General features: G+C 62.8%; 50 protein-coding genes and 3 pseudogenes. 26 read left to right on the top strand and 27 right to left on the bottom strand.

Features of this window, described 5'->3' with window-relative positions; translation table 11 throughout:
- Positions 1 to 209 precede the first annotated feature (209 nt).
- The 10 genes and pseudogenes from FBT96_RS03190 to FBT96_RS20540 all read right to left on the bottom strand — a co-directional run.
- Positions 210 to 461 (bottom strand): annotated as a pseudogene (locus tag FBT96_RS03190) (IS5/IS1182 family transposase); the annotation flags it as partial.
- Positions 406 to 741 (bottom strand): SDR family oxidoreductase, encoded by a 336-nt coding sequence (locus tag FBT96_RS03185; protein WP_136904916.1) that lies wholly within the window; start codon positions 739 to 741, stop codon positions 406 to 408. The gene FBT96_RS03185 and the pseudogene FBT96_RS03190, both read right to left, overlap by 56 nt.
- A complete protein-coding gene (locus tag FBT96_RS03180; protein WP_035745643.1) occupies positions 738 to 1,907 on the bottom strand; it encodes an acetate/propionate family kinase in 1,170 nt (389 codons plus the stop codon). Before FBT96_RS03180 ends, FBT96_RS03185 begins: the two co-directional genes overlap by 4 nt.
- Entirely contained in the window at positions 1,904 to 3,298 is a 1,395-nt protein-coding gene (locus FBT96_RS03175) for a bifunctional enoyl-CoA hydratase/phosphate acetyltransferase (RefSeq protein WP_089258481.1), read from the bottom strand. Before FBT96_RS03175 ends, FBT96_RS03180 begins: the two co-directional genes overlap by 4 nt.
- 4 nt (positions 3,299 to 3,302) lie before the next feature.
- Positions 3,303 to 5,060, bottom strand: a complete 1,758-nt coding sequence (locus FBT96_RS03170; protein WP_136904915.1) for a PHA/PHB synthase family protein — start codon at positions 5,058 to 5,060, stop codon at positions 3,303 to 3,305.
- Positions 5,061 to 5,378: 318 nt separating this feature from the next.
- A complete protein-coding gene (locus FBT96_RS03165; protein WP_169583148.1) occupies positions 5,379 to 6,329 on the bottom strand; it encodes an alpha/beta hydrolase in 951 nt (316 codons plus the stop codon).
- 134 nt (positions 6,330 to 6,463) lie between these two features.
- Positions 6,464 to 7,576 carry an ABC transporter permease gene (locus FBT96_RS03160; RefSeq protein WP_068767091.1) on the bottom strand — a complete coding sequence of 371 codons (1,113 nt, stop codon included), beginning with the start codon at positions 7,574 to 7,576 and terminating at the stop codon, positions 6,464 to 6,466.
- A 7-nt stretch (positions 7,577 to 7,583) separates the two neighbouring features.
- Positions 7,584 to 10,334, bottom strand: a complete 2,751-nt coding sequence (gene rbbA, locus FBT96_RS03155) for a ribosome-associated ATPase/putative transporter RbbA (RefSeq protein WP_136904914.1) — start codon at positions 10,332 to 10,334, stop codon at positions 7,584 to 7,586.
- Entirely contained in the window at positions 10,331 to 11,392 is a 1,062-nt protein-coding gene (locus FBT96_RS03150) for an HlyD family secretion protein (RefSeq protein ID WP_136904913.1), read from the bottom strand. The genes rbbA and FBT96_RS03150 overlap by 4 nt, the downstream gene beginning before the upstream one ends.
- Before the next feature lie 76 nt (positions 11,393 to 11,468).
- The gene (locus FBT96_RS20540; RefSeq protein ID WP_169583147.1) at positions 11,469 to 11,744 is read right to left on the bottom strand and encodes a hypothetical protein; all 276 of its coding nucleotides are present in this window, start codon (positions 11,742 to 11,744) and stop codon (positions 11,469 to 11,471) included.
- On the opposite strand from FBT96_RS20540, the gene FBT96_RS03145 reads away from it, so the two are divergent.
- Positions 11,743 to 12,261 (top strand): helix-turn-helix domain-containing protein, encoded by a 519-nt coding sequence (locus FBT96_RS03145; protein WP_169583146.1) that lies wholly within the window; start codon positions 11,743 to 11,745, stop codon positions 12,259 to 12,261. The two genes, FBT96_RS20540 and FBT96_RS03145, sit on opposite strands and share 2 nt — an antisense overlap.
- Before the next feature lie 183 nt (positions 12,262 to 12,444).
- On the opposite strand, the gene FBT96_RS03140 is transcribed toward FBT96_RS03145, so the two are convergent.
- From FBT96_RS03140 to FBT96_RS03115, 6 genes are all read right to left on the bottom strand, one after another.
- Complete coding sequence (locus FBT96_RS03140; RefSeq protein WP_136904912.1) at positions 12,445 to 13,296, bottom strand: universal stress protein; 852 nt, start codon at positions 13,294 to 13,296, stop codon at positions 12,445 to 12,447.
- Between the two features lie 60 nt (positions 13,297 to 13,356).
- Positions 13,357 to 13,710 carry a hypothetical protein gene (locus FBT96_RS03135; RefSeq protein ID WP_136904911.1) on the bottom strand — a complete coding sequence of 118 codons (354 nt, stop codon included), beginning with the start codon at positions 13,708 to 13,710 and terminating at the stop codon, positions 13,357 to 13,359.
- A 2-nt stretch (positions 13,711 to 13,712) separates the two neighbouring features.
- Positions 13,713 to 14,216 carry an acyloxyacyl hydrolase gene (locus FBT96_RS03130; RefSeq protein WP_089258493.1) on the bottom strand — a complete coding sequence of 168 codons (504 nt, stop codon included), beginning with the start codon at positions 14,214 to 14,216 and terminating at the stop codon, positions 13,713 to 13,715.
- A gap of 70 nt (positions 14,217 to 14,286) precedes the next feature.
- Positions 14,287 to 15,669 (bottom strand): efflux transporter outer membrane subunit, encoded by a 1,383-nt coding sequence (locus FBT96_RS03125; RefSeq protein ID WP_089258495.1) that lies wholly within the window; start codon positions 15,667 to 15,669, stop codon positions 14,287 to 14,289.
- Positions 15,670 to 15,738: 69 nt separating this feature from the next.
- Positions 15,739 to 18,897 (bottom strand): multidrug efflux RND transporter permease subunit, encoded by a 3,159-nt coding sequence (locus tag FBT96_RS03120; RefSeq protein ID WP_089258497.1) that lies wholly within the window; start codon positions 18,895 to 18,897, stop codon positions 15,739 to 15,741.
- A gap of 10 nt (positions 18,898 to 18,907) precedes the next feature.
- Positions 18,908 to 19,996 carry an efflux RND transporter periplasmic adaptor subunit gene (locus FBT96_RS03115; RefSeq protein WP_249306239.1) on the bottom strand — a complete coding sequence of 363 codons (1,089 nt, stop codon included), beginning with the start codon at positions 19,994 to 19,996 and terminating at the stop codon, positions 18,908 to 18,910.
- A 286-nt stretch (positions 19,997 to 20,282) separates the two neighbouring features.
- Here FBT96_RS03115 and FBT96_RS03110 point away from each other — a divergent pair, with 286 nt between their 5' ends.
- Positions 20,283 to 20,876: a TetR/AcrR family transcriptional regulator gene (locus tag FBT96_RS03110; protein WP_169583145.1), complete on the top strand. Its 594-nt coding sequence runs from the start codon at positions 20,283 to 20,285 to the stop codon at positions 20,874 to 20,876.
- A gap of 727 nt (positions 20,877 to 21,603) precedes the next feature.
- On the opposite strand, the gene FBT96_RS21565 is transcribed toward FBT96_RS03110, so the two are convergent.
- Positions 21,604 to 21,960 carry a DUF1403 family protein gene (locus FBT96_RS21565; protein WP_136904909.1) on the bottom strand — a complete coding sequence of 119 codons (357 nt, stop codon included), beginning with the start codon at positions 21,958 to 21,960 and terminating at the stop codon, positions 21,604 to 21,606.
- Positions 21,961 to 22,086: 126 nt separating this feature from the next.
- Here FBT96_RS21565 and FBT96_RS03100 point away from each other — a divergent pair, with 126 nt between their 5' ends.
- The 8 genes from FBT96_RS03100 to FBT96_RS20535 all read left to right on the top strand — a co-directional run bounded on the left by FBT96_RS03100 (position 22,087) and on the right by FBT96_RS20535 (position 31,630).
- Positions 22,087 to 23,226 (top strand): tyrosine-type recombinase/integrase, encoded by a 1,140-nt coding sequence (locus FBT96_RS03100; protein WP_249306237.1) that lies wholly within the window; start codon positions 22,087 to 22,089, stop codon positions 23,224 to 23,226.
- Between the two features lie 420 nt (positions 23,227 to 23,646).
- The gene (locus tag FBT96_RS03095; RefSeq protein ID WP_136904908.1) at positions 23,647 to 24,531 is read left to right on the top strand and encodes a recombinase family protein; all 885 of its coding nucleotides are present in this window, start codon (positions 23,647 to 23,649) and stop codon (positions 24,529 to 24,531) included.
- A gap of 293 nt (positions 24,532 to 24,824) precedes the next feature.
- Positions 24,825 to 25,970, top strand: coding sequence for a plasmid partitioning protein RepA (gene repA, locus FBT96_RS03090; RefSeq protein WP_169583144.1), 1,146 nt, complete (start codon positions 24,825 to 24,827; stop codon positions 25,968 to 25,970).
- Positions 25,960 to 26,889, top strand: coding sequence for a ParB/RepB/Spo0J family partition protein (locus FBT96_RS03085; protein ID WP_136904906.1), 930 nt, complete (start codon positions 25,960 to 25,962; stop codon positions 26,887 to 26,889). Before repA ends, FBT96_RS03085 begins: the two co-directional genes overlap by 11 nt.
- Positions 26,890 to 27,092: 203 nt before the next feature.
- Positions 27,093 to 28,205 carry a helix-turn-helix domain-containing protein gene (locus tag FBT96_RS03080; RefSeq protein ID WP_136904905.1) on the top strand — a complete coding sequence of 371 codons (1,113 nt, stop codon included), beginning with the start codon at positions 27,093 to 27,095 and terminating at the stop codon, positions 28,203 to 28,205.
- A gap of 127 nt (positions 28,206 to 28,332) precedes the next feature.
- Complete coding sequence (locus FBT96_RS03075; RefSeq protein ID WP_136904904.1) at positions 28,333 to 30,504, top strand: ParB/RepB/Spo0J family partition protein; 2,172 nt, start codon at positions 28,333 to 28,335, stop codon at positions 30,502 to 30,504.
- 99 nt (positions 30,505 to 30,603) lie between these two features.
- On the top strand, positions 30,604 to 31,077 hold the full coding sequence (locus FBT96_RS03070) for a hypothetical protein (RefSeq protein ID WP_136904903.1): 474 nt from the start codon (positions 30,604 to 30,606) through the stop codon (positions 31,075 to 31,077).
- A gap of 388 nt (positions 31,078 to 31,465) precedes the next feature.
- Positions 31,466 to 31,630 (top strand): hypothetical protein, encoded by a 165-nt coding sequence (locus tag FBT96_RS20535; RefSeq protein WP_018001789.1) that lies wholly within the window; start codon positions 31,466 to 31,468, stop codon positions 31,628 to 31,630.
- A 149-nt stretch (positions 31,631 to 31,779) separates the two neighbouring features.
- Here the strand turns inward: FBT96_RS20535 and FBT96_RS03065 are convergent, their stop codons facing one another.
- Positions 31,780 to 32,874 carry a Fic family protein gene (locus tag FBT96_RS03065; protein ID WP_136904902.1) on the bottom strand — a complete coding sequence of 365 codons (1,095 nt, stop codon included), beginning with the start codon at positions 32,872 to 32,874 and terminating at the stop codon, positions 31,780 to 31,782.
- Between the two features lie 119 nt (positions 32,875 to 32,993).
- Positions 32,994 to 33,311 (bottom strand): H-NS histone family protein, encoded by a 318-nt coding sequence (locus tag FBT96_RS03060; protein WP_136904901.1) that lies wholly within the window; start codon positions 33,309 to 33,311, stop codon positions 32,994 to 32,996.
- 421 nt (positions 33,312 to 33,732) lie between these two features.
- Between FBT96_RS03060 and FBT96_RS03055 the strand changes: the two genes are divergently transcribed.
- Positions 33,733 to 34,137 (top strand): single-stranded DNA-binding protein, encoded by a 405-nt coding sequence (locus FBT96_RS03055; protein ID WP_136904900.1) that lies wholly within the window; start codon positions 33,733 to 33,735, stop codon positions 34,135 to 34,137.
- A gap of 318 nt (positions 34,138 to 34,455) precedes the next feature.
- Here the strand turns inward: FBT96_RS03055 and blaRCP are convergent, their stop codons facing one another.
- On the bottom strand, positions 34,456 to 35,337 hold the full coding sequence (blaRCP, locus tag FBT96_RS03050; RefSeq protein ID WP_028030786.1) for an RCP family class A beta-lactamase: 882 nt from the start codon (positions 35,335 to 35,337) through the stop codon (positions 34,456 to 34,458).
- A 138-nt stretch (positions 35,338 to 35,475) separates the two neighbouring features.
- Between blaRCP and FBT96_RS03045 the strand changes: the two genes are divergently transcribed.
- The 7 genes and pseudogenes from FBT96_RS03045 to FBT96_RS21560 all read left to right on the top strand — a co-directional run.
- Entirely contained in the window at positions 35,476 to 36,345 is an 870-nt protein-coding gene (locus tag FBT96_RS03045) for a LysR family transcriptional regulator (protein ID WP_035026280.1), read from the top strand.
- A 341-nt stretch (positions 36,346 to 36,686) separates the two neighbouring features.
- Complete coding sequence (locus FBT96_RS03040; protein ID WP_089258505.1) at positions 36,687 to 37,886, top strand: DUF932 domain-containing protein; 1,200 nt, start codon at positions 36,687 to 36,689, stop codon at positions 37,884 to 37,886.
- Between the two features lie 89 nt (positions 37,887 to 37,975).
- Positions 37,976 to 38,476 (top strand): hypothetical protein, encoded by a 501-nt coding sequence (locus FBT96_RS03035; RefSeq protein ID WP_028030784.1) that lies wholly within the window; start codon positions 37,976 to 37,978, stop codon positions 38,474 to 38,476.
- A 97-nt stretch (positions 38,477 to 38,573) separates the two neighbouring features.
- Positions 38,574 to 39,092: a hypothetical protein gene (locus FBT96_RS03030; protein ID WP_028030783.1), complete on the top strand. Its 519-nt coding sequence runs from the start codon at positions 38,574 to 38,576 to the stop codon at positions 39,090 to 39,092.
- A gap of 101 nt (positions 39,093 to 39,193) precedes the next feature.
- Entirely contained in the window at positions 39,194 to 39,685 is a 492-nt protein-coding gene (locus tag FBT96_RS03025; protein ID WP_028030782.1) for a DUF6878 family protein, read from the top strand.
- Between the two features lie 197 nt (positions 39,686 to 39,882).
- A complete protein-coding gene (locus FBT96_RS03020) occupies positions 39,883 to 40,815 on the top strand; it encodes an IS110 family RNA-guided transposase (protein WP_136904899.1) in 933 nt (310 codons plus the stop codon).
- Positions 40,812 to 40,904: pseudogene (locus tag FBT96_RS21560) on the top strand (DUF6915 family protein); the annotation flags it as partial. The gene FBT96_RS03020 and the pseudogene FBT96_RS21560, both read left to right, overlap by 4 nt.
- 183 nt (positions 40,905 to 41,087) lie before the next feature.
- On the opposite strand, the gene FBT96_RS03010 reads toward FBT96_RS21560, so the two are convergent.
- From FBT96_RS03010 to FBT96_RS02995, 4 genes are all read right to left on the bottom strand, one after another.
- The gene (locus FBT96_RS03010) at positions 41,088 to 41,780 is read right to left on the bottom strand and encodes an ABC transporter ATP-binding protein (protein ID WP_028030781.1); all 693 of its coding nucleotides are present in this window, start codon (positions 41,778 to 41,780) and stop codon (positions 41,088 to 41,090) included.
- 3 nt (positions 41,781 to 41,783) lie between these two features.
- Entirely contained in the window at positions 41,784 to 42,917 is a 1,134-nt protein-coding gene (locus tag FBT96_RS03005) for an ABC transporter permease (protein ID WP_028030780.1), read from the bottom strand.
- Entirely contained in the window at positions 42,914 to 43,975 is a 1,062-nt protein-coding gene (locus FBT96_RS03000) for an efflux RND transporter periplasmic adaptor subunit (RefSeq protein WP_249306234.1), read from the bottom strand. Before FBT96_RS03000 ends, FBT96_RS03005 begins: the two co-directional genes overlap by 4 nt.
- A gap of 87 nt (positions 43,976 to 44,062) precedes the next feature.
- Positions 44,063 to 44,551 (bottom strand): cytochrome b, encoded by a 489-nt coding sequence (locus FBT96_RS02995; protein WP_028030778.1) that lies wholly within the window; start codon positions 44,549 to 44,551, stop codon positions 44,063 to 44,065.
- An 80-nt stretch (positions 44,552 to 44,631) separates the two neighbouring features.
- Between FBT96_RS02995 and FBT96_RS02990 the strand changes: the two genes are divergently transcribed.
- Positions 44,632 to 45,240, top strand: a complete 609-nt coding sequence (locus tag FBT96_RS02990; protein WP_136904897.1) for a TetR/AcrR family transcriptional regulator — start codon at positions 44,632 to 44,634, stop codon at positions 45,238 to 45,240.
- Positions 45,237 to 45,593 (top strand): hypothetical protein, encoded by a 357-nt coding sequence (locus FBT96_RS02985; RefSeq protein ID WP_136904896.1) that lies wholly within the window; start codon positions 45,237 to 45,239, stop codon positions 45,591 to 45,593. Before FBT96_RS02990 ends, FBT96_RS02985 begins: the two co-directional genes overlap by 4 nt.
- 82 nt (positions 45,594 to 45,675) lie before the next feature.
- Here FBT96_RS02985 and FBT96_RS02980 read toward each other — a convergent pair whose 3' ends face one another.
- From FBT96_RS02980 to FBT96_RS02970, 3 genes are read right to left on the bottom strand one after another with little or no spacing between them, the layout of a single operon-like run.
- Complete coding sequence (locus FBT96_RS02980; RefSeq protein ID WP_136904895.1) at positions 45,676 to 46,017, bottom strand: hypothetical protein; 342 nt, start codon at positions 46,015 to 46,017, stop codon at positions 45,676 to 45,678.
- 24 nt (positions 46,018 to 46,041) lie between these two features.
- Positions 46,042 to 47,706 carry a tyrosine-type recombinase/integrase gene (locus FBT96_RS02975; RefSeq protein ID WP_136904894.1) on the bottom strand — a complete coding sequence of 555 codons (1,665 nt, stop codon included), beginning with the start codon at positions 47,704 to 47,706 and terminating at the stop codon, positions 46,042 to 46,044.
- Positions 47,703 to 48,935, bottom strand: a complete 1,233-nt coding sequence (locus FBT96_RS02970) for a tyrosine-type recombinase/integrase (RefSeq protein ID WP_249306231.1) — start codon at positions 48,933 to 48,935, stop codon at positions 47,703 to 47,705. The genes FBT96_RS02975 and FBT96_RS02970 overlap by 4 nt, the downstream gene beginning before the upstream one ends.
- On the opposite strand from FBT96_RS02970, the pseudogene FBT96_RS02965 reads away from it, so the two are divergent.
- From FBT96_RS02965 to FBT96_RS02940, 6 genes and pseudogenes are all read left to right on the top strand, one after another.
- Positions 48,927 to 49,232: pseudogene (locus FBT96_RS02965) on the top strand (DUF6915 family protein); the annotation flags it as partial. The gene FBT96_RS02970 and the pseudogene FBT96_RS02965 sit on opposite strands and share 9 nt — an antisense overlap.
- A 1-nt stretch (position 49,233) precedes the next feature.
- A complete protein-coding gene (locus FBT96_RS02960; protein WP_136904893.1) occupies positions 49,234 to 49,431 on the top strand; it encodes a hypothetical protein in 198 nt (65 codons plus the stop codon).
- Positions 49,432 to 49,504: 73 nt separating this feature from the next.
- Positions 49,505 to 49,924 carry a hypothetical protein gene (locus FBT96_RS02955; protein ID WP_136904892.1) on the top strand — a complete coding sequence of 140 codons (420 nt, stop codon included), beginning with the start codon at positions 49,505 to 49,507 and terminating at the stop codon, positions 49,922 to 49,924.
- Positions 49,917 to 50,561: an antitoxin of toxin-antitoxin stability system gene (locus tag FBT96_RS02950; RefSeq protein WP_136904891.1), complete on the top strand. Its 645-nt coding sequence runs from the start codon at positions 49,917 to 49,919 to the stop codon at positions 50,559 to 50,561. Before FBT96_RS02955 ends, FBT96_RS02950 begins: the two co-directional genes overlap by 8 nt.
- A 58-nt stretch (positions 50,562 to 50,619) precedes the next feature.
- Positions 50,620 to 51,021 (top strand): MbcA/ParS/Xre antitoxin family protein, encoded by a 402-nt coding sequence (locus FBT96_RS02945; RefSeq protein WP_136904890.1) that lies wholly within the window; start codon positions 50,620 to 50,622, stop codon positions 51,019 to 51,021.
- Positions 51,018 to 51,719 carry an RES family NAD+ phosphorylase gene (locus FBT96_RS02940; RefSeq protein ID WP_136904889.1) on the top strand — a complete coding sequence of 234 codons (702 nt, stop codon included), beginning with the start codon at positions 51,018 to 51,020 and terminating at the stop codon, positions 51,717 to 51,719. Before FBT96_RS02945 ends, FBT96_RS02940 begins: the two co-directional genes overlap by 4 nt.
- Positions 51,720 to 52,282: the final 563 nt, after the last annotated feature.

Raw genomic sequence — 52,282 nt, 5'->3', positions numbered from 1 at the left:
TCAAACGCGCCATGTACGGCCGAGCCGGGCCAGAACTGTTGAGGGCAAGAATGCTGCCCCTCCGCCACACAGATTGAGGCAGAGCCCAATTAAGGGCTACGCGACACCCGCCGAAAACGTCGTCATGTACCTGCAGCGTTCAGGCGCATAGTTTGTACGCCTTTTGTCCCATCAAACGATCAAATATGCACGCTCGGGCCTGTTACGCGAACCAGCTGCAACAAGCTCTCGACGAACCCGGTCGTCTGCCGGAGCGCCATGCCGAACAGCACCTTCATCGAGAGGCACGTCTGTATGGCGGCGTCGCTGTAGCTCTGCTGGCGGCCACGCCTGCCAGTTGGTGCGGCCTCCCAGCTCATCTCGGGATCGAACCAGATCGTCAGCGATCCGCGGCGCTTGAGCGCTTCATTGTAGGATGGCCAGTTCCTGGTCTTGTAGGTTGGAGGTGTGGGTCTGCTCATGGATTCCAGCTACCACGCTGAATTCATGAGATGAATCCCAAAAGGGATTTGTGCAACAGAGCCCTTCCAACTGGCCGGGTTCACGCACATCGCAAGGAAGGAACAGCGGCGCACCCACTTCCTGCGCCACGGGTTCGACCCATGGCCGGGCCTTTTCATTAAGAAAGGTCAGCGCCAGCTCTGCCCCCGCCGCGCGAAAGGCCCTGGCGCAACCGGCGGCGATGCTGGCCTCATTCGCCACGCCAACCACGAGGCCGCGTTTGCCTTTCAGATCAATCATGTCGCTGCCTCTTCGCTGACGGCCTCCTGGGCGATGATGCTTTCCTCATCGGTCGGAATGACAAGAAGCTGCACCCGGCTGGCGGCGGTGCTGATCCTGCGCGACCCTGCTTCATTGGCATCGGGGTCAAGCTCTGCCCCAAGCCAGGCCAGCCGCGCGGCGACACGGGCGCGGATACCGGGCTGATGCTCGCCGATTCCTGCCGTGAAGACCAGCGCATCGATCCCGCCCATGCTGGTCGCCAACCGTGCCACCTCGCCCGCGATGCGCAGGCAAAAGAGGTCGATCGCCTCGGCAGCCTCTGGGCGCGTGCTGGCCATCAGCTCGCGGCTGTCAGCCTCGAAACCCGACACGCCCAGAAGGCCGCTTTCACGATAGAGCATGGTCTCGACCTGTTTCAGGCTTTGCCCCATTTCGCCCATCAGATGCAGGATCACGCCGGGGTCCAGCGCACCCGAACGCGTCGCCATCGGGATGCCGTCCAGCGTCGAAAACCCCATCGAGCTGTCGATGCTCTTGCCGCCCCGGATCGCACAAAGGCTTGCGCCGCTGCCCAGATGTGCGGCGACCACCTTTGCATCGGTGGCCAGATCGCCCAGTTGCCCGGCGATATAGCGGTAGGAGAGACCATGAAAGCCATAGCGCTTGATCCCCTGATCATAAAGCGCGCGCGGCAGGGCAAAGCGGCGGATCAGGGGCGGGTTGGTGGCATGAAACGCCGTGTCGAAAGAGGCTGTCTGTGGCACATCGGGGTAAAGCCCCCGCATCGCCCGGATCAGCGCAAGGCTTTGCGGCTGATGCAGCGGCGCAAGCCGCGCCAGCGCGTCGATCTGCGCGATCACCTGATCGGTGATCCGGGCTGGTCCTGTGAAGACATCGCCGCCATGCACAACCCGATGGCCGATCACCGCAAGGCGCGAAAGATTGAAATGCCCGGCCAGCCAGGCAAAAGCCTGGTTCAGCACGGCTGTCAGATCGCCGGGATCCGCTGTGATCGGGCCTGAAAAGGTCTTGCCCTCGCGCGTCAGGCGCACTTCGAAAGGCTCATCGCGGAAATCGATCACGCCCGAGGCCAGCGGGCGCGGCGCGGCGGCCTCCAGTGCGTAAAACCCCAGCTTGATAGTCGAGGATCCGGTGTTGAATGTCAGGATCAGATCGCGGGTCACGCCTTCCCCTCCGCTTTGCGGACCGCGACCAGCTTGGCCAGCGCAGCCGAGGCGATGCGGGCCGATAAAGGATCCGCCCGGCTTGTCAGAACGATTGGCACCCGTGCGCCCAGAACCAGCCCCGCGGCCGTGGCGCCCGCGAAATAGATCAGCTGTTTGGCAAGCATGTTCCCGGCCTCGAGATCCGGCACCAGAAGAATATCGGCCTCGCCCGCCACCTGCGAGACGATGCCCTTCGTCGCCACCGCCTCGGGGCTGATCGCATTGTCGAAGGCCAGCGGCCCGTCAACCAGCGCGCCCGTGATCTGGCCTCGAGCCGCCATCACCGTCAGCGCGGCGGCATCCAGCGTGGCGGGCATCGTCGCGTTCACCGTCTCGACCGCCGCCAGCACCGCGACCTTCGGCTGATCGCGCCCCAGAAGCCGCATCAGATCGACGGCATTCTGGCAGATGTCGCGCTTATGCTCTAATGTCGGTGCGATATTGATCGCGGCATCGGTGACGATCACCGGCTTGCGATAGGCGGGCACATCCATCGCATAGACATGGCTGATCCGGCGTTCGGTGCGCAGGCCGCCGCTTTTCGAAACCACCGCCGCAAGCAGTTCATCGGAATGCAGGCTGCCCTTGACCAGCACCTGGACCTTGCCACAGGCCGCCAGTTCCACCGCCCGCGCCGCCGCTGCATGGCTGTGCTCTGTCTCCTCGATCCGGAAGCCGTCAAGCGAGACCCCGGCCTCGGCGGCCGCCGCGCGAATCTTTGCGCCGGGACCGATCAGGATCGGGTCAAGCAGGCCTTCGTCGCGCACCTCGATCGCGCCAAGGATCGCGGATTTCGAACAGGGATGCACCACCGCCGCCCGCACCGGGGGCAATGCGCGGGCCTCTTCGACAAAGCCCTGCCAGCGCCCCTTCGGCAAGACCACCGCCTCGGGAAGGTCACCCGGCACCCAGGTCACCTGCTCGACCGGGGCCAGCACCAGCGCCTCGCCCGAAAGCACCACCTCGCCCCGCTGATTGCGGGCGGTGGTCGTCAGGCGGACACGGTTCTTGCCCTCGATCAGCTCGGCCACTTCAACTTCGGCGGTGATGGTATCGCCTGGCGAAACCGGCTTGTTAAAGCGGATCTGCTGGTCGAGATAGATCGTCCCCGGCCCCGGCAGGCGGGTGCCCAGCACCGCCGAAATCAGCGCCGCAGTCCACATGCCGTGCACCACGACATGGCCAAACGGCCCATGGGCGGCGAAACCGGCATCCAGATGCGCGGGGTTGGCGTCGCCGGAAACAGCGGCGAACAATTCAATATCCTTGGGACCGACGTGGCGGACAAGACTGGCGCGGTCGCCGATTTTCATCTGGTGAAACAGATAGTTGGTCAGAGTGCCGGTCATCTTGTCACCTCTGGAAAACATATGTGCCGGGCGCATCTGCCAGCGCGTTGCCCATTGCGGGCGGCGCGGCGGGGGCACCCGAACGCGCGGCAAGCCAGGCCTGCCAGGGCGTCCACCACGAACCCTCGGTTGCAGGATTGGCCTCGACCCAGGTCTCGGGCGGCAAAAGCGCGTCGTCATGGGCGCGGGTCGCCAGCCGGTAGCGGCGGCGCGGGTGACCGGGAGGAGAGACGATCCCCGCATTATGCCCGCCCGACGTCAGCGCGAAAGTCACCTCGCAATCGGTGAACTGGTGGATTTTGTAGACCGACTTCCAGGGTGCGACATGATCGCGCTCGGTCCCGACGGCAAAGATCGGCACCCGGATGTTCTGCAACAGAACTGTCTTGCCCCCGGCGGTGAAGCGTCCCGAAGAAAGCTCATTATTCAGATAAAGCCTGCGCAGATATTCGGCATGCATCCGATAGGGCATCCGGGTGCTGTCGGCATTCCAGGCCATGAGATCATTCATCGCCGTCCGCTCGCCCATCATGTAATCGCGCACCATCCGGGACCAGATGAGGTCATTCGAGCGCAAAAGCTGAAACGCCCCCGCCATCTGATCGGCAGAGAGATAGCCGCGGTTCCACATCATGCTTTCAAGAAGATGCAGCTGGCTTGGGTCGATGAACAACGCAAGCTCGCCCGGTTCGGCGAAATCGACCTGCGCGGCAAGCTGCGTCAGCGAGGCGAGACGCGCGTCCCCCTTCCCCGCCATGGCAGCCGCCGCGATCGACAGCAAAGTGCCACCCAGACAATAGCCGGTGGCGTGGATTTTCTGATCGGGCATTAGACGGGTGATCTCATCCAACGCGGCCATCACGCCCAGCCGGCGATAATCCTCCAGCGTCAGATCACGATCCTCTGCACCCGGATTGCGCCAGGAAATGGCGAAAACCGTGTGGCCCTGCGCCACCAGCCAGCGGATCAGGGAATTCTCCGGGCTGAGGTCGAGGATATAGTATTTCATGATCCAGGCCGGAACGATCAGCACCGGCTCGGGGTGCACGGTTTCTGTCGTGGGCGTATACTGGATCAGTTCGATCAGGTGGTTGCGGAAGATTACCTTGCCCGGCGTCACCGCCACATCGCGACCCGGTGTAAAGGCCTCGACACCCTCTGGCGGCTCCTGCCGGATCTGGCGGACGACGTCCTGCAGCCAGTTCTGCCAGCCCTTCACAAGGTTCATGCCTCCGGTAGCCCAGGTCCGTGCCACAACCTCGGGATTGGTAAAAGGGTTGTTCGAAGGCGCACAGACATCAAGGATCTGTTTCGCGGCAAAAGACACCACATCCTCGTGGTGCTTCGTCACGCCCGGAACCTCATGGGTGACGTTATGCAGCCATTGCTGCTGCAGCAGGAAAGCCTGCGACATCCAGCTGAAGGGCGGTTTCGCCCAGGCTTCACCGGCGAAACGGCGGTCGCCCGGCAAGGGCGTGATGACCGGCGCGGCCTGCGGATCCATCGCCGAGGCCATCAGATGCGCCATGAGACGCTGCCATTTGCGGCCCGCCTTGACGCCCAGTTCCATCTGCTTGCCCGGTGCCTGCGCCAGATGAAAGGCCCAGTCGACATAGGCCATCATCAGCGAGCCGGGCGAGACCCCGCCGCTGAGCTGTCCCGAGAGCGCCTCTCGTATGCGGTCAACGGCCTGAAAAGCCTCGATGCCAAGGCTTTCATCGCCGGTTGCACCCGAGCCATCTGATTTGGGAGTAAGGGCCATGTCGCGTCTCCAATTTACCGGCGGAAGTTAGCACAGAACTATCAACGAGTGTTGATCGAAATCAAAGAGTTCAAGATTTTTCTTGAACATAGGCATTGCGCCCAAGGCCCGATGCCGACGACATGTCGTAAAGCGCCGTCAAACCGCCGAAACAGCCGCCCCCGGACTGAACAGGCAAAGCATCGGCGTCCGGCGGCGGACACGGAATCCCCTGTCCCTGCCCTGATCATCATGGACGATTACCGGCAAAACGGCGCGACGTCGAGGCCATGACCCGGCCAATGCCGCTGGCACCAACGCCGGGCCAAGGCCGCGGCCTCAATCCGCCAGCACATCACCGATGCCAGTGAAGACACCACCGACCTGATTGAAGACAATGGCCCCAGCCAAGCGTACCTCACCGAAAAGGGTGTTTTCAACCACAGCCCCGGCCTCGCCGGAAAGCAGGCCGACATAGCGGCTGTGGGCGGGATCATCGGTCGGAATATCGGTAATATCCACGATCCGTATTCCGGTCGCGACCGCCAGGCGCTGGACCGCCGGATCACGCACATCGACAAGCCCAAGCCGTATCCGACGTACCGAAAGCTGCGACGACAGTTTCAGCGCCAGATCGTCCGAGGAGACGAGCACCGTGATGGGATGCTTCATCGGCCCAAGGCTGACCATCTGGGCGCGGAAAAGATCGATATCAATATCCGGGGCGGCAAGGATGACCTCGATCCGGTCCAGCACATCGTCCCGCCCGGCAAGACGCAGTTGCACCAGCGTCTCCATCGTCAGCCGCGCGCCCATGCTGTGAGCCAGCACCGGCACCGCGTCGGAAGCGGACCGACCCTTTGTCAAAAGCCGCAGCAGATCGGCAAGCGCCGCGCGGGAAAAGTCAGACGCGTCACGATCAGCCAGATAGGCGCCCGGATAGCCTGCCGAGGGCCATGTAAAAAGGACAGGCTTTTCCTCGATATGCGCATCGACCGAAAGCTGCGCGGTGCGGAACAAGGCCTCATGAAAGCGGGTGTTGAAGCCGTGGACATAAAGCCCGACCCCCTCGCGCGAGAGACGCTTTGCAAAGGCGTCACGGCTAAGCGTCTGCCGGCTGCGCATCACGAAATTCCGGTCGGCGCTGCTGCCATTGCGATCCGGCCATTCAATCTTTCCCGGCCGATGGCCAGGCGGCACCGAGACCTCGTATTCCAGCCAGCTTGGCCGGATGGAGCGAGAGTCGCCAAAGGCCCCCGGCAGATTTGCCTCGGGCGCGCGGGTGGTCATGGTCAGCACCCGGACAAGGCGGGCGCCCTCGGGCAGGGCACCGGCATCGGGGGCCAGAACTTCCGGCCCCGGACGCGCAGCGCAGCCTGCAAGCGCAAGCGTCAGGATCAGAAGCAGGCGGCCCAACATATGCCTTACCGCAGGAATTTCTTGAATCGTATCAGTGCCAGCCAGAACAGCGCCACCCCGATCGCCGCCAGCGCCGCGAACTGGGGCCAGACCACGTCAAGCCCGGCACCTCGGAACAAGATGCCCTGCGAGAGGATGATGAAATGCGTGTTGGGGGCTGCAAGCATGATGGTCTGGATGATCTCTGGCATGGATTCCCGCGGCGTCATCGCGCCTGACAGCACCTGCAGCGGCAAAAGCGCCATCATCAGCAAAAGCGCGAATTGCGGCATCGACCCGGCGATGGTAGCAAGGAAAATTCCAAGCCCCGTCATGGCGAAAACCATCAGCACCGCGCCCGCAAGAAACAGCACGACCGAGCCCTGCACCGGAACCGCCATCAGCGCCTGCACCACAACACTTAGCGAAAAGATCGACCCCAGCAGCACCACCAGCCCCATCGACCAGATCTTGGAAAACATGATCTCGGTCGTGGTGACGGGCATGACCAGCAGGTGCTCGACCGTGCCATGTTCCTTTTCGCGGATCAGCGCCGCGCCGGTCAGCACCAGCGACAGCATGGTGATCGACCGGATCACGGCGGAAATCGCGCCGAACCACTTCGGATCCAGCGAGGGATTATACCGCGCGCGGAGCGCCAGATCGACCGGCAGCGCGGTCTCGGCCCGGTAGCCCGCCACATATTCCGAAACCTCGGAGGACACGATCTGCTGGATATAGCCGCCGCCGGTGAAGGCCTGGCTCATCCTTGTCGCGTCGATATTCAGCTGGATCGCCGGGTTTTTTCCGGCCAGCACATCGCGCGCGAAATCCGGTGGGATGTTCAGCGCAAAAGTATCCAGCCCCTGATCCATCCGCCGATCCATCTCGGCCGTCGTGGTCATCTGCGGCTCGACAAAATAGGGCGGATAAAAGGCCGAGGTGATGCGGGCGGAGAGATGCGACTGATCCTCATCCACGATCGAGATCGCGGCATTCGTCAGCGCCTCGGGCGAGACGTTCGCAGAGGTCCAGATCGAGAGCGAAAAGGAATAGACGATCAGCACCAGCATCACCGGATCGCGCCAGAGCCCGCGCAATTCCTTGACGCCCAGATTGAAGGTGTTGCGCAGGTTCATCCGCCCCTCACTTCGCCTGTTTTTCCAGGAAGGCCGCCGCCAGCCCGATAATCACCGGAATGGCGATGCCCATGGCCAGCATCGGCCCGGCCAGTTCCGCCATTCCGAAGGCCTTGGAGAAAGCCCCCCGCGCGGCGGTGATAAACCAGGTCGAGGGGTAGATCTCGCCCAGAACCCGGCCAAAACCCGACAGCGAAGAGACCGGGTAGATCAAACCCGAATAGCTGACCGCCGGGATCATCGTCAGCATGGCGGTCGCGAACAGCGCCGCGACCTGACTTGCGATGAAGACCGACACCAGAAAACCAAGCGCCGTGGTCGCGGTGACATAGATCAGCGCCGAAAGGGTAAAGCCCAGAAAACTGCCGTTGAAGGGCACTGCGAAGAATGTGACCGCCATGGCCATCATCAGGAAGAAATTCAGCATGGCCAGCGCGATATAGGGCAGCTGTTTGCCAAGCAGAAATTCCAGCCGCGTCACCGGCGTGACGTAGAAATTGATGATCGAGCCCAGTTCGCGTTCACGCGCGACCGAAAGCGTGGTCAGGATCGCCGGGATCATCAGCAAAAGCAGCGGGATGATCGCCGGGACCATCGCATTCAGGCTGCGCACGTCGGGGTTGTAGCGGTATCGGGTCACCAGTTCGAAACTGCCGCCGCTCGCCTTGTCACCGTAAAGCTGACGCGCCTGACGTGTGATCCAGTCGGCATGCATGCCCTGCACATAGCCCTGCACCGTATTGGCGCGGCTGGGGTTGGCGCCGTCGAACCAGGCCCCGACCTGCACATCCCTGCCTGCCGCGATATCGGCGGCAAAGCCGGGCGGGATCTCGATCGCCAGCGCCAGCTCGCCCGAGCGCATTCTTGCGTCGATCTCGTCGTAACTTGTCAGGGCCGGCTGTTCGATGAAATAGCGCGATCCCGCAATATCGGCGATATAATTGCGGCTGGTGGTGGTCTGGTCGCGGTCAAGGGCGGCGAAGGTCAGATCCTCGACATCCATGTTGATGCCCAGCCCCACCACGATCATCAGAAGAAGGCTGCCGACCAACGCCATGGTCAGCCGGATCGGATCGCGCTGCAATTGCAGGCTTTCCAGCTGCGAATAGCTAAGCAGTCGCCGCAGGCTGAAGCCGGATTGCTGCGCGTGATGGGTCACCCCGGCTGCGGGGGCCTCGGGCGCGGCCTCGGGCGCAGCGGCGGGGGCGGGTGCCGTCTCGCCAATCGCCTCTTCAAGATAGGCGATGAACGCGTCTTCCAGCGTGGCGCAACCTTTGGCTTTCGTGATCCCCTCGGCGGTGTCCGAGACCAGCACCTTGCCCGCATGCATCAGGCTGATGCGGTCGCACCATTCCGCCTCGTTCATGAAATGGGTCGAGACAAAGATCGTCACGCCATCCTTGCGCGATAGTTCCGCCAGAATGCGCCAGAAGCCGTTGCGCGCCACCGGGTCCACCCCCGAGGTCGGCTCGTCAAGGATCAGGATCTCGGGCGCATGGATCATCGCCACCGCCAGCGAAAGCCGCTGGCGGATACCCAGCGGCAACGCCTCGGGCAGGCTGTCGGTCACGTCGCCCAGATCGAACCGGGCGATCATCTCGTCAACCCTGGCGGGGATCTTCTCGGCCGCCATATCGAAAAGCCGCGCGTGCAGATCAAGGTTCTGACGCACCGTCAGCTCGGAATAGAGCGAGAAGGCCTGCGACATGAACCCGACCCGGCGGCGCACCGACAGATCGCTTGCATCGACCTCATGGCCGAAAAGCTTTGCCCGGCCCTCACTCGGCTCCAGAAGCCCGGTGAGCATCTTCATCGTCGTCGTCTTGCCGCAGCCGTTCGAACCCAGAAAGCCGAAAATCTCACCCCTAGGGATGCGGAAGGAAACATTATCGACCGCCACGAAATCGCCAAAGCGCTGCGTCAGCCCCTCGGCCTCGATGGCGATATCGCTGTCATCGGTGGTCCGCGGCGGGATCACCACGGCACTGTCTTCGCCCCGGTCTTCTTCGGGCAAAAGCGCGATGAAGGCTGCATCAAGCGTGTCGGCCCCGGTCCGCGACAGCAGATCGTTGGTGGTGCCGGTGGCCAGCACCCGGCCCGCATTCATCGCAACCAGCCAGTCGAAGCGCGCGGCCTCTTCCATATAGGCGGTGGCGGTGATCACGCTCATCCCCGGCCGTGTCGCGCGGATGCGGTCGATCAGATCCCAGAACTGGCGGCGCGACAGCGGATCGACGCCGGTGGTCGGCTCGTCAAGAATCAGGAAATCGGGATCATGGATCAGCGCGCAGCACAGACCCAGCTTTTGCTTCATGCCGCCCGACAGCTTTGACGCCGGGCGCGACCGGAACGGCGTCATGCCGGTCGCAGCCAGCAGATCGGTAATCCGCCGCTCGCGTTCGGCCTTGTCATGACCGAAAAGCGAGCCGAAGAAATCAAGGTTCTCTTCGACCGAAAGCGTCGGGTAGAGGTTCTTGCCCAGACCCTGCGGCATATAGGCGGTGCGGGGGCAGACGCGGTTGCGATGCGCCACATCGCGCATATCGCCGCCCAGAACCTCGACCTTGCCCTGCTGGATCACACGTGCCCCGGCCAGCAGCGACAGAAGGCTGGACTTTCCGACCCCGTCTGGCCCGATCAGCCCGACCATGCGCCCCTCAGGGATCTCCAGCGTCACATTGTCAAGCGCCGTGACCTTGCCATAGCGCAGCGTCAGGCCGGAGACCCCGGCAACTGCACCAGAAACGGACCCGCTCATTTCACGACATTGGCCAGAAAGTCGGGCCAGGCGGCGTTGGGGTCAAGCCGCAGATAGGCCATGCCCGGCAGGCCGGTTTTGACATATTCAATATGGCGCGACAGCAGTTCCGGGTCGATGCGGGCGCGGACGCGGAACATCAGCTTCTCGCGCTCATCGGCGGTCTCGACCGTCTTCGGCGTGAACTGCGCCACATCGGCGACATAAGAGACCGTCGCCGGGATCACCAGCTCCTGCGCCGCATCCATCACCAGCCGCACCTCAGAGCCGACCTGCACCCGACCGACCTGCGAGGTCGGCAGGAAGACGGTCATATAGACATCGCCCAGGTCAACGAGGCTGAGGATCCGCCCGCCGGAGCCGACAATCTCGCCCTCCTGCGCGATGCGGTACTGGATGCGGCCCGCGCGCGGCGCGGTCAGAGTCGCGTCATCAAGGCTGGCCTGAATCGCATCGATCGAGGCCTTCGCCGCCTCGACCGCAGCCCCGGCATCGACGACCCGGGCCTCGGCGCTGCTGACCCCGGCGAGCGCCGCCGCATGGCTGGCCTCGGCCGAGGCGAGCCCGGCCTTGCCCTGGCGGTCGCGCGCCAGATCATCATCGAGCACCTGCTGCGAGACGGTGGCATTGGCCGCAAGCTGCACGCTGCGCGCATAACGCTGGGCGGCGGCATCGGCGACCGCCGCCGCCTGATCGACCGAAGCCTGCGCGGCGCGCTCCTGGGCCTCGGCCTGGGCGACCAAGGCCTTTGCGGTCTCGACCCCGATTTCGGCACGGGCCAGCTGCGCCTCGGCCTGGCGCTTTTGCGCGTTCAGCTGCACCACATCCATCTGCACCAGCAGATCACCCGCCTTGACCAGATCGCCCTCGGCTGCGGTAATCTCTGCAATCCGCCCGCCGGTCAGGGCCGCGATATCAATCTCGGTCGCCTCGATCCGGCCATTGGCCGAGGCGAACCCCGCCGGCAGACCCGCCGGCTGCAACCTGTCCCAGGCCAGCCAGCCAAGCGCCGCCGCTGCGGCCAGCCCCGCCAGGATGATTCCGTTCCGCTTTGCCATGACCCGCCTCTGACACTGTGCTGATGGAGGCTTAACGCCTGTTCCCCTGCGGTTTTCACCCCCGGCTCCGGACTTGTCAACACACAATGACCCGGCAGAAATCCTGTATTTCCAATATCCCGAAACACGGTGCCGGTTGTTCCGCGACAGCAGAAGGGCTAAATACCAGAACCTGTTCGGAGCCGCCCAGAGGTGCGTCGACCGCGCCAGGAACAATCACCAGTTGCTTTCCGTAAGACAATCCGGACGAAACAAACCCGCCCATGCCCAGAAATGTGACCCCAGCCAGCGATATCGCCCGCGCGCCCGTCCAGACGACAAGCGGGAAAGAGCGCATCCTGAATGCGGCCATGCTGCTTTTCGCCCGGATGCCCTATTCCGACACAAGCCTGCGCGATATTGCGGCGGCGGCCGAGGTCGATGTGGCCTATGTCCATCGCGCTTTCGGCTCCAAGGCCGAGATCTTCCGCCATGCTCTGCTGGCGCTCGGGCCGATTGACGACATCGCGACAGGGCAACCGGATGGGGCAACCATGATCCGGCGGATCTGCAATCTGGCCTTCCTGCGCAATCCCCGCAAGCTTGAGGATGTCCGGCCGCTGCACCTCCTGATACAATCGAGCCTGTGCAGCGAAGCCCGCACCATCATTGCCGGTTTTATCGAGGCCTCGCTTGCCATTCCCCTCAGCAGAGCCTTCGGCCATTCCGATATGGGAAGGGCACATTTTGCCCTCAGCCTGCTGAGCGGCTTTGTGACGCATCGGGCGGTGCTGTGCCCGCAGGATTTGGTGTCGATCCCGGAAGAGGATCAATACCATATGCTCGAAATGGCGTTGCTGAATGCGATGATGCCACCGGATGGTCCCTGACACCCGCTCAGGGTTCGACCGAGGGAAGCACCACCCCCGTCTGTCGGGGCAATCAAGAGCGCAACAGGCCGCCAGACACCCCGGAAACCCGTGCCGCGATACAGGTGATTGCAGAGATGCGTCGTCGCTTTGGCGACCCGCCTGAACGATTGGCGAAAGCCCCCCGAGGGGCGCTGACCCTGGTCAGCCGGACATCAGCATCGGGATCCGGGCCTCGCCGATAAGCGATCTTGTCGTGCCGCCAAACAGGATTTCGCTGGCGCGGGGCCGGCTATAGGCGCCGACAACGAGGAGATCCGCCCCCGCCTGCGAGGTCTGCTGCAAGATCGTTTCAGCCACGGAAAGCCCGGCCGAGCTGACATTCGTGACCTCGGCGCTGACATCATGGCGCGCGAGATGCTGGCGCAGGTGAGAGCCTGGATCGTCGCCGTAATAGTCGGGATCGCGCCCGGCATCGACGGTCAGGATGGTCGTGCTCTGCGCCGCCTCGATGAAGGGCATGGCGTCGCTGACCACCCGCCGGGCCTCACGGCTGCGATTCCAGGCGATGACAATCTTCTGACCGATCGTGTCGCCCTGCCAGCCTTGCGGGATCATCAGCACCGGCAGGCCGGAATCGATCAGGATGCGCTCGGCCGACCAGCTTGTCGGCAGGCCAGCGAGCCTTGGATGGGCGGCAATCGCCAGATCGCAATGCAGCGCCCTGAGCACCTTTTCATCGCCCATATCGTCACGCCAGACGATACGGAATTCGGAGGTGATCCCGGACCCTGCCGTCAGCTCTGCAAATCGCTGACCGGCCCTGACGACCTTGCGGGTCTCCTCTGCCTTTTCGCGCTCGATCAGGCTGCTGATGGCGGCCCTGCCGCGGATATAACCCGGCATCCTTGCGCCTTCATCATGGCGCGACAGGCCATAGACCGCGACCAGATGCGCCTGGTGCTGCGCGGCCAGCCTGACCGCATGGCCTGCGAGGATCTCTCCCTCAGGTGACGCATCGATGAAAACGGCGATGTCTCTCCAGATCGGTTTCATAGGGCTGCCCTCCTTGCAGTCTGACCCTTGATTGCAGGCATGAGATCCGGCGCTGCCGGTTCATGTTGTCTCGTTTCTCTCGGCCTGGACAGCATAAAGGATCGCCAGTAGCCAGGCCTGGGCCGGCCGCCCTGCCCCCCTGCACAGCGGTCGAAAGCTGCGATCCGGCCGCCGCAACACCGAGACCCAGCATTCGGACGAGGTCTGGCTGTGGCTCACGCTCCATTCCGGCAAGAGCGCCTCTTGCAAAGCCCGCGCCGCATCCAGCGATCCATGGCAGGCGTGATGGACTTTCGCGACATGGGCGCCTGTGCCAAACGCCCGCACCACCAGCCCCGACTCCCAGTCATCGCCCGAGCGGATCAGGCCGATCAGTTCCGTGAGGGCATTTCCGGGGCGAAAGACATCGGTCATCGTCAAAAGGCCATATGCCAGCGCAGCAGCACCATATCGAGCCCGGGATTGCGGTCCTCGATATGGGCGTTGGATTTGTGGCTCAGGACAAACGAGATGGCCGAAGTGTCGGTCAGGCGGTAGCCAGGCCCGATGGTCGAGCGGAACTGGAAATCGCCGCCGAGATCATTGCCCGGGGTTGAGGCACGCCACAGGCCCGGCATCACCGACAGATCGAGGAACCAGCGGCGGTTCAGATCCCAGCGAAGCCCGAGACCGAACCCGGCAAAGACATCACCCTCGGCATGGGCATCAAACGCGACTGCAAAACTCGCAGCTGCCCCAAGAAACCGGCCAAACGGATCGGGTCGATACTCAGCCGAGAGGACCACAGAATCCTTCCCGTCGCGGCTGTTGAACGAGGACTGGCCGAGACCTGCGATGACCTCATCCGCGAAGCCGGGCCTCGCGTCGCCCGTCATCACAAGACCAGGCAATATGGCCAGGAAAAGGAGGAAATGTTTCATCTCTTTGCTTTGGCTATGGGCTTGTCGGAACGGGACCGGGGCGGGCTGTGCCGCCCTAGTCCTTTGCCCCTTACATCGGGGCGGCTGCCGCGATGGAAACGGCGATATAGGCTGCCGCCTGGTCACGCAGGGCGGCGGCAAGCGCGGTGCGCGCGGTCAGCGCGGTGCGTTCGGCATCGAGCACCGTGAAGAAATCCGTCTGCCCCGCCCGCCAGGAATCGCGCGCAAGCGTCACCGTCTCCTGCGCCGTTCCCACCAGTTTGCGCTGCGCAGCGACATTGGCCCCGCCGCGACGCCAGGCGGAAAGCCCGTTCTCCACCTCTTCCACCGCATCAAGCACGGCGGCCTGCCAGCGGATATGGGCCTGGACCGCCCGCGATTCCGCCGCTTTCAGATTGGCCCGGTTCGCACCACCGGTGAAAATCGGCAGGTTGATCTGCGGCCCCAGAGACCAGGAGGTCGGATTGGCGCCGCCCCGGATATTGCTGGGCCGGATCGACCCCGACAGGCTGACCGAGGGCCAGAACTCGGCCTTCGCGACGCCGATACGGGCCACCGCTGCGGCAAGGCTGCGCTCGGCGATCTGCACATCGGGGCGGGCGCGGATCACCTCGGCGGGAAAGCCGACCGAGGGTTTCGCCCGCGCCGATGGCTGCGCGCGGCCCTTTTGCAGGCCCGGGCGCAGCTCGGCCGTGCGCGAGGCCGTCAGCGTCGCCAGCCGGTTCACCGCCTGGTCAAAGCCGATCTCCAGCGCGGGCAGCCCGGCCTCGGCCTGCGCCACCGCCTGTTCGGCCTGCAGCACATCGAGGCGGCTGGCCTGACCGACTTCCAGCATCTCCTGCGTCAGGTTCAGCGTCTCGCGGCGGCTTGCGATGCTCTGGCGGGTCAGCGCGATGCTTTCCTGGTAATAGCGCAGATCGACATAGGCGGTGGCGACCGCAGCGGTCACCGCCCGGCGCGCCACCTCATGCGAGAGCTTTGCCGCCTCCAGCTCGGCGATGGCTGCCGTGCGCGCGGCGCGGTTGCCGCCGAAGATATCGACCATCCAGGAGGTTGAGAGCGTGGCCGATGTGCTGTCCGAGATCACACCGCTGCCCTGGCTGTCGCCACGCGTCGCATTGGCGCCGGCGCTGACCTGCGGTAGCGCGCCCGCCCCGGCGATACCGACGCCGGCGCCCGCCTCATCAATCGCGGCGACCGCCTCATGGATCGTCAGATTGCGCGCCAGCGCGGTGGAGATCAGACCGTCCAGCGTCTTGTCCCCAAAGCTGAGCCACCAGGACCCCGTCGCGCTGCGCCCCGGGGCGGAGGCGGCGAAACTGGCCGCCGTATCGGAGGTTGGCGCGGAATATTCGGTGGTGACACAGGCGGAAAGCGCCAGCGTCAGCGGCAGAATGGTCAGAAAACGACCCAGACCTGAACTGCGACGGGGAGTAAGGGATGCTCTACTCATGGATTTCGTCTTTTTGTTATGGGCGAGGAAGGGGAAACGGGGGCATGCTCTGCCATGCCCCCGCCAGGGCTACTCCGCGGGATGCGAGGACATCGGGGCGCCCGCAACGGAGGCCTTGTTGCCAAGGCGCTTATGCGTCCCGAAAATCTTCATCACGAAGACGAAGAAGATCGGCGCGAACAAAACACCCAGGATGGTCGCCGAGAGCATGCCGCCCACCACATTGATGCCGATGGCATTCTGGCTGGCAGCCGAGGGACCGGTGGCAATCGCCATCGGCACCACGCCCATGGTGAAGGCCAGCGAGGTCATCAGGATCGGGCGGAACCGCAGGCGGCAGGCCTCGACCGTGGCGGCCATCAGCTCCATCCCTTCGGCGATCAGATCCTTGGCGACCTCGACGATCAGGATCGCGTTCTTTGCCGAAAGCCCGACAATGGTGATCAGCCCGACGGTGAAGAAGACGTCATTCGCCATCCCCGCCCACATCACCGCCGCCACCGAACCAATCGCCCCCATCGGCACGATCAGCATCACCGAAAGCGGGATCGACCAGCTGCCGTAAAGCCCGGCAAGGCAAAGGAACACGAAGAGGATCGAGAGGCCGATCAGGATCGGTGCCTGGGAGCCGCTTTCGATCTCCTGTTTCGACTGACCGGTCCATTCATAGGCGAAACCGGTCGGCAGCTCGCCGGCCAGGCGTTCCATCTCGGCGATGGCCTCGCCCGAGGAATAGCCCGGTGCGGCCTCGCCGTTGATCCGGAGCGAAGGATAGCCGTTATAGCCGACGATCTGCGTCGGGCCGTAACCCCATTCCGCCGTCGCAAAGGATGAGAGCGGTACCATACCACCCTGCACATTGCGGACGTTGATCTTCATCACGTCTTCAATGTTCATCCGGCTCGACGCCTCGGCCTGAACCATGACGCGCTGCATTTTGCCTTCATTCGGGAAGTCGTTGATATAGCCAGAGCCAAGCGCGACCGAGATGGTGCGGTTGATCTCGCCAAAGGTCACGCCGAAGGCATTGGCCTTTTCGCGATCGACACGCAGGCTCAGCTGCGGGCCGGCGGGAAGACCCTCGATATACATCTGGCCAAGGATCGGGCTGTCAGCGGCACCGGCCATGATCTGGCCTGCGGCCTCCTGCAGCGCCGCATTGCCCATATTGGCGCGGTCCTGCAGCCGGAAGGCAAAGCCCGAGCTGGTGCCAAGGCCCTGGATCGCCGGGGGCGACAGCGCGAAAGCGATGGAATCGCGGATCGAGAACAGCATCCCCGAAAGCTGGCCTGCCAGACCACCGGCGGAAAGCTCGGGGGTTTTGCGCTCGGCCCAGTCTTTCAGTGTCACAAAGGCGAGACCCGAATTCGGCCCCTGACCGAAGAAGGAATAACCCTGGATCACCACGATGGAATCGACGCCATCCATGCCAAGCGCAAAGCCCTCAGCCTGTTTGGTGACCTCGCGCAGGCGGTAGGTGGTGGCGCCGGGCGGGGCCTGAAGGTTGGCGACCAGATAGCCCTGATCTTCTTCGGGCAGGAAGGACGAAGGGATTTTGACATAGAACCAGGCCAGGCCTGCCACCAGCGCAACATAGATGATCATCATCCGGCCCGCGCGACGTGTCAGCCCGCCGACCACGCCGGTATAACCTTTGGTGGCGCGGTCGAAATTGCGGTTGAACCAACCAAAGAGGCCGCGTTTGGCGTGACCGTGACCCTTGGCGACCGGCTTGAGGAAGGTCGCGCAAAGCGCCGGCGTCAGCGAGAGCGCAAGGAAGGCGGAAAACGCAATCGAGACGACCATGGTCAGCGAGAACTGCTGATAGATGATGCCCACCGAGCCCGGGAAGAAGGCCAGCGGAATGAACACCGCCATCAGCGCCAGCGTGATCCCGACAATCGCGCCGGAAATCTGCCCCATCGCCTTTTTCGAGGCCTCTTTCGGCGATAGCCCCTCTTCGGACATGATCCGCTCGACGTTTTCCACCACCACGATGGCGTCATCGACGAGAATGCCGATGGCGAGGATCATCGCGAACATGGTCAGCACGTTGATCGAGAAACCCGCCGCCAGCATGACCGCCAGCGTCCCCGCCAGTGCGATCGGCACCACAAGGGTCGGGATCACGGTATAGCGGAAGTTCTGCAGGAAGACGAACATCACGACAAAGACGAGGCCAACGGCTTCCAGCAGCGTCATCACCACCTTGTGGATCGAGGCGGAAACGAAGGGCGTGGTGTCATAGGGGATCTGATAGTCGATCCCCTCGGGGAAGAGCGGCGCAAGCCGTTCCATCACATCGCGCACGCCAGATGCCGTATCCAGCGCATTGCCGGTGGGCGAGAGCTGGACACCGATAGCCGCAGTTTCCTGGCCATTGAGGAAAGTCTTGAAGGCATACATCTCGGCATCGATTTCGATGCGCGCGACATCTTTCAGCAAGACGAGCCCGCCACCCTCGGCCGAACGCAGCACGATATTGCCGAATTGCTCGGGGGTGGAAAGCTGGCCGCTCACCAGCAGCGTGGCCTGAAGCTGCGTGCCCGCAGACGCCGGTTCCGCACCGATGGAGCCGGCGGTGACCTGAGCATTCTGCTCGGCAATGGCGCTGGTGATGTCGGTGACAGAAAGGTCCAGACCAACAAGCTTTGCCGGGTCGATCCAGACCCGCAGCGCACGTTCGGTCGCGAAGACCTGGGCGCGCCCCACGCCGGGCACACGCCGCAACTCATTGACGACATTGCGCGAAATATAGTCGCCAAGCGCCACGGCATCGAGACCGGTTTCCGGCGTCGCGGTCAGCGTCACCATCATCAGAAAGCCCGCACCGGCCTCTTCGACCAGGACGCCTTGCTGCTGCACCTGCTGCGGCAGGGCGGATTCCACCCGGCGCAGACGGTTTTGCGTGTCGACCACGGCCTGGGAGACTTCGGTCCCGGCCTCGAAAGTCACATCGATGGTGACGGCGCCGGTCGATTCCGAGGTGCTCTGGAAATAGAGCATCCCGGGAATGCCGTTCAGCTCTTCCTCGATGGGCTGGGTGACCTGCTGATACAGATCCTCAGGCGAGGCGCCCGCGAAACGGGTTGAGATCGAGACCTGGGGAGGGGCCACATCAGGATATTGCGATACCGGAAGCATCGGCAGCGAAAGCGCGCCCGCCAGCATGATGAAGATCGCGATGACCCAGGCCAGAACCGGGTTGTCGATAAAGTAACGTGCCATGGATCAGAACTCAGTTCGTATCGCCAGCGGCCGCATCACCGCCGAGGCGCTGGATGCAGACATCTGCGGGTGGCTCGGAGAGGGAGGGATCGGCCCAGCAGACCGGAGCCACCGGCGCGCCGGGGCCCATTTTCTGGAAGCCGTCAACGATCAGCGTCTCGCCCTCGCTCAGCCCCTCTTCCACGATCACCCGATTACCGGTTGCCCGGCCCAGAACGACCGGCTTCAGCGCGGCGGTGCCTTCGGCGGTCACGACATAGACCTGGGCCGCCCCCGAGGCGCTGCGCTGCACTGCCTGGCTGGGGATCGCGATGGCCGCCGCCGAAGTCGCCTGCTCGACCGAGACGCGCACATACATGCCCGGCAGCAACACCCCGTCAGGATTGGGGAATTCGGCGCGCAGCGTCACCTGGCCCGAGGACCGCTCCACCGCCGCCTCGGCAAAGAGCAGCTTGCCGGCATGTTCATATTGTGACCCGTCATCCAACAGAAGCACCACCCGCGCCGCGCCCGGCTCGACCTCGGTCAGCCGCCCCGAGGCCAGTTCGGCCCGCAGCCGCAGCAGTTCCGAGACCGGCTGCTGCATATCGGCATAGACCGGATCAAGCTGCTGGATCGTGGTCAGCACCTCGCCCTGCGCCGAGACCAGTGCCCCTTCGGTCACCTGCGCCCGCCCGATCCGCCCCGAGATCGGCGCGCGGATTTCGGTGAAGCCGAGATTGACTTCGGCCGCGCGCAATTGCGCATTGGCCTCGGCCAGCGCCGCTTCGGCCTGGAGCCGTGCCGCCATCGCGGTCTCATATTCGGCCTGGCTGGTGATATTGCGCTCATTGAGCGAGGCATAGCGCCGCTCGGTTGCCCGCGCATCGACCAGAACCGCCTCGGCACGGGCAACTGTGGCCTTCGCGGCTTCGACGGCGATCTCATAGGTCGCGCGGTCAAGGCGGAACAGCACATCCCCTTCGGCCACCACACTGCCCTGCTCGAAATCGCGGCTCTCGATGATGCCATTCACCCGCGGCCGCACATCGGCAACCTGCGTCGCCGAGATCCGCCCCGGCAGCTCTGAGGTGACGGCAAGATTTTCGGGCTGGATCACAATGACCCCAACCCCCGAGGGCGGCATCTGCCCGTCCTGGGCCAATGCCGGACTGCAAAGAAGGATCAACGGCAGAAACCGTGCCCCCGCGAGGAGGCGACTGAAAGCGGGCATGGGAGAGTCCAAAGCTGGGAACGGAAGATATGATTTCAATCCTGGCTATATGTCCAAGTTGGACGCGTGTCCATATTGCTCGGGCGGGAAATCACCGCTATACTGCACGAAAGCGGCGCCGGGAGGGCTGATTGTGGCATATTTATCACGTGAGGCGCGGCGAGAGCAGATCGTGAACGCGGTGGTTGACCTCGTCTCGCAAGAGGGCCTGGCAGCCGCCACGGTACGACGCATCGCCCAGGATCTGGGATGTTCTCCCGGTCAGATCCACCATCATTTCGCCTCGGCCGACGCGCTGCGGGCCGAGGCGGTGCGCGAGGTCTGGCGCCGGCTGGAGCCGGATCTCGTCGCGCTGTTGCGCCGCCATGCCCCGCGTGAGCGTATCGCGACCATCCTCTCCGGCTGCGTGGCGGATATCGATCCGGCGCTCAACCCGCTTCTGGTCGTCGCGCATCACCTCTGGCAGAAAGCGTGGGACAGTCGCAAAACCCCCGCAATCCGGGATGCTTTCACCGAGGGGATCGCGAATATGCAGCGCGAGATCATGATGGCGCTGCAGGAGCTGGTCGAAACCGGAGCGCTTGCCGCCGGGAGCGATCTGGACGAAATGTCGCTCGCGCTGATTGCCGCCTCGCAAGGCTATGACTTTCTGGCCGAGACCATCGGCGTCAACCACCTTGGCGCGGAGAAGGCCAGCTATGCCGACAAGCTGCTGTCGCGCTTCGGCTTGCCCGCCAGCGCGGACGACATATCCCGACCGGACTGAGGCAGGCGGAAAATCGGCCGGCCAGCCCTCGGCAGCCCCTCCAGGTCACTCCATCGAACGAGACTTGCCCGTGCCGAGCCCGACCGCAGGCTGACGATGGCCGAGGTCGGCGCCCCTTCGCATTTCTGACCAGTGCTTCTGTGCGCAACAGGCCGCTGTTTTCCACCGGAACGCGGCCAGGCCTGAGGATATCGCGCCCGCTCGACCGAACCGGGTTCCGGAGAAGAAGCCCTGGCCGTTCAGGCGGTGTAGTCCCATGGCATGCCCAGGCTGATCCCCGGCGCGAAGACCTGGCGGCCGGTGCTGAGCGATACGTAAGATCGCCCTTCTTTTCGCGCCCGGCTACAGCCCCGCCACGCCGGTTGGGGCGAACAGAAACCATTGTCCGGCGATAGCTCTCCAGTCTTTGCGAGCAGGTTCTTATCGTCGATGGTCGATTGCGGTTCTGCCTTAATCGCCTCCCCGAACACCCCGTCCCGCCCCAGGGAGATGGTCGCTCCACTGACAGATCTGCCTGGGTGAACGTTGAAATCCTGCACCAGTTCGATCGGCGTTCTTTCGCCCCTGACCACGGCAACTGGCACTCAAGCGTCTGGAAAACAGTGCCCCGGACAGTTTGCTGATCCTCCACACAGCCTGAAGGCCAGGCTGTGGTTTCGGCGCGATTGTCTTCCCATCGCATTCTCCCTGCTCCCGGCACAATGCTGCTGTCGCGTGGAAAATCCACTTATCCCGGCGGTTCAGACTTCGTCATCCACCTCTCAACCCGCAAGCCGGACCGCCGGGTCACGGACCTCGCCCCCGCCTGACCAACCGCGCCTCGCCCAAGGCACGCCAGCCGAGCAGCATCTTCCCGGCGCCCCTCGAGCTGCGAGACCGCCACTGCACCCGAAAGCGCCAGCCGCTTGCGCCAGAGGAAGCCGACCGGGTCGTCGGACCGGACCACCGGATCGAGGGCGGCAAGCGCAGCACCGGTGGAAAACATCACCGTTTCAATATCATCGCGACCAACAGCCTGCCGGAGCCAGCGCGGCAGCGCCGGAGGGATTGGGGCGAGATGAAGAGGGTTCGGGGCGCGGACCATGCCGGAAGGCTAGCATCTATCGGCGCTTTATACTACGTACGTCTGATATATCCGCCGCGCATGTCATGTCTTAATCAAGTCCAATAACCTTGCCTTATCGGACGTAAAAATGATATACTCAAGAACATGGGTCGTCTCACAAATAACAGCACCAAAATCGAGGGGTCGGGCGGGTCAGAATCCGAGATTTCGAGCTCAGCGTCCTATGACTCGCTGAACGGTGACGAACACGACGAGAGAGATCGTTCAGACCGCGATGCAATCGCCCTGCCCTCTCATGTCGCGGGGTCCGGCGCGCTCGACCGGCTGATCGATACCGCCCGAGACTACGCCGAGGCCTCGACGGCCGGGAACACCAACAAGGCCTACGCGGCCGACTGGAAACACTTCACCCGCTGGTGCCGACTGAAAGGCACGGAACCTCTGCCCCCCTCACCCGAGATGATTGGACTTTATGTGGCTGATCTGGCTGCACCAACCGGGAAGACCCCTGCCCTTTCGGTCTCCACGATCGAGCGTCGTCTCTCGGGGCTTTCCTGGAACTATAGGCAGCGCGGGTTCACTCTTGATCGCAAGAACCGCCACATCGCCACGGTTCTGGCCGGGATCAAACGCAAGCATGCGCGCCCGCCGGTTCAGAAAGAGGCGATCCTGCCTGAGGACATCCAGGCCATGGTGGCCAGCCTTCCCTACGATCTCCGCGGGCTCCGAGACCGGGCGATCTTGCTTTTGGGCTATGCAGGCGGCTTGCGCCGGTCGGAGGTGGTCTGCCTCGATGTGCATAAGGACGATACTCCGGACTCCGGCGGTTGGATCGAGATCTTCGATGGAGGCGCCCTGCTCACCCTCAATGCCAAGACCGGATGGCGCGAGGTCGAGGTCGGGCGCGGCTCAAGCGACCAGACCTGTCCCGTCCACGCGCTGGAGCAATGGCTACACTTTGCCAAGATCGACTATGGCCCGGTCTTCGTACGCACATCGCGGGATGGCAAACGTGCGCTCGAAGCCCGCCTCTCCGACAAGCACGTCGCACGGCTGATCAAGGCAACCGTTCTGAAGAGCGGCGTCAGATCCGATTTGCCGGAAGCCAAGCGGCTGGAAATGTTCTCCGGTCATTCCTTGCGCGCCGGACTCGCCTCGTCGGCAGAGGTTGATGAGCGCTATGTTCAAAAGCAACTCGGACATGCGTCGGCCGAGATGACCCGGCGCTACCAGCGCAGGCGCGACAGGTTCCGGGTGAACCTGACCAAAGCGGCAGGGCTGTGAAGCTCAAGAAACTTGACGCGTTGGTGAAGCGCTAAGGTGAAATTCCAGCGCTTCAGTTTCAGCTTACTGCTTCAATTGAAATCGGGAACTAAACGCGACAACCACAGATATTCGTCGGATCTCTCCTCAGCCTCTTCCACCCCGGGCAGAGGGTCGTCAAAACCATCATGTGGAGCAGATGCTTGAGGCTTCATATGTGCAAAATACGTCCATTTTGCACTTTACTCAATGGTTTTCTCGGACTGCGTCTGCACTCCTTACATAGCACGCGCGCGCGACTGCCTGCGAGACCACTCTGATCGCGCACAGCCTGAGGAAACCAAGGGCATTTCGCGGACCTCGGCCGTAGAGAGCGCCCTTGCATCCGTTTACAAACGGTCGTTTATTAGTGGTATATGAAACTGCAAACGGCCTGTTTTGATGCCCCTGATCGGCTATGCGCGCGTCTCAACCGAGGAGCAGACCCCCCTACCCCAGTCGCAGGCCCTGAAATCCGCAGGCTGCGTCGAGATCCACGAGGAGCAGGCCTCGGGCGGGAACCGCGCGCGGCCCGTGCTGGCGCGGGTGCTGGAGCGGATCGGCAAGGGCGACACGCTGGTGGTGGTGCGCATCGACCGTCTGGCGCGGTCGCTCTCCCACCTCCTCGAGGTGATCGAACGGCTGGAGGCCAAGAACGCCTTCTTCCGATCTCTCACCGATCCGATCGACACGTCCTCCCCGCAGGGTAAGTTCACCCTCCAGGTCCTCGGCGCCGCAGCTGAGTTTGAGCGCGCCCTGATCCGCGAACGCACCAAGGCCGGCCTGGCCAGTGCACGAACCAAAGGCCGGGTTGGCGGCAATCCGGGCCTGCGCGTCCGGGATCCGGCGGCGCTGCGCAAGGTGCGGCTGGCCCGGCAGGACGGCTATATGGAACGCCTGAACGAGACGGCGCAGGACTGGGTGCCCCATGTCCGCCGCCTGCGGCCCGACTTAGCCTGGGAAGATGTGGTGCGCATCGTCAACGGCCCCCTGCCCCACGAGCGTCAGTGGACGCAAAGTCGGCTTTTGCGCGCGGTCAACGCCTATGTCCGGGACGGCTTCCTGCCGCCCACGGTACTGGACCGCGCCGGCCGCCGCGAGACCGACGACCGCCTGCCCGCCATCGTCGCCGCCATTAAGGGCGCAGACCCCGACATCACGCTTCAGGCGATTTGTACCCGGCTGGAGGCGATGCGCGAGCGCACGCCCCGCGGGCGGACAAGCTGGCAGCCGTCGTCGGTGAAGATGCTGCTGGAGAGGGCTGAGAGGCTGGGGCTGCTTGCGTGAAGTCGTGGGAATCGGTCGCGCGATTCTAAAGATCTGCGTTAGGTAGGCGTCGACAATACATGTTGTGGCCATGACATCGCGGGCTACGAACTGTTGAAGTACTCTGCGAACAAGGCTGCCCAAGACGCTGATACTTCACGGTTTTTTCTCGTCAGGAATCTGCCGCCTCAACACCTCTAGGCCGCTCAACGGATTGGGCTGGATTTACTCACCAAAACTGTTAAGGTCTACAAAACAATAAAGACTTGAGGGCAGTGATGAGCGGGATACGGGCATCTCAAAGATTCGATGTCATGTCCAAGCGGCTCGGTAGCCGGTTGCGTGAACATGCGCAGGAGACGTTCCCACCGGATGCCCAGAAGGGTCTCCGTCGCTTCGCGATGCGGGAAGCCGCCGATCTGCTTCGGATCAACCAGAACACCTTCCGCCATCATGTGTCAAATCTCGAAGGCTTTCCGGAAGGCACCCTCGAGGGTGGCAACCGCCGCAGCTTCACTGCCGAGGACATGGTCGAAGCCCAACGCGTCCTTCTTGAGACGGGTAGGATCAAGCCCGATGAACACCCTCACAGAAGAGCCGGCGAACCGTGCCAGGTCGTGACGATCTTCAACCTGAAGGGCGGCAGCGCAAAAACGTCGACCGTTGCTCATGTTGGTCAGCTTCTGGGCCTTCGCGGCTATCGGGTCCTGCTTATCGACCTCGACAGCCAGGCAAGTCTGACAAACCTGTTCGGGGTTACCCCTGAGCTCGATCCGGACATGCCGACCTCCTACGATCTGATCCGATCCGAGGGGCCCCTGCCCGCCTCAGATATCATTCGCAAAACGAACTTCCCGACAGTGGATCTGATCCCGGCCTCCATGGACATCATGGAGTATGAGTTCGAGGTCGCTCTGAGCTTCAGACACGGCGCCACCACCTTCCACAGTCGGATCCGTGAAGCGCTTGAGCCTGTCCTGAGCCGATATGATGTGGTGATCTTCGACACCCCGCCGCAGCTGAACTTCTCGGTGATCTCTGCCCTCTTTGCTTCCACCGGGGTCCTGATCCCGCTCAACGCGTCCATGCTTGATGTCATGTCCCTGGCAAGCTTCCTCGGTATGGCAAGCAACCTGATGGGCGTCGTCGAGGCGCATGCTCCCGAACACGGCCTGAACTTCGTGCGGGTGCTGATCACCCGCTACGAGAATACCGATGGTCCGCAGGTCCAGATCTCGTCTCTGCTTCGGACGGTCCTTGGCGATGCGGTCCTCCCGGCCGAGTTCCTGAAGTCGACAGCGGTAGGTGATGCCGCCAATACGCAGCAGAGCATCTTTGAGGTCGAACCTCGCGACGTGAACCGCAGAACCTACGAACGTGCAATCGAGTCCGTTTCGCGCGTGACCGACGAAGTCGAACGCGAAATCCTAAAGGCATGGGGGCGTAGCCATGGCGCGTAAGGTCTTCGGAGATTCCCTCAAGAACGCGATGGGCAATGCCGCGACCGCAGAAGAGGACGTGGATCTTGATCTGAAACGTACGAGCCCGACAGTCGCTCGTGCGCAAGCATCCGTGCTCGAGGAAGACAAACACGCCACGCGCCTGATCGACCCGAGCGCCGTGCGGATGTCCGCAGTCATGGACCGTATCGATCCGAGCGATGGCCTCGAGGAACTTGTGTCCTCGATCCGTGAGCATGGGCAAAAGGTTCCCATTCTCGTCCGCCGAACCCAGGATGGCGCACTTGAGATCGTCTATGGGCGCCGCAGGCTTCTCGCATGTCGTGAGCTTGGTCAGAAGGTGCGGGCCACGGTCATGGAAATGACCGAAGAGGAAGCGCTGATCGCCCAAGGCGTGGAGAACAATGCCCGCCAAGACCCCTCGTTTATCGAGAGGGCTTTGTTCGTCGCCGGCATCATTCGAGAACTTGGGAAAACAGACGAGACGCGCAAGAACGCCCAGACCATCGCCTATCGGGCACTCCAGATCGATGAGTCTCTGGTCTCTCGGATGAACCGTATCGCGACGGGCATTCCGATGGAGCTGATCCAGGCCATCGGACCAGCACATGGCGTTGGTAGGCGGGTCTGGGAGAAGCTTTTCAGGCTGTGCGAGAAGGACGTCTCGAGAGCCAGGGAAGTTGCCCGCGAAATCCCACGAACCTTGCCGGGTCCAGAGCGACTTGACGCAGCGGTTACGCTGCTCACGGCCACCAAGACAACTCCGCCCAAGGCTGAGTCAGGTGAGCGCGTTAAGATTGGCCGCAAAGGCAACCGCATCACCATCGATGTGGACGCTGATCTTGCCCCGCGCGTCGAAGATGCCATCCGAAAACTGATCGGCGAGCTTCTTGACCGCGGTCAAGATGGCCCAGAGTGACGACCCCGTGTCTTGACCGCAGTCAAGACATCTAGAGCAACGAGCAGAAAACGAAAGGAGGACCGGCTAGAAAAGGAAAGACCCCCCGAAAGCGGTGCTTCCGAAGGGCCTCAATCAGTCTCGACACCTGATTGATACCCCCAAAACGAATCGAGTTCAACACCGCTCGCGGTGACCGGGGAAGCTTTTTCTTCCGAAACACCATGAGACATGTCACTCAAACACGAACCGCCATGGCGGAACCGAGAGCTATTGCCTGCCCTACTATCTACGAACTTCTGGGACCGGTACGCGCCCTGCGGAAAGAACTTGGCCTGACGAGCAACGACATCACAGTCTTGACGGCCCTGATCAGCTTTCTTCCCCGTGATCGACAAACCATAAGTGGTGAGACCCCACCCAAACTTACCGTTGTGTTCCCCTCCAATGCCTCCTTGTCTGAGCGCGCAAACGGCGTCGATGAGAGGACCCTACGTCGCTGCTTAGGCCGTCTTGACGCAGCCGGCCTCATTGACCGGAAGAACTCGGCAAACGGCAAACGCTTCCCTCTGCGGTATGGCGGCATCATCCGGGACGCGTTTGGGATCGACCTGAACCCACTGATACAGAACCACGACGCACTGGCGGCCGAAGCATTGAAGGTTGCGGAGAAGCGTGAACGCCTTCGCTCCCTCAGGGCAGAAGCACTAGCACTGCGCGCATCCCTCCTTCAGGACCAGCGCCTCGACGAAGCGCGGCTGTCCTCACTCGGAGCGATCAGGAACATCCTTCGACGAGCAACTCTCACGGTTGATGCAGTCTTGCAGATCATCGCTGATCTCCGAGAACTCGGAGCCAACGCCGCACAGAGCTACGGAGAGTGCGAGAATTCAAGCGCGCCCGTGGACGAAATCCAATCACGCGACCAAGCCCTCACCCATGATTGCACGCGCGAAATGTCCGCCAAGAACGGACAAAATGACCGGCAGGTAGAGTCCATAAAAAAAGAACTTATTAAGAAGGACGCGCAGGCAAAGCAGACCAGCGCTGACCGAAACATTGCAGGGCCTTCCATGAACCGAGACCCTGAAAAAATGTCATGGACAGACTTCACACATGTCTCTGACTTCTTTCCAGACCCACCACGAACAGGAGAAGCCCTCAACCGCGTTCTCTTCGATATCGGGCGATTGCTTAGAATACGCCAAGAAAAGCTGATGCGTGGCCTCCAGAAAACCGGCGCTGGACGGCTTCTAGTGATCTTAGATTACCTGTTGGGGAAAGGAGAAACGATCAGGCAGCCCGAGGCATACTTTGAAACGATCCTGGGCGCATAGAACATGCAGCTTTGACTTCTTGACCGCGGTCAAGAACGCCGAAGAGAGAGAAAGGTTGGGGGTTTGAGGAGTGACGGGAAGTGAGATCGGGAGAGTGGCTTCCGGCGCCCGTCGTGGAGAAGATCTGATGGCGAAAGCAGCCCAGAAAGTCATCCTGTCCCCCTCGCGGGACATCCCCTTCGACAAGCTCGTGCTGAGCCAGTCCAACGTGCGGCGCATCAAGGCAGGCGTCTCGATTGAGGAACTGGCCGAAGACATCGCGCGGCGCGGCCTGCTGCAGGGCTTGAACGTCCGGCCCGTGGTCGATGCTAAAGGGATCGAAACCGGCATATTCGAGATCCCGGCTGGTGGTCGTCGTTTCCAGGCGCTGTCGCTGCTGGTGAAGCAGAAGCGGCTGACCAAGACCGCGCCGATCCCTTGCATCGTGCGGGATACGGCGTCGGAGATCCTCGCCGAGGACGACTCGCTGGCGGAGAACATGCAGCGCGTCGCCCTGCACCCGCTGGACCAGTTCCGCGCGTTTCAGGCCCTGCGCGAAAAGGGTCAGGGCGAGGAAGCGATCGCAGCGGCCTTCTTCGTCACGCCGCAGATCATCAAGCAGCGCCTGAAGCTCGCCTCCGTGGCCCCTGCCCTGCTCGAGGTCTATGCCGAGGATGGCATGACGCTCGAACAGCTGATGGCGTTCACGGTGAACCCGGATCATGCGCGTCAGGTGCAGGTCTGGGATGCGGTGAAGAACTCCTGGAACAAGGAGCCTTATGCCATCCGGCGCATGCTCACGGAGACCTCGGTTCGGGCCTCGGATCGTCGCGCGGTCTTCGTCGGTATCGCTGCATATGAGGCGGCGGGCGGTGTCGTGCTGCGCGATCTCTTCCAGGGCGATGACGGCGGCTGGCTCGAGGACCCTGCCCTGCTCGACCGGCTGGTTGCCGAGAAGCTCCAGGCCGAAGCTGAAGCGCTGACTTCCGAGGGCTGGAAGTGGATCGAGGTCGCGACCGACCTGCCTTATGGCTACAGCCATGGTCTCCGGCGTCTGACCGGTGATCCGGCGCCGATGACCGAGGAGGAAAGCGCGGCCCACGCTGTGCTCCTCGCCGAGTACCGCACGCTGGAGGAAGAGTATTCCGGCCAAGACGAATACCCCGAGGAGATCGACGCTCGGCTCGGGCAGCTCGAGATGGCGATGGAAGCGCTCGAACAGCGGCCTCTGATCTACGATGAGGACGAGGTCCCGCGCGCGGGCGTCTTCGTGACTCTGGATCGGGATGGCAGCTTGGCTGTCTATCGCGGCTATGTCCGGCCCGAGGATGAGCCGCGCGAGGAGACCGCGGTCCAGGCTGACGATGCCGCGGACGGCATGGGGCAGGGCGGTGATGTCGGTGTTTCCAGTTGGAAACCGTCGGCGACTTCCGCCGGGGGCACCGTCATCACTTCGGGCGGTCAGCCGGTCGGCGCGGATGCGTCCGATGAGGAAGATGACGGCGCGCTGAAGCCGCTGCCCGAACGGCTGGTCATGGAACTGACCGCCCACCGGACCCTCGCGCTGCGTGAGGCCATCGGGCGTTCGCCGGACGTTGCTCTGACGCTCCTGCTCCTGAAGTTGGTGACGGATACCTTCCGCACCTCCTCTGCGACGGGCAGCTGCCTCGAAGCCTCGGTGCGTCACGTCTACATGTCGGCCCAGGCGCCCGATCTGAAGGACAGCGTCGTGGCGAAGCTCGTCGACGAGCGTCACGCCGCCTGGGAGGCTGATCTGCCTCTCGGCGATGATGCCGCGCTCTGGGACTATCTGACGGTCCTCGACCAGGGCAGCCGTCTGGCGCTGCTGGCGCATTGCCTCAGCTTCGGGATCAACGCGCTCCATGAGAAGGTGAACCCCTATGGGGCGGGCATCTCGGCCAGCGGCCTGACCCGCCGCATGGCCCATGCCGATCTCGTGGCCCGCGCGGTGGATCTCGACATGGTCGAGGCGGGCTGGGAGCCGACAGTCGATGGCTACCTCAACCGTGTGCCCAAGGCCCGGATCCTCGAGGCCGTGCGCGAGGCGAAAGGGGAGGGGACAGCGCAGCTTCTCGATCACCTCAAGAAGGGCGAGATGGCCACAGAAGCCGAGCGGCTCCTCAAGGGCAGCAGCTGGTTGCCTGAGGTCCTGCGCCGGGCCGATCTGGCCGTAGACGACGGCAAGGAGATTGCAGAAGGGCAGGGGGAAGATGCGAGCGCGCCCGACGATATCGATCTCCCCGCCTTCCTGACGGTCGATCTGCCGGACAGCAAAGCGTCGATGCTGGCTGCAGAGTGATCTGAGCCATCCGGGGGCGGGGAAACCCGCCCTCAACCTAACAAAATACAGCAATATCAATGTGATGAATGCGGTCGCTCGCATTCGGGATGAGGAATCATGTCTGCAACAACCATCATCGACACAGCCCCCCTCGGGGCGCTGATCCGCTACACCGACGGCAGTCCCAAGCCGCCCGCACGGTTCACCAAGAAGCTGGCAGCCTGGGAGCGCTCGAACGGCGTCGGCCGTCTGGTGAAGAAGGAGCCGCCCCGGGTCTATACGACCTGGACGGCACCAGCCTCCTTCACGCTGCATGAGGGCAACTTCTCTTCGGACGGGGTCATTCTCGTCACCATCATGCGCAGCCACTCGGCGGACAGCCGGCTGATCTTCGAGGTGGCCGAGGAACCAAAGCTGGGGCAGGTCCGCGTGCTTCTGGACTTCGGTGGCAACACCGAGCTGCTACATCTGGCGGAATCCGTCACCGCGGCCGAACTCTGGATCGCGCGGGAGGGCTATCGCAACGCGCGGCTCGAAATCGTCGGTGCCGAGGACGGCGATAGGGCAGGGGGCGCGGACCTGGCCGCCTGAGCCCTGACAAGGCGTGAGGGGCCAGCCCACAGGCGGGCCTCTCACGAACCACAATCTCGTCCCGCAAAGTCACGGGGCACCAAAGGATCCATCCCCCAAGACGGAAGTTTGCAACCAAGAGCATGGCCGGGAGGCTGGCGGCGTTCCAAGCACCAGCGGGACATTCGGCTCCTGACGTTTGGGCACCGTCCCCCGCTCGCCATTCCCTTCCTTGCCCCGAATCCTGTCTTCGAGATCAACCCGCGAGGGGTCGGACTACGGGCAAGCCCGTGCCGCCGGGTGGATTCGGGCGAGCCGAACGCACCCGGTGATGTCAGCCAGTCTTCGGGCCTGCGGGGTCCTGTCGCGCGGGGGATGGTCCCCCGCCTCCCAGACAGGAGCCAAACAGATGTCCCGCAAAGATGCACACGCCTTCGCCGCCTCCCTCGCCGCCACGCTCATGGTTTCGATCGTCGTCTTCCAGGCAGGGGATGGAACCTTCGGCGCCGTCCCCGCCGATGAAATCGACGGAGACGAGGTCCAGGTCGTCGCTGAGGTTGATCCGTGGGCATGATGCCCACGGTTTTTGCCGAGGGCTCGGCGTCGGGGCAGGGGCTCCGATCCGGGCCTTTCGTCCCTTAGCCGTTGCGGCCGACCAGAAAGTTGAGCCGACGCGCTTATCGGCACAACCGTCTAAAGGAGCCTTAGGCACCGCGTCGGAACTTACGGCCCGCCCGACACGTCGAGGAAGAGTTTCACGAGCGCGACGTTGATGAAGTAGTTGTTCTTTCCAGAGCGGTGCTTTTCGACAAAGCCCCGCTCAGCCAAGGTGTCGAGATACTTAGCGGCCGTCTGCCGACTGACACCCAGATCGTTCTGCAGGTATTCGATCCTTGTGTATGGGTGGCGGAACAGGTTGTTCAGGAGTTCCTGGCTATAGATCTTCGGCAATTCATCCCGAAGCCTGTGTTTCACGTCCGCCATTTGCTGTCGAATGCCGGTGACGATCTCGACTGTCGTGGCAGAAGTTTCTGCGACAGCCTCCAGCATGTAGATGACCCAAGTTTCCCAATCCCCAGTGTCGCGCACCGCCTGCAAGTGTCTGTAGTAGTTCGCCTTGTTGCGGGTGATGAATCGCGACAGGTAGAGCACCGGGATGTCGAGCAACCCCGTTCTGGTCAGATAAAGCACATTCAGGATGCGCCCGATCCGTCCGTTCCTGTCCGGAAACGGGTGGATGCTTTCGAACTGATGATGGATCAAGGCCATCTTGATCAACGGGTCGAGTGCGCAGAGGTCATCGTCGTTGATGAACCGTTCGAGCGCTGTCATGTGGCTGACAATCTCGTGCGCGTCCTGGGGTGGAACGAAGACGATCTCCCCTGTTTGCTCGTTTTTCAGCGCGGTTCCCGGTGTCGCGCGAAACCCATCGCTGCGGCCCTTCAGCAAGCGGAACATGTCGATGAGCGCCGAGTTCGGGATGAGGCCGCCGGTTTGGCCCAAGCGCGCGTATCCAAGTCGCAACGCATCGCGATAGAGTGCTACCTCTTTGGCAGCAGGAGACTGCGGATCGTCAGGGAAAACATCCGCTTGGAACAGCTCGTCCTGCGTTGTGACAATGTTTTCGACCTCCGACGAGGCCTTGGCTTCCTGAAGCGCCAGTGTGTCGATCAGAATGCCTTGGTTCGGAATGGTCTTCGCCTGACCCTTCAGGTCTGCTAACGCGCGGCTGGCTCGAGCGAGCGCCTTCAGCACAGGAACAGTTTCGATCTCGGCCGGGGGTGGCAGGGCGGGAATGGCGTAGGTCGGCTTTAACATGTGCTCCGCGTCGTGTTAAGAAATCGTCGTTTTTCTAACATGATCGAACAGTCGTGTCAGCAAAAACCGGTTTCCTTAACTTGGGCCATGCTTCGCCCGGGCGGGGTCACCCAACTCCGTCAGACCGCCAGAGCGCTCGGGTCCTTGCCGGCGTTGATGTGGTCTGCGAACCACTGCGGTTTCCGGCCCCGGCCCGACCAGGTGAGGGCCGCGTTCTCAGGGTGCCTATACTTCGCGAGGGCCGGCGCACGGGTGGCTTTCACCTCAATACCGATCAGTTCGGCGAGGGAGTAGCCCATCTCCTTGGCGATTGCCTCCAGCTTGGCGCGGGCTTCTGCCTTGTGCCGGTCTTCGTAGGTTGAAATCGCCTTGGCGAGGTCCTTCTGCAATTGCCGCAGCTCCTTCAGCGACATCGCCTCGAGATTGAAATCTGCCATTGGGTCCTCGTGTCCTGAATGATGCATCCGGGATAGCCGTCAGATCGCAACATCGCAACTCCCACAGAGGTCACCGCGATAGGGCAGGGGGATGAGGTTGCCTTGAGCCGCAGGGTTGGCGCTTTCGTAAATGCTTCAACCCCGTTGCCTTGGCCAGGAAGGCCGAGTTCTGCGAGAGCCCCAAGTCGCCCCTATCCCCGGTGCCATCCCTTCGACTGATAATCCCCTAAGCCTGTTCGGCCTCTGGCGCGCAACCCCGCGTCAGTCCGGGCCGTGTTGCCCCTTTGGGGCTGCCCGCTCCTCCCCGGACCTCTGGGGGTTTCCGGTCGCCGTTCCGTCTCCCGTGCACGCCTCAGCCGACAGGCTTTTCCGGGTCTTGTCGAAGGGACGGTCCCAGGGACAAAAAACACAGGAGCTTACCATGCAGAACATCGTTATCCTCGCCGGCAACATCGGTCAGAAGCCCGAAGTGCGCTCGACCCAAGGCGGCACGAAGATCACCAACTTCACCCTGGCCACTTCGCGGCCGCGCCTCTCGGAAGGTCGCGTGATGCGCGACGAGAACGGCTACCGGGTCATGGACACCGAATGGCACCGCATCACCTGCTTCAACGGTCTCGGCAAGACCGTCGCAGAGCACTGCGAAAAGGGCATGAAGGTCCTCGTCCACGGCCGCATCCACTACACCAAGTGGACCGACGCAACCGGCACCGACCGCTACGGCTGCGAGATCATCGCCGAGAAGGTCGACTTCCTGAGCCGTCCGAAGTCGGCCGAGAACGAAAACCCCGAGCTGGTCGACCGCGACGACGAGATCCCGTTCTGAGGAACGGGGTCTCCCCCTCGGGCCCGGCGGGGAAACCCGCCGGGTTCAGTCGTTTTCGGCCCATTGCGGACCTTGGCCAAGATCACCGTTGCTGCAGCGCAGCTTCCCCATACCGGACCTTCATGCCACTGCGCAGCAAGATCCAAGATCCCGAGGTCCGCGGTGCGGGACTTTAGGGACGGTGCTAGAGCGGCTCCAGTCGACCAGGTATTGCAGGGCACCCCACCGGCACCATCGGCTGCGCAATGGCATGATGTCTCACTGCTCCGCAGCCCAAAGTACATCCTTTCTCAGAGCGGAAGCCGCGCCTGGGATAGGCTATTCGCGAACAACCGCGACCACCGCCCTACCCAGATCTTTGAGCGCCTCGTTGCGAACCTCGAACTCCGCGTCCGTATCCGAGATGAACATGGTCGCGATCCAGGGCGCTCCGCCTTCAGGCTGGATCACCGCGACGAGGTTGCGCGTGTGGCTTCCGCTGCCCGACTTGTCGAGGATCAGCCAGGCGTCCTCGGCCTCGGCGCGCAGCAATGCGCCGGTCACGCCGCCGTGGCGCATCCACTCCGCCAGCTTCCCGCGGGCCTCCGGAGACAGCACGTCGCCCAGCAGCAGCGCTCGCAGCGTCTCGGACATGGCGGCCGGGCTCGTGGTGTCCCGCTCGTCTCCAGAAGCGAAGTCGTTCAGCTTGGGCTCGATGCGGTCGAGACGGCTCGTCGGGTCGCCGACGCTGCGGAAGAACTGCGTCACCGCCTCCGGCCCCCCGAGATGCCCGATCAGGATGTTCGCCGCCACATTGTCGCTCATGTCGATCGCCGCGAGGCAGAGCTCGTCGAGGGTCATGTTGCCGCCGACCCGCGTCTCCGTGACGGGCGCGTAGGGCACGAGGTCGGCCTTGCGCACCGGCAGCGCATCGGAGAGCGACAGCCTGCCCGCGTCCCAACGCGCGAGGATGGCGCCGCAGACCGGCACCTTGACCGTGCTGTTCATGAGGAAAAGCTCGTCCTCGCGGTGAGACCAGGACCAACCCGTGCCGGTCTCCATGAGCGAGAGGCCGACGCGGGCGCCGAGCTGTTCCTCGATCCGGGCGACGGTTTCGGAGAGCGCCTCGACAGGCGTTTCGGCGAGGGAGGCCGTGGCCATGGACAGGCCGAGAGCGAGCCCTGTCGCGACACGCGACAGGACGGTAGCGGTGAACCGCATGGGACCATTCCTTTCAGGATCTGCGCCAGTGGCGCCTGGGATGCGACATCACATGATGTCATGCGGACTGTATATTTCGGCTTGATCGCAGCCATCAAACGACAAATCTTATGGCCTGCCATTAGCTGAGGTACTGCCATGGATCGCCCCGACCTGCCGCTCAATGCCCTGCGCGTATTCGAGGTCGCCATGCGCCAGGGCAGCTTTACCAAGGCCGCGATCGAGCTGCGCGTCACCCAGGCTGCCGTCAGCCACCAGGTCGCGCGGCTCGAGGACCTGCTGGGCACAGCGCTGTTCCTGAGGACCTCCCAGGGGCTGATCCCGACCGACGAGGGACGCCTGCTCTTTCCCGTGCTTGAGCATGGGTTCGACGCGATGTCGCGGGTGCTCGACCGTCTCGGCGGGCGGCGCGACATCGAGGTGCTAAAGGTTGGCGTCAACACGACCTTCGCGATGTGCTGGCTGATGCCGCGGCTCGAGGCGTTCCGACAGGCCCATCCCCAGATCGACCTGAGGATCTCGACCAACAACAACCGGGTGGAGATCCTGCGCGAGGGGCTCGACATGGCGATCCGTTTCGGCACTGGAGGCTGGACAGGACACGATGCGATCCCACTGGCAGAGGCGCCGATGGCGCCGCTCTGCGCGCCGGGCCTCGCGTCACGGCTGCTGCATCCCTCGGACCTCGGGCAAGTAACGCTTCTGCGCAGCTACCGAAGCGCCGAATGGCCGGGCTGGTTTGAGGCCGCAGGCGTGCCTTGCCCGCCTGTCACCGGGCCGGTCTTTGACAGCTCGGTGGCTTTGGCAGAGCTGGCAACCTCAGGCGCCGGCGTCGCCCTGCTGCCGATCTCCATGTTCGAGAGCTACATCGCGCAGGGCCGCTTGGCACAGCCTTTCGGCGTCACAGTTTCTGTCGGACGTTACTATCTCGCCTGGCCGTCCGACCGGCCCGCCACATCAGCGATGAGCACGTTCTCGCGTTGGCTGACCGGCCAGAGCGCTGAGTAAGCATCCAATTCGTGTCACCCCCCCCCAAGCCTGCCGTGCGCGCTAAGCGCCGCGGACATTGGCAGGCACCCACTTGGATGCCCGTCATGCAACATGAAGCCCAAAACCGACACGAAGGGCTCGAAAGGGCTCGAAGCAGAGTTGCGGCGGCACAGCTTGCTGCCCCCCAAGCGAGTGGGGTCTGCCCAGCAGAGACGGCCCTTCCGCGACGTTCGACCCAAGCGCGGCGAAGGTCCGCTTCCCGCCCTTCACATCAGCCAGAGTAAGAGGAGTGTCGATTTCCCGGCGACGGGTTGAGGGCTGGGAGAGTGGCTCCTGGCGCCCGTCGCGGGAGATAGCCGATGGGCGTTGTAGAAGTTCTGGATCCAGTCGCACCGGCGCGGGCGGGTGGCTGGAAAGTGGATGTGAGCCGGGGTGAGCGGAACGGGCGAGTGTCGTCCGAATGGTTCAACCGGCCCGATGATGAGCGGTATCTGTCGCTCGACGATCTCTGGGCCAATGTGAAAGGTCGGTCCGACCGCAGCCGCAGCCGAGTGGTGCAGACGGCGGATATCCGGGTCGAGGCCGCGCGCGATAACCCCGAGCGGTTGCATCTGATGCTGCCGAAAGCGCATGAACCTGTTGCGCCCACGCATTGGGCGTTCGGCCAGCTTGCCAGCATCGTCGGCGCTCCGGCCTCCTACCTGCGGCAGTTGCCCGCGCCGCTGGCGGGGATCAACCTGCAGTATGGCCTGACCAACCACCGCGCCGAGCAGGTGAAGACTTTCGAGACCGAGGATGGCCGCACTGAATTGCGCGCTGTGACCGGGCCGGACTACGGCCGCATCCATGACCATGAACTGGTCGAGGCGGTGCAACGGATCGCGGGCAATGGCACCGGCGACACGCGCTGGAAGGTGCCGGGGGTGCTCGACTGGTCGACCGGGGTCTACAACCCCGATGTCGAAATCAGCCGCGACACGACCACGCTCTATGCCTCGGACCGCGACGTCTTCCTGTTTCTCGTCGACGATCACAACCCGATCGAGGCGGGCCGGTTGCCGGACGGTTCCCCTGATCTCTACTTCCGGGGCTTCTATTGCTGGAACTCCGAGGTGGGCGCCAAGACGCTCGGCATGGCGAGCTTCTACCTTCGGGCGGTGTGCCAGAACCGCAACCTCTGGGGCGTCGAGGATTTCCAGGAGATCAAGATCCGCCACTCGAAATACGCCGCGTCGCGCTTCGCACATGAGGCGGCCCCGGCGCTGACGCGCTTCGGCAATTCCTCGCCGCAGGGTTTCGTGAACGGAATCAAGGCCGCGCGGCAGCAGATCGTGGCGCGCACGGATGAGGACCGGGATGACTTCCTGCGCAAGCGCGGCTTCTCGAAGGCGGAGTCGGGCAAGATCATCGAGAAGGTGCTGATGGAAGAGGGCCGCCCGCCCGAGAGCATCTTCGACTTCGTGCAGGGCATCACGCGGCTTGCGCGCGACAAGACCCAGCAGGATGCCCGGCTCGACATGGAAGGGCGCGCCAAGAAGCTACTCGACCGGGTCGGCTGACCCTGTGCCGGAGGCTCTGTTGCCTCCGGCCACTTTATTGCCAAACTGGATTGCTACTTGCCTGCAGTGATTCAAGTTGGGCGAAAAGTATGGATGATATCGATTGGTCTGATCGCGCGTTCTACGATGATGGCGAATGGGTTACTTGGTCAGAAATTGACGAGCAGCTGCGCTACAAAGAGTGGGGAGCAAAATACCCCAACGCCATCCGATCAATGATACCCTACTTTGAAGATCTGATATCGCTTGCGGAAAGCTATCACAGGGAGACGGGTCTTCATCTCGCCGTCTACGGCGATGTCGGTGAACTTTTCGGCGCCATCACGTATGGCATCAAGCTGAACAAAACCTACGCGCAAGGCGCTGACGGAAGACTTGGCAATGACCACGTCGAAGTGAAAACGATTACCCCCTTCAAGACGAAGGATGTCGTGGTGGTCGATACCGCAGGGAACTTCAACAAGTTGCTCGTGGTCAAGATCAACGAGGATTTCCAGGTATCAGGTCGAATGATTGACCGAAAGGATTTGCCTAAGCGGCAAGGTCGATACCTGCGTGTCCGATGGAGTGATTTGCCGTCGGCAAGTTGAGCAGCTTCTGTCGCTCCTTCGAGGAAGAGGGCGGCGGTTTGGTCTTTGACGGATAGGGCGGGGAGAGAGGCTCCCTGCGCCGTCGGAGGTTTCCCCCATGCTCGACTTGCCCTTGCCCATCCTGCCGACCACCGGCGCGCGGGGTGTCCCGCCAGGTTGTCCGTCTGGAAACTCCGATCTCAGTCATCCGTTCGCGCTGACCCTGTCGCGCCGCGCGCCGGCCGATCTGATGTCGGGCCGGGCCGCGCCCCTAGTGCTCGCCCGATTCGCGACGCTGGCCGATGCCATGCTGGGCGCGATCGACCATGCCGAGGGGATGGCCACGAACACCGCGCCCCAGCTGCTAGCAATCTTCGACCGCGACGAGCGCCTTGTGCTGGCCGGGGCCGCCAGCGACTGCGCCGTCGCGTGGTGTCACCCGGTGATGAGCGCCACAGAAGCGCGGGGCGTGGTGACCGAGGCGAGCCAGCTGCGCGCGCAGGCGGGCCGCGCGGCAACCTGGGGTGAACCCGATCTTGCGCAGCGGCTGCGCCACCGCGCCGATCTTCTGGATGGGCGGCTCGTCGACCCGCTCTGGCGCGCCTTCGCCGCCAGGTTACTGCAGGTCGCTGCGTGAGGCCCGAGAGACAGAGAAGGGCAGGGGGGATTTGGAGCTTGTCCGGGGGAGAGAGATCGCCCGGCCCGGCTCCGATCCCTTCCCCTTACCGGAGACACCCGATGACCCTGAGTGAACCCACCCTCGCGCCCCCGATGGCGCCCTCGACCGTCGACATGGCGCAGATCTTCGCGGCCCATGCCGAGCGTGCCGCTCGGATCGAAGCGCTGCGCCCCGGCAACAAGGATCGCCTCTTCGACGGCCTCACGGCCGCCGGCATCACCCATGTCACCGTGACCTTCGACGGGGCCGGGGACAGCGGCCAGATCGAAAGCATCGGCGCATGGTCCGGTGAGAATGCCGTCGATTTCCCCGCGACCGAGATCGCCTATGCCGCGCTGACCTGGGACGACCCCGAGGTCGAGATGCGCAACCTGTCACTGGAGGATGTTGTCGAGCAGCTGGCCTACGATTTCCTCTCCGACACCCATGGCGGTTGGGAGAACAACGACGGCGCTTGGGGCGAGTTCTGCTTCGACGGCGCGGCCCGATGCATCCACCTCGAGTTCAACGAGCGGTACACCTTGTCCGAACTCCACACCCACGATTTCTGAGGAGGCGGCGATGGCACATCCCTTGTCTATTGGGAAACTGGCATAATCAGGGTGGCTGGCGAGACCCCGACACATCCCTGGGCAACCAAGCCCGAGTGATAGCATGGGGCTCGCCAGCTGACCGTTGCTCAACCTGAACAGTTGCCTGGGAGGACTCCCCAAGGTGTCGATCCCGCAGAACAAGGATAGGTGCCGGAATGGCCTCTCACGAATTCATTGGCGTCGATGTCGCCATGGACTGGATCGACGTCTGTTATCTGTCCAACGGCCGCCATGAGCGGATAAAGTCTACAAAACAATCGCTTGCAAAGTTCGCCAAGACAGCGAACGACGCAGTCGTCGTGTTGGAAGCCTCAGGTGGTTATGAGCGGCCATTGATCGAAGCCCTGATCAAAGCCGAGGCCCGTTTCATACGTGTCAACCCGCGACAGGCGCGCGAGTTTGCGAGGGCGACGGGAAAGCTGGCAAAGACCGACAAGGTTGATGCGGCGATCCTTGCCCGAATGGGGAAAGCACTGGACCTTGTCCCTCCCCCCATCCCGGATCCTGACCGCGTGCGCTTGGCTGACCTGGTGGCGCGACGCGAGGATTTGGTCGCTGTGATCCAGGCGGAGAGAAACCGCCTCGGGACGAGCCGCGACGGTTGGATCCGGCGGGAAATTCAGCGTCTTGTTGCGATTCTTGAGGATCATCTCGATGCAGTTGAGAAGGAGATCGCTCGCCACATCGCGTCTTCCGGGTCTCTTCTCGAACAGGCACGTCGACTTCGCACGGCGCCTGGTATCGGACCGGCACTGGTTGCCGTGATACTTGCTCGATTGCCCGAGCTCGGAAGACTGAAGGCCAAGCAGATTGCTGCGCTTGCTGGACTTGCGCCGCAGGCATGTGACTCGGGTTTATCCAGAGGCAAGAGACGAGTGTGGGGTGGCAGAGCCGACATCAGGCGAGCCCTCTACCTCGCGGGGTTTGTGGCCAGCCGGTTCGATCCGACGCTGGCGGCGTTTCGAGCCAGACTTCAGGATTCTGGAAAGCCTCCGAAACTTGCGATTACCGCATGCGCCCGCAAGCTGCTCACGATCATCAACGCGATGGCGCGAGACGCGACAGATTACGCTTCTGCGGTCCCCTGAAAGACAGTTGCTATCACCACGCCCTGTCCTCCGTGAAGAAATGGGGCGGCACGGTTGATGACTTCATCGCCGTGCATGCCTGGTTAGATGTTACCTGGACAGGCAAGGATTTTTTTGGCGCCAAGGGTAGCGATAGTCCATAGGAGGGACCCCGCCGTCCGCACTGCGCGGATCAAAGCGCTGGCGGTGCGGACGGCGGGGAGGTCCCTGTGGTCTATCGCGATTGTCGCGCATCTCCGATTCATCTGTTTATGCTTGACTGTCCTTAGGCACTACTCATCTGCCAATTTTCCGTCGCGCAGATGGATAAGCCGATCGAAGCGGTCGAAGATTTTCTCGTCATGGGTGACCGTCAGGATGCAGGCTTCCTGCTCGGCGGCAAGCTTTCGCAGCAGGTCCATGACCAGTTGTGCGCGTTTGCTGTCCAATGCCGCGGTCGGCTCGTCCGCAAGGATGATCCGCGGGCGGTTGGCCAGCGCGCGTGCGATAGCCACGCGTTGCGCCTCGCCCCCTGATAACAGCGCGGGCTTAACCGGGGCGCGGTGGCCGACCTCGAGATAATCGAGAAGCTCTTTTGCCCGCTCCTTTCCCTTTTCGGGCGCCCAACCGGCAAGGTCGAGGACGAGGGATACATTTTCTGCCGCCGTCAGGAAGGGCAGCAGGTTGTGCGCCTGAAAGATGAAGCCAATCTTGTCCAGCCGCAGACGACGCAGATCGCTGCGCAGCCATTTGCCGTCAAAGACCGGATCACCATCCAGCACCACCCGACCCGAGGATGGGTCAAGGATGCAGCCGATGATGTTCAGAAGCGTCGTCTTGCCAGACCCTGACGGCCCCAGGAGTGCGATCACCTCACCTGCACGCACCTGCAGGTCAACTTGGCGGAGGGCATCGACGCGGGTCTCGCCTTCGCCATAGTGCTTGGCCACGGCTTGCACATCGACCAGAATATCACCGATGGCCATGGCTCAGCCTCCCAGCGCGGTGGCGGGGTCCACCTTCAGGGCCGCGCGCACGCCCAGACCGCTGGCGGCCAGACAGACCACGACGATGATCCCGGCCAGAACGGCCACGTTAAACGGTTCCAGCACCACGCGGCGCGGAAAGACATCCTTGACAAGCAGGATCAGAACCAGACCGATGCCCCAACCTGCGGTCCCAAGGATCAGCGATTGCTGTACGATCAGCCCGATGATGGTGCGGTCTGGGGCGCCGATCAGCTTTAGCGTTGCGATCTGCTTCAGCTTTTCCATGGTCATGGTGTAGATGATCAGCGCGATCACCACGGCCGACACCGCCAGGAGGATTCCCAGAAACAGCCCGATCTGACGGCGCGCCTTGTCCACAACCGAGGCCAGCAGGATGTTTTCCTGTTCGGTCTGGCTTAGGGCAGCCAGATGCTTCCATTGCCGCAAGGTTGCGGTCAGCAGATCGACATCCGCGCCGGGCGTCACGCGCACGATCACTGCCGCGACCGAGGCCGACTTGACCGCCCCCGCCCCGCGCGCGGCCTGCACCCGTTGATCTGCCGGAGCAAGTTCCGTTTGCAGCGCCATCGCATCGGCAAGCGTCATGTAAACCGCCGGATCGCCGCCCGAGTTCATCGCCCCTTCGACGAGCCCGACCACGGTAAAGCGGTTGCGGCCAAGGCGGATGGTATCACCCAGCACAAGGCCAGTCTTGCGGTCGGCCACCAGTTCGAAATGGCTGGTGCCGATGCCGCGCCCTTCGGCGATGATCTGCGGGCCACCCGGACGTCCGGTTTCATAGCCGATGATATAAAGCCGCAAGGCGCGGTCAAGGAAGGGGGCCTCGATGGTCTGGTAATTGATGGCCCCGGCTTCGGCCACGCCGGGCATGCGGGCCACGGTGTCGCGGCTGTCGGCGGGAATGGACGAGGCTTCGGCAAAAGGCCCCTTGGTGCCCGCCTCGACCACCCAGACGTCCGCCGCGGGGGCCTCGACCACCGCCAACGCATCGGCCACAAGGCCATTGTAGATGCCGATCATCGCCAGAACGACCGTCATCAGCAGGCCCAACCCGAAACAGGTCAGCACAAAGCGGAACAGGCCATGCCGGATGTCTTTCAGCGCCAGATTCATGGCGCGTCCCCGATCCGGGCCAGTCTGCCTTCGTCGGCACCTTTCGGCGGCATGGCGACAATCGCGGCGCCCTCGGGCAGGCCGCCTGTCACCTCGACCCGGCCCCGGTCGTCGCGTGCGCCAAAGGTCAGCTCGGCGCGGCGTAGCCGACCATCCTGCACCAGCCAGACTATGCCGCGAAAGCCGTCAAAGCCGGTGATCGCCACCTCGGGCACCATCAGCGCGTTGTCGCGTATGCCGGTCAGGATGCGTACTTCGGCCTGTTCGCCAAGGAACATCGCTTCGGGGCAGTCGGAACAGGTCAGCCAGACGCGGCGCTCTTCGTTAACGCGGTCACTTTCCAGCCCGATCCGGGCGACGGTGCCGTGGAACTCTGCCGCAGGCTGTGACCGCAGGCGGATGACACCCTCTTGTCCAAGCGCCAGTTGGCCGGCGCGTTCTTCGTCGATAAAGGCCTGAACCCAAATCGTTGCCGGATCAATCAGGGTGAAGATTGGATCACCGGCCTTGACCACCGTGCCCGGCTCGACGTGGCGAGCCACGACAACCGCATCATAGGGTGCGACCAGCCGGTGATGGGCGAGCAAGGTTTGTTCCAGTTGCAAGGCGGCCGCCGCATCTGCGCCCTGCGCGCGGATCACGGCCAGATCGGCTTCGGCCAAGGCCAGTTCGGCCCGCGCCACATCCTCGTCGCGCTGTGCCTCCTCGGCTCGCTGGATAGAGGCGACGTCCTGCCGCGCAAGTTCCTTCTGTCGATCGTTCGCGGCAATGCGCTGTGCCAGAACTGCCTGCGCCCGCGCCACTGCGGCATCGGCCTTGGCCTGACCGGCGGCATTTGCCGCAACCGCTGCTTGCGCCCGCGCAACGCGCGCTATCTGCTCAGCCGGATGCAAGGCGGCCAGTTCCTGTCCGGCCTTGACCGCATCCCCTGCATCTGCCGACACCGACACCAATGCCGCGCCAACTTCGAACCCGACGCGCGACAGGATCCGGGCCTCGACGGAACCTAGACCGTAAAGGCGCAAGGGCACCCCGGTTTCAGCGACGACAACCGTCACAGTCAGGGGCCGTTCGGTCAGAAACCAGCCCGCCGCCGCCAGCCCAACCAGTGCAACCGCGCCAAGGATCCAGGTTCTGCGCATCGCTCAGCCCTCGGCCCGGCGCATGCGGTTGATCAGGCCGTCTTTCAGCACAAACTGATGATAGAGCGCACCCAAAACATGCAGCGCCACCAGCGCCAGCAGCACGATCTTCAGCACGTTATGGCCCTGTGCCGCCAGATCGACCCCGCCGAACCAGGCCATCGACCCGCTGAGCGGCATCAGGATCATCAGCGCGTAAAGGCCGACATGGGCGGCCTTTGCCAAGGCGCGCTGCGCGGCACTGTCACCGACCATGGCAGGCGCGCCGCGCCGCGCCCGGATCGACAGCCGCCACAGCGCAAACAGCATGACCAGCGCCCCGCCTGCGACATGGGCCAGAACCAGCGGATTAAAGGCGGTTTCCACCCCCTTTGCCGCAGCGTCCCACGCGGCTGCAATGGCATCTTTAAACAGGTATTGCTGCACGATCAGCAGGGCTGCGCCCCAGTGAAGGGCGATCTGCAGGCGGGTGTATCCCTTGGGGCTGGGCATGGCGGTCCTTTCGGTCTGGCGAATCAGCTTGCTTGTTTGGCAGATTATGTTAGTGATTACTTACTTACAAGAGGTGTCCCATGTTGCGTCGCAAATCAGCCGAGGATCGCAAGACCGAAATCATTGCCGCCGTTCTGGACTTGTCCGACCGTATCGGCCCTGACCGGCTGACGACCAATGACATCGCGCAAGAGGTAGGCGTCACCCAAGCCGCGATATTCCGGCATTTCCCAACAAAGGCGGAACTCTGGACGGCCGTCGGTGACGCTATCGCGGACCGGCTGGAAGTTGCTTGGCAGCAGGCCATGGACGGCAATGCAAGTCCAATGACAAGGCTGCGGGCGCTGATCGCCGCCCAGTTGCAGCAGATCGCGGAAACCCCCGCGCTCCCCGCCATCCTGCATTCCCGCGAATTGAATGTGGATAATGCCGCCCTGCGCGACCGGTTTCGCGGGGTTCTGATGCAGTACCAGGCGCATCTGGTGGCACACCTACAGGCCATGGCCGAAGCCGGAATGATGGGGGCGGGCGTTCAACCAAAGGATGCCGCCGTGCTGCTGACATCACTTGTTCAGGGCATCGCCATAAGGTGGAGCCTTGGCTCGCGCAGCTTTGACATCGTACCCGAGGGGATGCGCCTGCTGGAGGTGCAATTGGTCCTGTTTGCCTGCAAGGAGGGGCAGACATGAAAACTCATCACATCGCCGGTGCTGCGGCCATCGCCTTTGGGTTGTTGACGCTGATCTCGGGTGGATCGGCCCTGTTCGGCGCGGTTGACATGGGGGCCGTCGTGCCCTTCGTCCTGTGGTTCAACTTCCTCGCAGGCTTCGCCTATGTCATTGGCGGCCGGCTTCTGATGATCGGGCATCGGCTTGCGTTGCCCGTGGCGCTGACCATCCTGATCGCGACCGCAACGGTCTTTGCCGTGTTCGGCTGGCGGGTTTTTGTGGGGGATGCCTTCGAGGCGCGCACTGTCGGCGCGATGACGTTTCGGACAGCTTTCTGGGTAGCGATGGTCTGGGCTTCCGTGCGAAGATCATGACATCTGGTATGAGTTTGCTATAGCGCGCGGTTTGGCCGACGCAATCCGATGTCAACATAGCTTATTTGTCGTTCGCTCACTGCTATGGGTCGGCTTCTTCACCCAGATCCTTCAACAGACGTTCGATGCGCGAAGCTGTGCTCTGATGTCGTTCGACCTCTTTAGACCATCCCCGCTCGCGCGCATCTTCAGCAAGTACTAACTCGAGTTTTCTCCGCTCTTGCAGCCGACCAGCGTAAGCTTTGGTCGTGACGAACTTGGCGCAGCTGAGATACAGGTCGCATTCGCAAGGTCCCTCCGACGGCAGGCGTAGACAATGGCCAAGTTCGAGCTCGGTCTTGATGAAGTTCGACTTAAGCCAGTCGATCGCCGCGCATGACAGCTTTCCTGCGCGGATCGCTTCTGCGCCCGGTCCGGCAATCATTTCGCCGGGTCCCAGAACGCTGCGTTAGTCGCGCAGCACTTCGGCGTCGCTGATCCGTGCGTAGACCATGGACATGTGCGGCGTCTGATGCCCCAAGACGCTCATGATCGTGTGCAACTTGGCACCTCGTTCGGCAAGTTGCGTGCCCACAGTGTGCCGAAACCGATGGCTGGTAACTATCGGCTTTCCATCTTGATCGACCAGCCCGGCGAGTCTGCACATCTGATTCAGGGGGTATTGTAGCAAATAGTCTGCCGACATCCGCCCGCTGCGGCGAAAGAAGACATAGCGGACCAAGTCGCCAGTCTTGTCATCCCGGATCGGACGGTCGTTGGCTTCGAGCCGTCGCTGGATGACTTCGTGCAATGCCGTTGCGGCGTCGTCATGCAAAGGCACCAGGCGTTCCCGCATAGTCTTTCCAGCGGGTATCCGCAGTCGGAAGGTCCCGTCGGGATACTGATCCAGGCAGTCCAAGCGGAGCCGAATCACCTCTCCCCGCCGAGCGCCAGACCAGCGGGCGATCAGGAGCGCTGCCTTCTGAAACTCACACTCGAGGCTCGGCAGCTGCGCCATAAGGCGCGACAGCTGGTCCTCTGGAATAAACCTTGGCACGCGGTGTGCCAACTTCGGCAGATCGTTCGGATCAAGAATCGGCCGTGTTGGAAAATTGGGCCAGTCCCATGCCGCGCCATCAGACAGGAACTTGGCAACAGTGCCCGCCCTTGCTCGACGAGCGTTTATGGACAGCGGCGCGCCTGTGCGTGGTGCAATGTCGAACTGAAGGTGGCGAAGGTAATCGTTGAAAAGCTCAGGATTGATATCAGCAAAGTTCAAAATGCTGGGCTGTCGGGTAGACAAGTAAGTCACAAAATGCCTCATCGAAACGGCCATGTGATCTACCGTCGGGCGAGCAAGACTGACCCGCTTTCTCTCAAGCCACCGGTTTGCCCATTCCTGGAGGTCTGGCCTCGGCGAAGCGATCGGCTTGCGTTTGTCTTGGATAATCTGAGGCCGGATGACATCATTCCCGTTTTGGAAGAGGAGCAGCTGCAGAATGCGGGTTTTGACCCGCCAGCTGCGCTGAAAGCCTGCCGGGAAGTCTTCTTTCTCGTTTCGGAAGATATGAGTGTCATGCCGTGCGGCGAAGGCGTCGACACCTGCGATCATTTCGTCGAGGTGATGCTGGCGAAGTTCGCCGAAAGAGCGAACACCCGTGTTCATCGCAAGGCGTGGCAAAACCACGCGGAGCGCTGCTTGCACGCCGGTTGCGGAATAGCCAATCTTCGCACTGTCCGCGACCAATGCGTCGAGCCCCTCATAGGCGTTCAATGGCTCCATCGTCTCCGCCACACGCATGTTCCCGACTGCGAACAGGAAATCGTAGTCCAACCGGATTCGGTCGGTCATGGCTGCGTAATAAAGATAGCTGCGGGCCCGAAAGCTGACCGGATAAGTCGGGTGGGCCTGCTTGTCACCATTTAGGCAGCCAATTCTGATGGGCAGGGGGGCAGCGAACCAATCCCTGATATCCGGCCAACTCTCAATAAACGTGGATCGGTATATCAGCCGCTTGCGGCGAAAACTGTCAGCCATCGGGATGCGCGCCAGAAATGCCGCATAGTCAGCTTCGTCTGCGTGCTCAAATATGACAGGGCGGTCGACGTCCGATTTTGGCGATACATGGGTCACAGAGCCTCTCCGTCCGTTGTTTGCGAAGGACGGTCCAGACCCAAGGCGTGTCGATACTCGGCGACCACTACGGCGTCGGATACCCTTGTGTAAATTCTGGTCGATTCCGGCGAGGCATGACCCAATCGCTTCTGTAATGTCAGTTCTCGCATCCCTGCCTCCCACATGCGCGTCGCATGGGTGTGGCGAAGGGCGTGCGGGGTCATCCACGGCTCACGGATCTCGGCGCGCTCACATGCGCGAGCGAAAAGTCGCGCCAGCGCAGAATAGGACAGCGGTTCTTGACGGTTTACGCCTGTGCCGCCGACCAGGAACACGAAAGGAACGTCAGCATCACTTGGTCGTTCGTGCATGACGTATGCGTTCAGGGTTTCCAGTGTCTCGCCATCATGCAAATCGACTACGCGCTCGACGCGGGACTTCGATCGTGCGCCCTTTGGATGATCATCGCGGCAGCGCACGAAGATGCGGCGGCGCCCGTAGCCGATATCGGCCAGATGTAAGCCGAGGACTTCTCCGGGGCGAAGGCCTCCGTTCAGCATCAGCAATACCAAGCTGCGATCGCGGAGATTGCGCGTGGCGGCCATTAGGCCTTCGACCTGTTGCTGATTCATCGGTCTTGGAAGCCGCTGCATGGTCTTGAGGCGCAATTCTCTGACCTCAGACCTCTGCCGTAAAATCCCAGTCAGAAACGGCCTGTGCCTGTCGCTCACCCGCCAAGATGTTTGATCTTGTTTCTTCACGATCGGGTTTGCCACGCTGAACGCTCCGGTGAAAATCGCCCAACGATAGAAGGCGTCGACCGCCACAAGGGCGCGATTGATCGTGGCGGCCGACAGTCCTTTTGCAACGGGCGCCCCCTCACTCACCACAAGTCTGATCGAAGTGTCCCGGCGCTTGCGATTGGCTGGCACCGACCGAAGGTGCCCCAGGAAGGCGGCTGAGAGTTCAGGGGAGAAGGAGGTCCAATGAATTCCTTGTGTTGAGAGAAAGGTCCAGAGATGAATGAGGTCGCGCGCATAGGCGAGGGCGGTGTTGGGCGAATATGCTTTCGCCAGCAAGTAGGCAGCAAATCGACAGATCGGCTCGACTGGATTACCGTCCAAATCTGTCACCAGAATTGTGCCGCCGCTAACGGAACCTGTCAGTTTGAACATCAGCGCCTCAAGAGATTCCGGGGTCATACCGTCCAGCATATGGCAAAACGCCGCCGCGGGCGTGCTGTCCACATAATCGACTCCTCAAAAGCCCATTCCGCCGACTTTAGCCACCGGGCCTTGTTTCACCATGCCGCTGGAATCTGGCTCTCCGAGACCGTCTTCGGGCCGACGATTACCCTCTCCACGGGCCGCGTGATCCCGACACGATGGGTGGGCGAGCAGCATGTCCGCGAGGATCTGGGGTTCATTCCGAGCTTCGCCGACTGGGTCAAGGCAATCCGGCCCGAACCCTGGATGGGCCGGTCCGAGCGGATCGAGGCATCGGTCGATCCACATCTTGCCTCAACCGTAGTCGAGGTCAGCTGAGATGACCGACCCCGCCTATGTGCGCCTCGGCCTGCCCTTGACGGCCACGCCCTACGCGGTCCTGCGTGCTGCGGTCCGGGCGCTCCACCCCGACACGCGCGCCGTGCGCGGCTTCCGGGCCGCGCGCAAGCGCTTCTACCGGCAGATGCTCTGCGCGCATGCCGCGCGACAGGCGGCAGGCGAAGTGCCTTCCGCCTGATCGCGCCAACCACCCGTTCACTCCATCCAGTGCCCGGCCTTTCGGCCGGGCTCTCCCCTTTCAGGAGGTCCCCATGGCGGATTACTTCACCGATTTCTCGTGCCTGCTCGACGTCGGCACCCCCGACAAGGCGACCCGCGCGCTCGCGCTGTTCCAGAGCTTGCGCGAAGCTGATCAGGACGCCGAGGACCCGGAGGTCGCGGGCTTCGACCTCGTGCGCCAGGACGCGCCCGAGGGCAGAACCCTCTGGATCCATGATGACGCCCACGGCGATGTCGAGGCCGTCATCCGCTTCGTGCTGCGCCTGGCAGACGAACTCGACCTCACCGGCCTTTGGGGCTTCCAGTACGCCCTGACCTGTTCCCGGCCCCGACTCGATGCCTTCGGCGGTGGCGCGCATGTCATCGATCTCGGTGCCCGCAAGTCCATCGGTTGGACCAGCACGCAAGACTGGCTCTCCGCCGCGCTGAACGGGGAGGACGCACATGCCTGAAATCATCTGCACCACCGTCTACCAATTCCCCGAACTCTCGGATGTGGCCAAGGAAAAGGCGCGCAGCTGGTATCGCGAGCTTAGCCCTCACGACGATTGGTGGGACGCGGTCTATGAGGATTTCCAACGCATCTGCGAAATCCTCGGCGTCCGCTTAAAGACCTCTCCCGTCCGGCTGATGGGCGGCGGCACGCGGGCCAAGCCGTGTATCTGGTTCTCCGGCTTCTGGAGCCAGGGCGACGGCGCCTGCTTCGAAGGTTACTGGTCACACGCCAAGGGTGCTACCGCGAGCATCCGGGACTATGCGCCCACGGACGCAATGCTCCATGGCATCGCGGATCGGCTGCAGGCCATCCAGCGGCGCAACTTCTACAAGCTCGCCGCCGAGGTCAGCCATCGCGGACGCTACTACCACGAATACACCATGTCGGTGGACGTCACCCGCGACAGTCCGACCTGGCAGCCGCCAACCGCGGATGCGGAGGAGATCGTGACCGACGCGCTGCGTGATATTGCCCGCTGGCTCTACCGCCAGCTTGAGGCGGAATACGACCATCTCACTTCTGACGAGGCCATAGAGGAGGGGATCATCGTCAACGAGTACACCTTCACCGAAGCCGGGCGCAGGTTTGGGTGAGAGCGCGGGCGGTTCATTTGATCTTTACAAGGAGGTCATATGATCTATATTCAGGCCAATGGAGGACGCCATGTACGCTGCTGAGAAAATCCGGGAACCTGCACAGATCAACGCCGTCGCGTTGAAGGCCTACGCGCGCGTGGCTGATGCCTGGGGTCTCAGCCTCAAGGAAGCGGCAGGCCTTGCCGATATGTCGGAGAGCACATGGAAGCGCGCCAAGAAGCCGGACTTTGCGGGAGAACTGACCAAGGATCAGCTTCTGCGGCTCAGTGCGGTGATCGGCATTTACAAGTCGCTCGAACTCTACTTCTCCGAGCCGCTCGCGCGAAGCTGGTTCACCCGACCGAACACCGGCCCGCTGTTCGGGGGCAGCCGTCCGATTGACACCGCCATCGACGGTGGCTTGCCGCAAATTCTCGCGGTTCGGACCTATCTCGATGCGCTGCGCGGTGGGGCATGAAGCAGACCGAGATTTCCGATCGTGGTCTCGTCCGTCTTCTGCCCGCCACTTACCACAAGCCGCCATCTTTGCGCGGTCTTGTCGATACCGATGACGAGATGGAGATTCTGGCGGAGATCGAGGGCCTGACCAGCGGCCGTCTTCTGGCGGAACGTGGCCGCAACCCGCATCTGGACCCGCGCGAGCTGGCCTGGCAGCGCCGCAGCCGCGATCTGCGCATCTATGGCGACAGTCACGTCAACGCCGCCTTCACCTACACCCGCGCCGGGGGAAACCGCTTCAACACCGAGGAGCGCGGCGCATGGTATTGCGCATGGGATGTGATGGTGTCCGTCAGCGAAGTGGCCTGGCACCGCACGCGCGAACTCGGCTTTACCGGCAGCTTCCATGACAGCGCCCGCTATGTGGAATTGCTTGCGGATTTCATCGGCGTCTTCGACGACATGACCGACGAGCTGGGCCATCCCGCGCTGCATCCGGACCCGGCTGTCGGATATCCCGAGGGCCAAAGCCTGGCCCAACATCTCCGCCGGGCTGGATCGCGTGGCCTGATCTATCCCTCGGTCCGGGCTCCTGTGCCGGGCGGGAATTGCCTCGTCTGCTTCGAGCCCCACGCCATCCAGAACGTCCGGCCGGGTGCGTCTTGGGATCTTGTTTGGGACGGGACACCGCACTACTCGATTACGGCCGTCGGCTGACGAGTCACGGCGCATGCGCTTCTTGGAGGGCCGAAGACATGAAACCGGCAAACGACAACAGCCTGAACGTCACAACCTTGAAGCCATGCGACCATCAGGCATTCTTCGAGGTTTTGGAATCTCCGCCCTCACCGACGGAAGCGTTACGGGCAGCATTTCGCCGGACGAACGAGAGGTCACTCCGGCAAAACACATGGCTTCCAAAGATGGACTGAGTCCGCCGGTCTTCTGGGCTTCCCATAGACGCGCTGAGGGCGGCGACGCCTCTGCCCAAAGAGACCGCTATAGTTTTCTTTGATCAGGATGCTTTTCCAGCGTTATGAACGCTCCAATATCACCATATTCAAAGAACTCAGGGACAAGCCCGAAGTGGAGGGAGATCTGAAGACGCTGGGTCGAGAGACGGCTACGACTGGTGGTGGTTGCAGAAGGCCGCAGCGGTGTACCTCCCAGCGTGCCGTCGGGACCAGGTCTCGATACTTCGGACGGGAGTTTGACCGAGGCTGATGTCCCGAAGGGCTAATCTGCCAACCTACAGGTTGGCAACTACGCTCGGTTTGCCA

The organism is Rhodobacter capsulatus, from assembly GCF_005144475.1.
GTDB classification, from domain to species: domain Bacteria; phylum Pseudomonadota; class Alphaproteobacteria; order Rhodobacterales; family Rhodobacteraceae; genus Rhodobacter; species Rhodobacter capsulatus_C.
The sequence above is the reverse complement of the archived record's forward strand: the minus strand, read 5'-3'. Positions and strand labels throughout refer to the sequence as shown.

What these genes read in the sequence shown, in the direction of transcription:
- blaRCP (WP_028030786.1), bottom strand. Translation starts at nt 35,337, where the DNA reads ATGCGGTTCACCGCTACCGTCCTGTCGCGTGTCGCGACAGGGCTCGCT.
- FBT96_RS03070 (WP_136904903.1), top strand. Translation starts at nt 30,604, where the DNA reads ATGTCTGCAACAACCATCATCGACACAGCCCCCCTCGGGGCGCTGATC.
- FBT96_RS03005 (WP_028030780.1), bottom strand. Translation starts at nt 42,917, where the DNA reads ATGAATCTGGCGCTGAAAGACATCCGGCATGGCCTGTTCCGCTTTGTG.
- FBT96_RS03165 (WP_169583148.1), bottom strand. Translation starts at nt 6,329, where the DNA reads ATGACCACCCGCGCGCCCGAGGCAAATCTGCCGGGGGCCTTTGGCGAC.
- repA (WP_169583144.1), top strand. Translation starts at nt 24,825, where the DNA reads ATGTCCAAGCGGCTCGGTAGCCGGTTGCGTGAACATGCGCAGGAGACG.
- FBT96_RS02990 (WP_136904897.1), top strand. Translation starts at nt 44,632, where the DNA reads ATGTTGCGTCGCAAATCAGCCGAGGATCGCAAGACCGAAATCATTGCC.
- FBT96_RS03010 (WP_028030781.1), bottom strand. Translation starts at nt 41,780, where the DNA reads ATGGCCATCGGTGATATTCTGGTCGATGTGCAAGCCGTGGCCAAGCAC.
- rbbA (WP_136904914.1), bottom strand. Translation starts at nt 10,334, where the DNA reads ATGAGCGGGTCCGTTTCTGGTGCAGTTGCCGGGGTCTCCGGCCTGACG.
- FBT96_RS20540 (WP_169583147.1), bottom strand. Translation starts at nt 11,744, where the DNA reads ATGGCCGCATTCAGGATGCGCTCTTTCCCGCTTGTCGTCTGGACGGGC.
- FBT96_RS03125 (WP_089258495.1), bottom strand. Translation starts at nt 15,669, where the DNA reads ATGAGTAGAGCATCCCTTACTCCCCGTCGCAGTTCAGGTCTGGGTCGT.
- FBT96_RS03145 (WP_169583146.1), top strand. Translation starts at nt 11,743, where the DNA reads ATGCTGCTTTTCGCCCGGATGCCCTATTCCGACACAAGCCTGCGCGAT.
- FBT96_RS02960 (WP_136904893.1), top strand. Translation starts at nt 49,234, where the DNA reads ATGACCGACCCCGCCTATGTGCGCCTCGGCCTGCCCTTGACGGCCACG.
- FBT96_RS03100 (WP_249306237.1), top strand. Translation starts at nt 22,087, where the DNA reads ATGGGTCGTCTCACAAATAACAGCACCAAAATCGAGGGGTCGGGCGGG.
- FBT96_RS21565 (WP_136904909.1), bottom strand. Translation starts at nt 21,960, where the DNA reads ATGGTCCGCGCCCCGAACCCTCTTCATCTCGCCCCAATCCCTCCGGCG.
- FBT96_RS03140 (WP_136904912.1), bottom strand. Translation starts at nt 13,296, where the DNA reads ATGAAACCGATCTGGAGAGACATCGCCGTTTTCATCGATGCGTCACCT.
- FBT96_RS02955 (WP_136904892.1), top strand. Translation starts at nt 49,505, where the DNA reads ATGGCGGATTACTTCACCGATTTCTCGTGCCTGCTCGACGTCGGCACC.
- FBT96_RS03135 (WP_136904911.1), bottom strand. Translation starts at nt 13,710, where the DNA reads ATGACCGATGTCTTTCGCCCCGGAAATGCCCTCACGGAACTGATCGGC.
- FBT96_RS20535 (WP_018001789.1), top strand. Translation starts at nt 31,466, where the DNA reads ATGTCCCGCAAAGATGCACACGCCTTCGCCGCCTCCCTCGCCGCCACG.
- FBT96_RS03160 (WP_068767091.1), bottom strand. Translation starts at nt 7,576, where the DNA reads ATGAACCTGCGCAACACCTTCAATCTGGGCGTCAAGGAATTGCGCGGG.
- FBT96_RS02980 (WP_136904895.1), bottom strand. Translation starts at nt 46,017, where the DNA reads ATGATTGCCGGACCGGGCGCAGAAGCGATCCGCGCAGGAAAGCTGTCA.
- FBT96_RS03130 (WP_089258493.1), bottom strand. Translation starts at nt 14,216, where the DNA reads ATGAAACATTTCCTCCTTTTCCTGGCCATATTGCCTGGTCTTGTGATG.
- FBT96_RS02985 (WP_136904896.1), top strand. Translation starts at nt 45,237, where the DNA reads ATGAAAACTCATCACATCGCCGGTGCTGCGGCCATCGCCTTTGGGTTG.
- FBT96_RS03095 (WP_136904908.1), top strand. Translation starts at nt 23,647, where the DNA reads ATGCCCCTGATCGGCTATGCGCGCGTCTCAACCGAGGAGCAGACCCCC.
- FBT96_RS03065 (WP_136904902.1), bottom strand. Translation starts at nt 32,874, where the DNA reads ATGTTAAAGCCGACCTACGCCATTCCCGCCCTGCCACCCCCGGCCGAG.
- FBT96_RS03035 (WP_028030784.1), top strand. Translation starts at nt 37,976, where the DNA reads ATGGATGATATCGATTGGTCTGATCGCGCGTTCTACGATGATGGCGAA.
- FBT96_RS03020 (WP_136904899.1), top strand. Translation starts at nt 39,883, where the DNA reads ATGGCCTCTCACGAATTCATTGGCGTCGATGTCGCCATGGACTGGATC.
- FBT96_RS03080 (WP_136904905.1), top strand. Translation starts at nt 27,093, where the DNA reads ATGAGACATGTCACTCAAACACGAACCGCCATGGCGGAACCGAGAGCT.
- FBT96_RS03150 (WP_136904913.1), bottom strand. Translation starts at nt 11,392, where the DNA reads ATGGCAAAGCGGAACGGAATCATCCTGGCGGGGCTGGCCGCAGCGGCG.
- FBT96_RS02995 (WP_028030778.1), bottom strand. Translation starts at nt 44,551, where the DNA reads ATGCCCAGCCCCAAGGGATACACCCGCCTGCAGATCGCCCTTCACTGG.
- FBT96_RS03120 (WP_089258497.1), bottom strand. Translation starts at nt 18,897, where the DNA reads ATGGCACGTTACTTTATCGACAACCCGGTTCTGGCCTGGGTCATCGCG.
- FBT96_RS03060 (WP_136904901.1), bottom strand. Translation starts at nt 33,311, where the DNA reads ATGGCAGATTTCAATCTCGAGGCGATGTCGCTGAAGGAGCTGCGGCAA.
- FBT96_RS02940 (WP_136904889.1), top strand. Translation starts at nt 51,018, where the DNA reads ATGAAGCAGACCGAGATTTCCGATCGTGGTCTCGTCCGTCTTCTGCCC.
- FBT96_RS03085 (WP_136904906.1), top strand. Translation starts at nt 25,960, where the DNA reads ATGGCGCGTAAGGTCTTCGGAGATTCCCTCAAGAACGCGATGGGCAAT.
- FBT96_RS03030 (WP_028030783.1), top strand. Translation starts at nt 38,574, where the DNA reads ATGCTCGACTTGCCCTTGCCCATCCTGCCGACCACCGGCGCGCGGGGT.
- FBT96_RS02945 (WP_136904890.1), top strand. Translation starts at nt 50,620, where the DNA reads ATGGAGGACGCCATGTACGCTGCTGAGAAAATCCGGGAACCTGCACAG.
- FBT96_RS03075 (WP_136904904.1), top strand. Translation starts at nt 28,333, where the DNA reads ATGGCGAAAGCAGCCCAGAAAGTCATCCTGTCCCCCTCGCGGGACATC.
- FBT96_RS03025 (WP_028030782.1), top strand. Translation starts at nt 39,194, where the DNA reads ATGACCCTGAGTGAACCCACCCTCGCGCCCCCGATGGCGCCCTCGACC.
- FBT96_RS03040 (WP_089258505.1), top strand. Translation starts at nt 36,687, where the DNA reads ATGGGCGTTGTAGAAGTTCTGGATCCAGTCGCACCGGCGCGGGCGGGT.
- FBT96_RS03055 (WP_136904900.1), top strand. Translation starts at nt 33,733, where the DNA reads ATGCAGAACATCGTTATCCTCGCCGGCAACATCGGTCAGAAGCCCGAA.
- FBT96_RS03045 (WP_035026280.1), top strand. Translation starts at nt 35,476, where the DNA reads ATGGATCGCCCCGACCTGCCGCTCAATGCCCTGCGCGTATTCGAGGTC.
- FBT96_RS02950 (WP_136904891.1), top strand. Translation starts at nt 49,917, where the DNA reads ATGCCTGAAATCATCTGCACCACCGTCTACCAATTCCCCGAACTCTCG.
- FBT96_RS03185 (WP_136904916.1), bottom strand. Translation starts at nt 741, where the DNA reads ATGATTGATCTGAAAGGCAAACGCGGCCTCGTGGTTGGCGTGGCGAAT.
- FBT96_RS03175 (WP_089258481.1), bottom strand. Translation starts at nt 3,298, where the DNA reads ATGACCGGCACTCTGACCAACTATCTGTTTCACCAGATGAAAATCGGC.
- FBT96_RS03170 (WP_136904915.1), bottom strand. Translation starts at nt 5,060, where the DNA reads ATGGCCCTTACTCCCAAATCAGATGGCTCGGGTGCAACCGGCGATGAA.